The organism is Sorangium sp. So ce145, from assembly GCF_051525985.1.
Classification (GTDB): Bacteria; Myxococcota_A; Polyangia; order Polyangiales; family Polyangiaceae; genus Sorangium; species Sorangium cellulosum_B.
Genome location: NZ_CP150315.1, coordinates 517,255 through 574,925 on the forward strand (window position 1 = coordinate 517,255; position 57,671 = coordinate 574,925).

The 57,671-nt window shown below is 71.5% G+C and carries 43 protein-coding genes (2 of these 43 only partly in view); 23 read left to right on the forward strand and 20 right to left on the reverse strand.

Annotated elements, in window-relative coordinates:
• Both WMF34_RS01890 and WMF34_RS01895 read right to left on the reverse strand, forming a co-directional pair.
• A protein-coding gene (locus tag WMF34_RS01890) for a cupin domain-containing protein (RefSeq protein WP_437992232.1) crosses the window boundary here: on the reverse strand, positions 1-212 show its beginning. 370 nt of this gene lie to the left of the window's left edge; 212 of the gene's 582 nt are visible here — the first part of the coding sequence; it begins with the start codon at positions 210-212; the stop codon falls past the left edge of the window.
• A gap of 542 nt (positions 213-754) precedes the next feature.
• Entirely contained in the window at positions 755-2,020 is a 1,266-nt protein-coding gene (locus WMF34_RS01895; RefSeq protein ID WP_012232982.1) for a class I SAM-dependent rRNA methyltransferase, read from the reverse strand.
• 30 nt (positions 2,021-2,050) lie between these two features.
• On the opposite strand from WMF34_RS01895, the gene WMF34_RS01900 reads away from it, so the two are divergent.
• The 4 genes from WMF34_RS01900 to WMF34_RS01915 all read left to right on the forward strand — a co-directional run bounded on the left by WMF34_RS01900 (position 2,051) and on the right by WMF34_RS01915 (position 8,826).
• Positions 2,051-3,136: a hypothetical protein gene (locus WMF34_RS01900; RefSeq protein ID WP_012232983.1), complete on the forward strand. Its 1,086-nt coding sequence runs from the start codon at positions 2,051-2,053 to the stop codon at positions 3,134-3,136.
• 627 nt (positions 3,137-3,763) lie between these two features.
• Positions 3,764-4,849: an FIST signal transduction protein gene (locus WMF34_RS01905; protein WP_231864652.1), complete on the forward strand. Its 1,086-nt coding sequence runs from the start codon at positions 3,764-3,766 to the stop codon at positions 4,847-4,849.
• 25 nt (positions 4,850-4,874) lie between these two features.
• Positions 4,875-6,746, forward strand: coding sequence for an ATP-binding protein (locus WMF34_RS01910; RefSeq protein ID WP_437992233.1), 1,872 nt, complete (start codon positions 4,875-4,877; stop codon positions 6,744-6,746).
• A 112-nt stretch (positions 6,747-6,858) separates the two neighbouring features.
• Positions 6,859-8,826, forward strand: coding sequence for a 4-alpha-glucanotransferase (locus WMF34_RS01915; protein WP_437992234.1), 1,968 nt, complete (start codon positions 6,859-6,861; stop codon positions 8,824-8,826).
• A gap of 34 nt (positions 8,827-8,860) precedes the next feature.
• Here the strand turns inward: WMF34_RS01915 and WMF34_RS01920 are convergent, their stop codons facing one another.
• A complete protein-coding gene (locus WMF34_RS01920; RefSeq protein ID WP_437992235.1) occupies positions 8,861-10,357 on the reverse strand; it encodes a hypothetical protein in 1,497 nt (498 codons plus the stop codon).
• A 199-nt stretch (positions 10,358-10,556) separates the two neighbouring features.
• Between WMF34_RS01920 and WMF34_RS01925 the strand changes: the two genes are divergently transcribed.
• The 8 genes from WMF34_RS01925 (at position 10,557) to WMF34_RS01960 (ending at position 20,626) form a co-directional block, all read left to right on the forward strand.
• Positions 10,557-12,251 (forward strand): serine/threonine protein kinase, encoded by a 1,695-nt coding sequence (locus WMF34_RS01925; RefSeq protein WP_437992236.1) that lies wholly within the window; start codon positions 10,557-10,559, stop codon positions 12,249-12,251.
• Positions 12,248-13,240 carry a hypothetical protein gene (locus tag WMF34_RS01930; RefSeq protein ID WP_437992237.1) on the forward strand — a complete coding sequence of 331 codons (993 nt, stop codon included), beginning with the start codon at positions 12,248-12,250 and terminating at the stop codon, positions 13,238-13,240. Before WMF34_RS01925 ends, WMF34_RS01930 begins: the two co-directional genes overlap by 4 nt.
• A 187-nt stretch (positions 13,241-13,427) precedes the next feature.
• Positions 13,428-14,378 carry a hypothetical protein gene (locus tag WMF34_RS01935; protein WP_012232990.1) on the forward strand — a complete coding sequence of 317 codons (951 nt, stop codon included), beginning with the start codon at positions 13,428-13,430 and terminating at the stop codon, positions 14,376-14,378.
• Positions 14,379-14,417: 39 nt separating this feature from the next.
• Positions 14,418-15,194: a thioesterase II family protein gene (locus WMF34_RS01940; RefSeq protein WP_437992238.1), complete on the forward strand. Its 777-nt coding sequence runs from the start codon at positions 14,418-14,420 to the stop codon at positions 15,192-15,194.
• 141 nt (positions 15,195-15,335) lie between these two features.
• Positions 15,336-16,982, forward strand: a complete 1,647-nt coding sequence (locus WMF34_RS01945) for a fumarate hydratase (protein ID WP_012232992.1) — start codon at positions 15,336-15,338, stop codon at positions 16,980-16,982.
• A gap of 288 nt (positions 16,983-17,270) precedes the next feature.
• The gene (locus WMF34_RS01950; RefSeq protein ID WP_157906384.1) at positions 17,271-17,477 is read left to right on the forward strand and encodes a hypothetical protein; all 207 of its coding nucleotides are present in this window, start codon (positions 17,271-17,273) and stop codon (positions 17,475-17,477) included.
• Between the two features lie 14 nt (positions 17,478-17,491).
• Positions 17,492-18,418 (forward strand): alpha/beta fold hydrolase, encoded by a 927-nt coding sequence (locus tag WMF34_RS01955; protein ID WP_437992239.1) that lies wholly within the window; start codon positions 17,492-17,494, stop codon positions 18,416-18,418.
• A 576-nt stretch (positions 18,419-18,994) separates the two neighbouring features.
• A complete protein-coding gene (locus WMF34_RS01960) occupies positions 18,995-20,626 on the forward strand; it encodes a protein kinase domain-containing protein (protein WP_437992240.1) in 1,632 nt (543 codons plus the stop codon).
• 211 nt (positions 20,627-20,837) lie between these two features.
• Here the strand turns inward: WMF34_RS01960 and WMF34_RS01965 are convergent, their stop codons facing one another.
• Together WMF34_RS01965 and treS are read right to left on the reverse strand one after the other, a co-directional pair.
• Positions 20,838-21,416: a hypothetical protein gene (locus WMF34_RS01965; RefSeq protein WP_437992241.1), complete on the reverse strand. Its 579-nt coding sequence runs from the start codon at positions 21,414-21,416 to the stop codon at positions 20,838-20,840.
• 16 nt (positions 21,417-21,432) lie between these two features.
• Positions 21,433-24,825 carry a maltose alpha-D-glucosyltransferase gene (gene treS / locus WMF34_RS01970; protein ID WP_012232996.1) on the reverse strand — a complete coding sequence of 1,131 codons (3,393 nt, stop codon included), beginning with the start codon at positions 24,823-24,825 and terminating at the stop codon, positions 21,433-21,435.
• A gap of 414 nt (positions 24,826-25,239) precedes the next feature.
• Between treS and WMF34_RS01975 the strand changes: the two genes are divergently transcribed.
• Together WMF34_RS01975 and WMF34_RS01980 are read left to right on the forward strand one after the other, a co-directional pair.
• Entirely contained in the window at positions 25,240-25,842 is a 603-nt protein-coding gene (locus tag WMF34_RS01975) for a hypothetical protein (RefSeq protein ID WP_012232997.1), read from the forward strand.
• Between the two features lie 158 nt (positions 25,843-26,000).
• Positions 26,001-27,602, forward strand: coding sequence for a serine/threonine-protein kinase (locus WMF34_RS01980; RefSeq protein WP_437992242.1), 1,602 nt, complete (start codon positions 26,001-26,003; stop codon positions 27,600-27,602).
• 26 nt (positions 27,603-27,628) lie between these two features.
• On the opposite strand, the gene gspC is transcribed toward WMF34_RS01980, so the two are convergent.
• From gspC to WMF34_RS01995, 3 genes are all read right to left on the reverse strand, one after another.
• Positions 27,629-28,588, reverse strand: a complete 960-nt coding sequence (gene gspC / locus WMF34_RS01985) for a type II secretion system protein GspC (RefSeq protein WP_437992243.1) — start codon at positions 28,586-28,588, stop codon at positions 27,629-27,631.
• A 319-nt stretch (positions 28,589-28,907) separates the two neighbouring features.
• On the reverse strand, positions 28,908-30,701 hold the full coding sequence (locus WMF34_RS01990) for a cytochrome b N-terminal domain-containing protein (protein ID WP_012233000.1): 1,794 nt from the start codon (positions 30,699-30,701) through the stop codon (positions 28,908-28,910).
• Positions 30,698-31,285 carry a ubiquinol-cytochrome c reductase iron-sulfur subunit gene (locus WMF34_RS01995; RefSeq protein WP_437992244.1) on the reverse strand — a complete coding sequence of 196 codons (588 nt, stop codon included), beginning with the start codon at positions 31,283-31,285 and terminating at the stop codon, positions 30,698-30,700. Before WMF34_RS01995 ends, WMF34_RS01990 begins: the two co-directional genes overlap by 4 nt.
• Positions 31,286-31,530: 245 nt before the next feature.
• Between WMF34_RS01995 and WMF34_RS02000 the strand changes: the two genes are divergently transcribed.
• Complete coding sequence (locus WMF34_RS02000; RefSeq protein ID WP_437992245.1) at positions 31,531-33,891, forward strand: autotransporter assembly complex protein TamA; 2,361 nt, start codon at positions 31,531-31,533, stop codon at positions 33,889-33,891.
• 70 nt (positions 33,892-33,961) lie between these two features.
• Here WMF34_RS02000 and WMF34_RS02005 read toward each other — a convergent pair whose 3' ends face one another.
• The 5 genes from WMF34_RS02005 to WMF34_RS02025 form a co-directional block, all read right to left on the reverse strand.
• Entirely contained in the window at positions 33,962-34,126 is a 165-nt protein-coding gene (locus tag WMF34_RS02005) for a hypothetical protein (RefSeq protein WP_157906386.1), read from the reverse strand.
• A gap of 369 nt (positions 34,127-34,495) precedes the next feature.
• Positions 34,496-36,862 carry a (Fe-S)-binding protein gene (locus WMF34_RS02010; protein ID WP_437992246.1) on the reverse strand — a complete coding sequence of 789 codons (2,367 nt, stop codon included), beginning with the start codon at positions 36,860-36,862 and terminating at the stop codon, positions 34,496-34,498.
• 229 nt (positions 36,863-37,091) lie between these two features.
• Positions 37,092-37,769: a hypothetical protein gene (locus tag WMF34_RS02015; protein ID WP_437992247.1), complete on the reverse strand. Its 678-nt coding sequence runs from the start codon at positions 37,767-37,769 to the stop codon at positions 37,092-37,094.
• Between the two features lie 13 nt (positions 37,770-37,782).
• Positions 37,783-38,619 (reverse strand): TrmH family RNA methyltransferase, encoded by an 837-nt coding sequence (locus tag WMF34_RS02020; RefSeq protein WP_437992248.1) that lies wholly within the window; start codon positions 38,617-38,619, stop codon positions 37,783-37,785.
• Between the two features lie 14 nt (positions 38,620-38,633).
• Entirely contained in the window at positions 38,634-39,164 is a 531-nt protein-coding gene (locus WMF34_RS02025) for an ureidoglycolate lyase (protein ID WP_012233005.1), read from the reverse strand.
• 221 nt (positions 39,165-39,385) lie between these two features.
• Between WMF34_RS02025 and WMF34_RS02030 the strand changes: the two genes are divergently transcribed.
• The 4 genes from WMF34_RS02030 to WMF34_RS02045 all read left to right on the forward strand — a co-directional run bounded on the left by WMF34_RS02030 (position 39,386) and on the right by WMF34_RS02045 (position 42,972).
• On the forward strand, positions 39,386-40,012 hold the full coding sequence (locus WMF34_RS02030; protein WP_437992249.1) for a LemA family protein: 627 nt from the start codon (positions 39,386-39,388) through the stop codon (positions 40,010-40,012).
• 14 nt (positions 40,013-40,026) lie between these two features.
• On the forward strand, positions 40,027-40,812 hold the full coding sequence (locus tag WMF34_RS02035) for a TPM domain-containing protein (RefSeq protein WP_437992250.1): 786 nt from the start codon (positions 40,027-40,029) through the stop codon (positions 40,810-40,812).
• A 218-nt stretch (positions 40,813-41,030) separates the two neighbouring features.
• Positions 41,031-42,242 carry a thiolase family protein gene (locus tag WMF34_RS02040; RefSeq protein WP_012233008.1) on the forward strand — a complete coding sequence of 404 codons (1,212 nt, stop codon included), beginning with the start codon at positions 41,031-41,033 and terminating at the stop codon, positions 42,240-42,242.
• Between the two features lie 160 nt (positions 42,243-42,402).
• Complete coding sequence (locus WMF34_RS02045; protein ID WP_012233009.1) at positions 42,403-42,972, forward strand: peptidylprolyl isomerase; 570 nt, start codon at positions 42,403-42,405, stop codon at positions 42,970-42,972.
• A 61-nt stretch (positions 42,973-43,033) separates the two neighbouring features.
• Here WMF34_RS02045 and WMF34_RS02050 read toward each other — a convergent pair whose 3' ends face one another.
• The 3 genes from WMF34_RS02050 to WMF34_RS02060 all read right to left on the reverse strand — a co-directional run bounded on the left by WMF34_RS02050 (position 43,034) and on the right by WMF34_RS02060 (position 46,977).
• Positions 43,034-44,140: a hypothetical protein gene (locus WMF34_RS02050; RefSeq protein WP_437992251.1), complete on the reverse strand. Its 1,107-nt coding sequence runs from the start codon at positions 44,138-44,140 to the stop codon at positions 43,034-43,036.
• Between the two features lie 171 nt (positions 44,141-44,311).
• Positions 44,312-45,358: a CHAD domain-containing protein gene (locus WMF34_RS02055; RefSeq protein WP_437992252.1), complete on the reverse strand. Its 1,047-nt coding sequence runs from the start codon at positions 45,356-45,358 to the stop codon at positions 44,312-44,314.
• On the reverse strand, positions 45,355-46,977 hold the full coding sequence (locus WMF34_RS02060; RefSeq protein WP_437992253.1) for a ribonuclease J: 1,623 nt from the start codon (positions 46,975-46,977) through the stop codon (positions 45,355-45,357). Before WMF34_RS02060 ends, WMF34_RS02055 begins: the two co-directional genes overlap by 4 nt.
• Positions 46,978-47,387: 410 nt before the next feature.
• On the opposite strand from WMF34_RS02060, the gene sppA reads away from it, so the two are divergent.
• The 4 genes from sppA to WMF34_RS02080 all read left to right on the forward strand — a co-directional run bounded on the left by sppA (position 47,388) and on the right by WMF34_RS02080 (position 54,962).
• Positions 47,388-49,196, forward strand: a complete 1,809-nt coding sequence (gene sppA, locus WMF34_RS02065; protein ID WP_437992254.1) for a signal peptide peptidase SppA — start codon at positions 47,388-47,390, stop codon at positions 49,194-49,196.
• 505 nt (positions 49,197-49,701) lie between these two features.
• Positions 49,702-53,106 carry a vitamin B12-dependent ribonucleotide reductase gene (locus WMF34_RS02070; protein WP_437992255.1) on the forward strand — a complete coding sequence of 1,135 codons (3,405 nt, stop codon included), beginning with the start codon at positions 49,702-49,704 and terminating at the stop codon, positions 53,104-53,106.
• A 351-nt stretch (positions 53,107-53,457) separates the two neighbouring features.
• Positions 53,458-53,979, forward strand: a complete 522-nt coding sequence (locus WMF34_RS02075; protein WP_437992256.1) for a hypothetical protein — start codon at positions 53,458-53,460, stop codon at positions 53,977-53,979.
• A 194-nt stretch (positions 53,980-54,173) separates the two neighbouring features.
• Positions 54,174-54,962 carry a hypothetical protein gene (locus tag WMF34_RS02080; protein ID WP_437992257.1) on the forward strand — a complete coding sequence of 263 codons (789 nt, stop codon included), beginning with the start codon at positions 54,174-54,176 and terminating at the stop codon, positions 54,960-54,962.
• A 468-nt stretch (positions 54,963-55,430) separates the two neighbouring features.
• On the opposite strand, the gene WMF34_RS02085 is transcribed toward WMF34_RS02080, so the two are convergent.
• The 4 genes in view from WMF34_RS02085 to WMF34_RS02100 are tightly spaced (at most 42 nt apart) and all read right to left on the reverse strand, a layout consistent with a single transcriptional unit that may run on beyond the window.
• Positions 55,431-55,736, reverse strand: a complete 306-nt coding sequence (locus WMF34_RS02085) for a type II toxin-antitoxin system RelE/ParE family toxin (protein WP_012233017.1) — start codon at positions 55,734-55,736, stop codon at positions 55,431-55,433.
• Positions 55,715-55,990, reverse strand: coding sequence for a type II toxin-antitoxin system Phd/YefM family antitoxin (locus WMF34_RS02090; RefSeq protein ID WP_012233018.1), 276 nt, complete (start codon positions 55,988-55,990; stop codon positions 55,715-55,717). The genes WMF34_RS02085 and WMF34_RS02090 overlap by 22 nt, the downstream gene beginning before the upstream one ends.
• 42 nt (positions 55,991-56,032) lie before the next feature.
• On the reverse strand, positions 56,033-57,022 hold the full coding sequence (gene thiL / locus WMF34_RS02095) for a thiamine-phosphate kinase (protein ID WP_437992258.1): 990 nt from the start codon (positions 57,020-57,022) through the stop codon (positions 56,033-56,035).
• Positions 57,019-57,671, reverse strand: the final stretch of a protein-coding gene (locus WMF34_RS02100) for an ATP-binding protein (protein WP_437992259.1). The gene runs 952 nt beyond the window's last position; the window shows 653 of its 1,605 coding nt (coding positions 953-1,605); the start codon falls outside the window, past its right edge — the gene reads right to left on this strand; its stop codon occupies positions 57,019-57,021. The genes thiL and WMF34_RS02100 overlap by 4 nt, the downstream gene beginning before the upstream one ends.

Below are 57,671 nucleotides of genomic sequence, written 5' to 3' on the forward strand. Positions count from 1 at the left end.
CTCATGCCTTTGGAGCCGACGATGGCCGGCCCCGTCCCCTCGCGCGCGTCCCCCGCCGCGGGCGCCATCAGGAGATACAGAGGAGGGTTCACGGCGTCGAACGCCTCCTGTGGGATGCTGGTGTCAACGGTGTGATTCACGTAAGCCCGGAGCTCGCCGAACCGCGCGATGCGCGAGCGCATCTGCTCCGGGGTGATCTTCAGCGTCGTCATGATAGATCCCCCTTTCTGCCGCGTTCGAGCTCCTGGAGCGCTCGGCGCGGCTCGTCTCCAAAGATACCGCGGGTTATGGCGGTGCGCTCGATCGATTCCCTGCTTCGAATCGACTTTATCGCTCGCTATCGTCGCACGTATCGTCGCGGGTGACGCGGGTGACGCGGGTGACGCGCGTGATCCGTGTGTTGGCTGAGCAATGGACAATACTGGGCCAGTGTAGTAGCGTGGCCCGGGAAGGCCGATCTCTGGAGGAGCTCTGAAGCGTCGAGACGCGATGCTGCCGATCCCGCGGAGCGCCGGACGGTGGAGCCGACACGGCCGCGGCGCCTGTCGATCATGTCTTTGGGAGCGACATTGAATTCCAGGGACAGCCGTTTCCGCTGCGCCGGCAGCGCCGTGGTCACCAGCGAATTCCAGCGATAGCCGTTTCCGCTAGGCCGGCAGCGCCGTGGTCATTGGCGAATTCCAGGGACAGCCGTTTCCGCCAGGCCGGCAGCGCCCGCGTCGCCGGCGGCGAATCCGGCGGGCGTGTCAGCGCGTCACTCCAGCACCACGAACTTCAGATACCGCCCCTCCCACCACGCCGGCAGCGTCGGGTGGTCCTCCGGCTGCCCGTGGATCGCCCGGATCCGCAGGTCGTCCCGCTCCAGCGTGGCGTCGTCCAGCGTCGCCAGGAAGTCTTCCGCCGTGATGTGGCTCGAGCACGACGCCGCGCACAACACGCCACCTCGATCCAGCACGCGCGCGACCGCGGCGTGCAGCCGCCGGTAGGCGCCGAGCGCGCGCGGCTTGGCGCGCTCGCTCGGCGCGAAGCTCGGCGGGTCGCAGATGATGAGATCGTACCGGTCGCCGCGCGCGCGGGCCTTCTCGAGGAAGTCGAACGCGTCCGCCGTCACGAACTCGTGGGCCGCCGGATCCACGCCGTTCTCGCGGAACGTGCGCTGCGCCGACGCGTGCGCGGCCGACGCCGAGTCGACGGAGGTGACCCGGCCCGCGCCGCCGAGCGCCGCGGCCACCGAGAAGCCCCCCGCATAGCTGAACAGGTTGAGCACGCGCCGGCGCCCGGCCGCGAGCGCGCGCACGCGGGCGCGGTTGTCGCGCTGGTCGAGGAACGCCCCCGTCTTCTGCCCGCGCGCGAGATCGACCTCCATCGCGATCCCCGTCTCCCTCACGAAGAGGCGATCCGGCAGCGGCGGCCCGTGCAGGTGCGCGAGCTTCTTCCCGTCCGCGTCCTCGCCCGCCGCCGACGCGCGCGCGCGGAGGCCGATCGAGCGCACGCCGCGGGCGCCCAGCGCGCGCGCGAGGTGCGGGAGCAGGCGATCGAGCCAGGGCGCCAGCATGTCGCCGTCGAGGCGGATCACCGCGGCGCGGTCGTACCGATCGATGACGAGCGACGGCACCCGGTCCCCCTCGCCGTTGCACAGCCGGTAGGCCGTCGTGTCGCGGCCGTCGAACCAGCCGTCGCGCAGGGCGAAGGCGCGCTCGAGCCGCTCGGCGATGGCCCGCTCGTCGAGCGGCGGCGCCTGCGTGCGCTGGAAGACGCGGACGGCGATCGCCGAGTCCGCGTCCCAGAGCCCTCGCCCGAGGAACGGCGCCCCCTCGGCCGACAGCTCGACGACGTCGCCCGACGCCGCGGCGCCGCCGCGGTGCGCGCGCTCCCCGCGCTTGCCTTCGCCGCGCTCGCCGCGCTTGCCCTCGCCGCGCTTGCTCCCGTGTCCGCCGCCGTCCGCGATGCCGTCTCGGTAGACCCATGGGTGGCCGCGGCGGACGGCGGCGGCGGCTGGCGCGGTGAGATGGACCCGCATCGACCCCGCCTAGCACGGTAAGCTCGCAGCGTGCTGCACCGAGTTCGTTCGTCCGGATGGGCCTGCCTCGGGGGGATCTCGCTTGCCGTCGCGGCAGCCTGCACGCAGGACCACGGCGTCCTCGGCCGGGATCCATCGAGCGGGGCGAGCACCTCCGGCGCCGGCGGCGGCCCGGGAGCGACAACGAGCGGCGCGACGACGACGACCACGGGCGCGGGCGGCGGCGCGGTCGAGCCGCCGGGGCCGACGAAGCTCACGGTGGTCAACGGCATCAGCGATCACGACGCGGTGCGCTTCTGCTTCCTCGCGTACCCCGACGGGACCGGCGCCGGCGTGGACCCCTGGCCGGGCGCCGCCGCGGGCCTCGCCTTCGCCCGGGCCCAGGAGATCGAGCCGCTCGGCGCGGCGATCCCCGCGGGGACGAGCCTGCGCGCGCACGTGATCGCCGGCGACCTCCGCGCGACGGAGGGGCTCGACTGCGCGGAGATCCTCGCGCTCGCCGGCGGCACGGGGAGCCCCGCGGCCCCGATCGTGGCCGCGGGGCTCCCCGTGCTCCCGGCGCCCGTGTTCGCCGAGGAGAAGAGCCTCCTCGTGGTCGCCACCGGATGCCTCGGCGGCGAGGGGCACACGCACGAGAGCGAGAAGGAAGGCTGCGGCGACGCCTACACGATCGACACGCCGACCGCCGGCCTCGTCGCCGTCGCCATGTCGCGGCGGACGACGTTCGACAGGGTGAGCCTGCAGGTCGCGCACGCGAGCGCGGCGACGCCGGTGGTCCATGTGGCGCTGGCGCCCGGGCGCGAGGACGCGACCGGGGTGACGCTCGCGCAGGACCTCTCCTACGGCGCGATCGCGCCGTTCCCACCGTTCACCGGGTTCTCGGTGGGCGATCTCGGCGCGCTCGACGAGGTCGCGATCGAGACCCGCGATCCCATCGAGGGGACGGTGACGTCGTCGGTGCCGATGCGCGAGATCCTGGCGAGCAGCGACGTGCCGGCGGCGGACATCGGGGACGGGCAGGGGTTCGTGCTTGTCGCCGTCGGGGCCGCTCCGGGGGCGGAACAGGGCGGGTTCTGGCACCCCCTGACGTACTCGCTCTTGCGGGCGAATCCCTGAGCTCGTTCCCGGATCATCCCATGAGCGGCGAGGTTCCGGGGTTCACCGTCTCTCGTCGGACGGAACGACCACGCCTCGCCTGGCGGCGCGCCGTGGACTCGCCTTGATTCCGCCTCGGGCATCAAGGCCCCATCGAGCGTGGTTCGCAATGCCACGATCCTGCCGTGTGGTGCCGTGTTGTCCAGCATTTGCGCAAGGCCCTGATTGCTCCTGTACGGCCGACTCGAGTGTGTCCGGCGTGTCTGCCGAGCTTGCAGCGCGCGTTGTCTTATCGGAGGATGAGGGGCCTGCCCCCTCGGTCTCAGGCGCCTCCCTCTCTCCTCGCAGATCAGCCCTTCGCGGGCCTCCTCACGGCTGTGCCTGGCTCTTCGGCGAGGAGCGTCGCGCCGGGAAAATCGTGAGTCGCTCGACGAACGGGAGCGCCCTGTACGGATGACATCATGAGACAATCACCCGCCGTGACGATCGGATGAATCTCCAGTATAACGCGAGTGCCGAAATTCCGAGGGGGGAGGGAACATGGCGACACAGGTATTTGTCGGGGCGAGCTCCGCGGCGGATCCGAGAGAGGCTGCTTCAGAGGCCGTGGCGACGGCGCTCCGCGGGTCTTCCCGCACCGAGCATGCGGTGCGACCGGCATTCGCCCTCGTCTTATCGACGGACCAGTACGACGCCGACGCGCTCGCCGCGGCCGTGACGAGCCAGCTGCCGGGCGTCCCCTGGGCGGGGTGCTGCACTGCAGGGGTCTTCGCCGGCAGCCGGCTGCTCCGGCAGGGGCTCGTCGTGGGGCTTGTCGCCTCGGAGACCGTGCGTGTCGGCGTCGGGGTCGCGCAGCCGGTGAGCCAGGACGGGCGGCGCGCCGGCGTGCTCGCCGCCTCGCGCGCCCTCGAGAAGTTTCCGCCGTCCGTCGCTCCCGGGTGGAGCCGCGCGCTCATCGTGCTGCCGGACGCGGTCACGGGCAACGCGGCCGACGTGGTGCGCGGCGCGGTCGAGGTCGGCGGGACGGGCGTCGTCTGGGCCGGCGGCGGCGCGGGCGACAACCTCCGCTTCGTGCGCACCGCGCAGTTCGCGGGCGGCAGCGCCTTCTCGGACAGCGTGGTCGTCGTCGCGATCGACTCGCCGGCGCGCATGGCGACCGGCATCCGCCACGGCTTCCGGCCGTATGGCCCGCCCACGATGGTCACCCGCGCCGAGGGCACGGTCCTCGCCGAGCTCGAGTACGAGGGCGCCTTCTCGGTCTACCAGCGCACCGCGCGGGCGAGGGGGGATCAGGTGAACATCGACGGCTTCGCCACGTTCGCCATGACCCACCCGCTCGGCATCCCGCAGGCCGACGGCGAGCACGTCATCCGCGATCCGCTGCGCGTCGTCTCGCCGGGGGGGCTCTACTGCGTCGGCGAGGTCCCGGACGGGTGCCTCATCCGCGTCATGGAGGGCGACCCCATCGGCCTCGTCGGCGCCGCGCGCGAGGCCGCGACCACGGCGCGCGAAGCGGTGGCCGGGCCCATCGCCGGCGCGTTCGTGTTCGACTGCATCTCGCGGTGCATGATGCTCGGCGACACGGTGCGCGACGAGCTGACCACCTTCGAGAGCGAGCTCGGCGAGAGCGTCCCGGTGATGGGATGTCTGACCTTTGGAGAAGTCGGTACGCTGGGCCGAGGAGTACCGCAGTTTCACAACAAGACCGCTGTCGTGCTCGCCCTGGGGGCCTGAGCGCGGGAGCGGTTGGAGCCCTGTCATGCCGAGCGGCGAAGAGCACGAGATCCAGGAGGAACGGCTGGCGCTCCTCAGCGTCCTCCAGGAGCTCACGGTCGCGGCGCTCGACCTCTTCGATCCGCACCAGTCGATGGCGGTCTTCCTGGAGCGGCTCGCCGAGCGCCTGAGCTGCATCGCCGTGCTCGTGCTCGTCGAGCCGGACCCGCGGGCCCCGCGGCTCCTCGACGCCGCCGGCCTGTCGGCGAGCTCGCGCGCGCTGCCCATCCCGCCGCGCTCGCCCGCCTCGACGGGCGAGCCCAACGGCGCGGGCGCGGGCCTCTCCTTGCCGTACCCCGAGCTCGCGCGGCCCGGGCTCGTGACGTGGCACTTCTCGCTGGAGGGGCAGGGCGACAGCGGCGCGTCCAGCCTCCTCCTCTGCTTCGAGAGCGAGCCCCCGTTCGCGCCCCGGTACCGGGGCATGATGCGCCGGCTCACGGCGACCTTCCGCACGGCGCTGGTGCACCGCCTGCTCTACGCCCGCATGATCGAGAACGAGCGCGAGCGGGTGCGGAACCTCGCCGCCGCGGAGGCGGGGCGCGCGGCGGCGGAGGCGGCGCAGCGGCGCGCGGCCTTCCTCTCGGAGGCGAGCCGGCTGCTCTCGAGCTCGCTCAATTACGAGGCGACGCTGGTGCGCGTCGCGCGCCTGCCGGTCCCGTTCGTCGCGGACTGGTGCATGGTCGACATCATCGAGCGCGAGGCCATGCTCCGGCGCGCGGTCGTCGTCCACGCCGATCCCCAGAAGAGCGAGCTCGCGCGCCTCCTGCAGGGCCAGACGCCGATGGACTCGGTCCTCCCGTCCGGCGTCGCGCGCGTGCTGGCGACGGGCGAGGCGGCGCTCTGCGAGGTCGCGGGCGCGCCCCTCGCCCCGGAGAGCGAGCGCGGCTCGTACGACAGCGAGCCGCCGGTGTCGGCCAGCGAGACGCTCCTCATGGAGCTCGGCCTCCGGCGATACATCTCCGTGCCGCTCGTCACGCGCGGCACGATGCTCGGCGTGCTCACCATCGCGTCCGGCCGCGACGATCTGCTGTACGGCGTGGAGGACCGGGCGCTCGCCGAGGATCTCGGGCGCAGGGCCGCGCTGGCGATCGACAACGCGCGGCTGTACGAGAGCGCGCAGCGGGCGATCCGGGCCCGGGAGGAGCTCGTCGCCGTGGTGTCGCACGATCTCAAGAGCCCGCTCGCCACCATCGTCATGAACACGAGCCTCCTGCGCCGGAAGCTGCCGGGCGCGGATGAGGCGGTCGAGGTGCGGCGCCCTGTCGAGCGCATCCAGAAGGCGGCCGACCGCATGAACCGCCTCATCCGCGATCTGCTCGACCTGGCGAAGCTCGACGGCGGCCACATCTCGATCCAGCCGGTGCCCCACGACGTCGCTGGCCTGCTCGGCGACGCCATCGAGCTCCTGCGGGAGGAGGCGGCGGAGAAGTCGCTGCGCCTCGAGCAGAGCGTCGAGCTCGGCGTCGATCGGGCGCTCTGCGATCGCGAGCGGATCCTGCAGGTGATCGCCAACCTCGTCGGCAATGCGATCAAGTTCACGTCGGCCGGCGGCGAGGTCGCCGTCCGAGCCGAGCCGTGGGGCAGGGAGGTGCGCCTCTCGGTGCGGGACACCGGCCCGGGCATCCCGGAGGACCAGCGGGCGCGGATCTTCGAGCGCTACTGGCAGGCGAAGGAGACGGCCCACAAGGGCACCGGGCTCGGCCTCTCGATCGCGAAGGCGCTCGTCGAGGTGCACGGCGGGCGGATCTGGGTCGAGAGCAAGGTGGGCGAGGGCAGCACGTTCTTCTTCACGCTGCCGATGGTGGAGGCCACGAGCGCGACCTCGGGAGTCGCGGCGGGCACGCGCCTCGGGGCCTGACAGCGGCATTCGGGATTTGCCGTACAGCGGTGTAATCACATCACCGAGGCAGGAGGGTCTCTTCGCCTTGCGCGTTGGCGGTCCGATCCGTTCATCGCTATACCTTGCCACGATGAAGGACGTCGGGAACGACAGGGCCGATGCGGCGCCGGCCGAGGCACGATGGGGCGATGACGAGCGGGGGCTCGTCGAGGCCGCGCTCGGGCTGCTGGGCATCCGCAACCTCGTGCTCGCGATCCACGATCCGAGCTTTCCCTCGGACGACGCGGAGGACATCGGGCGCGGGTCCCCGAATACCGACGGGGGGCGCCGATTCCTCCGGTTCGCGCGGGATCTCGGCTTCAATGGCGTCCAGCTGGGGCCGCAGGGGGAGACCTCTGCCGACAACGCGTCTCCGTATGACGGCACCATCTTCTCGCGGAGCACGCTGTCGATCGCGCTCGCCCGGCTGGTCGAGGACGGCCCCTCTGGCGCGCTCCTCCGCCCCGAGTCGCTCCGGGAGATCGTCGCCGGGCGGCCTCCTGGCAGCGAGGCTCGCGCGCACCACGGCCATGCCTACCGCGCGCAGCGCGCCGCGCTCCGCGAGGCGTACGCGTCGTTCGAGGGCCGGCGGAGGCGCGACGAGCCCGGCGAGCTCGGCGAGCTCGCCGACCTCGAGCGCCGCCTCGACGCCTTTACACGGCGGAACGCGGCGTGGCTCGAGAGGGACGGGCTCTACGGCCCCCTCTGCGCCGAGCACCGGAGCGGCTGGTTTCACGGCTGGTCTGGCGAGCCGGAGCTGGACCGACGCCTCTACGCGCCTGGCCCTGGCGAGGTGGTCGCGTGCGGGGAGCGCAGGAGAGCGCTCCTCGACCGGTACCGCGACGAGCTCCGCTTCTACGCGTTCTGCCAGCTCCTCGCGCACGAGCAGCACGCGGCGCTCCGGACGGTGACGGCCGAGCTCGGGCTCAAGCTCTACGGCGATCTGCAGATAGGCTACTCGCCTCAGGATGCCTGGGCCTATCAATCGGTCTTCCTCAGGGGGTATCTCATGGGGGCGCCGCCGAGCCGGACCAACCCGGAGGGCCAGGTGTGGAGCTACCCTGTCCTGGATCCCGCGCAGTACGAGGATGCGTCGTCCGGCGGGCTCGCGCTCGTCCGTGCGCGGATGGACAAGATGTTCGACGAGTTCGACGGGGTGCGCCTCGATCACCCGCACGGGCTCGTCTGCCCCTGGGTCTATGCGGCCGACGCCCCCGATCCGCTCCGCGCCGTCCAGGGTGGGGCGCGGCTCTTCTCGTCGCCCGACCTGCCGGAGCACCCGTTGCTCGCGCGGTACGCCATCGTCTCTCCCGCGCAGCTGAACCGCGCCGTGCCCCGGTATGCCGACGGCTGGGTCACCTCGCTGTCTCCGGAGCAGGTCGGGCGCTACAGCGTCATTTTCGACACGATCGCGCGCTGCGCGGAGGCCCGCGGGCGCGCCATCTCCGACGTCGTGTGCGAGGTCCTGAGCACGCTCCCGTTCCCGCTCGGGGCCGTCCTCGATCGGCACGGGCTGGGGCGCTTCCGGGTCACGCAGAAGGCCGATCTGGACAACCCGAAGGACGTCTATCGCAGCGAGAACGCCGCGCCCGCCGACTGGATCATGGTGGGGACCCACGACACGCCGCCGCTCTGGAGGCTCCTCGACACCTGGGAGCGCGCCTCCGCGCTGGGGCGGCAGGCGGCGTACCTGGCGACGCGCCTCGCGCCCTCGCCGGCCGAGGAGGGCGCGATGGCGCGCGCGCTCGCGTCCGACCCTCGCGCGCTGGCGCAGGCCAAGTTCGCCGACCTCTTCGCCAGCCCCGCGTCGAACGTGATGGTGTTCTTCGCCGATCTGCTCGGGATGAAGGAGATCTACAACACGCCCGGGACGGTGGGCGACCACAACTGGTCGCTGCGGGTCCCTCGCGATTACGAGCGGTCCTATCTGGAGATGCGCGCGCGCGGCGCGGCCCTCGATCTCCCGCGCGCGCTCGCGCTCGCGCTGCGCGCGCGGGGCGGCGCGGAGTCGGTGGAGCGCGGGAACCTCGCCCGGCGGCTGGAGCGCTGCCCGCGCTAGCCGAGAATCTCCCCGAACAACCCGGGGAGATACTTCAGTTCGGGCTCCACACGGCCCACTTCCCCGAGGTGGCCCATGTGTCGCTCGCGTCCTTGAACGCCCCGATGAACGCGGCGCTCGTGTCGAAGAACCCGTCCGGCGGCACGACCGCGTCCTTGGTCAGGGGCGTCGCGGGACCGAACACGGGCGCGGACGGGTCGAAGCAGCCCTGGATACCCGGGTCCTCCTCCCGATTCTTCCGATCGGGCTCGCGCAGGAACGCGATCTCATCGAAGCCGCCGTCGTCGTCCTGGAGGATGCCTGTCCCGTCGCTCGTCTCGGCGTAGGCGAGGTCATTCACCAGGTTGAAGAAGATCGAGCTCGATATGTTCTGCTCGGGATCCGGGTCGCGCACGTCGAGGCCCGACTCGAAGCCCGTGACGATCGTGTTGGCGATGTTCGCCTTCGTCGACCGGCGGAGGAGGATGCCGTACTGCTCCTTGTCCACGTCCACGCCCTTCCCGCAGAGCGTCGCGTTGTAGATCGTCGGCTCGCTCCGAGGCTCGAGCGCCGGCGTGAGCGCGAGCGGGTCGTTGTCCCCCTCGAACCCGTTCGTCTCCTCCGCGACGCTCGGGTCCAGCTGCGCCACGAGGAACTGGAGCTTCCCGCGATAACCCTGGTCCCAGTCGAAGGCGTCGTCGCCGCTGTACTGGCAGGCGAGGTGCTTTGCGTTCACCGTGCCCCCGAAGAACTCGAAGCAGTCGTCGGACACGTGCCTCACCTGGACGAAATCGATGATCGTCCCCCTGCCGACCCCGCCGAGGGTGAGCCCGTTGATCTCGTTGTTCGGCGCGAGCTTCACGCCGGAGTACTCGATGCGCACGTATTTGAGCGTTCCGCTCGAGTCGTTCTCGTCGATGCCCCCGTATCGCCCGTTGTTCGTCAACCCCTCGATCTGGCCCGGGGTGCGCGCGCCGTTCGCGTCCACGTGGTTGGTCGGCGCGTTGCCGAGGAGGATGACGCCGCCCCAATCGCCGGCCATTCGATCTTCCGGGGCCTTGCTGCTCGTGAACACGATGGGCTCATCCCGGGTGCCCACGGCGATGAGCTTGGATCCGGGGTGCACAACGAGCGTCGCGGGGACCTGCGGGTTCGTCTCGCCGACGACGGTCGTGCCCTTCTCGATGGTCAGCGTCGCCCCGGCCGAGACGTTCACCTGGCCCTTGAGGATGTACTTCTTGTCACATCTGAGCGTGAAATCCTCCGTGATGTCCCCGGTGATCTCGACGGTCGGCTTGTCGGCCGCCGCGCATCCGCCTGGCGGATCGCCGCCCTCGCCGCCGGCTGAGCCGCTCGACGAGGGGACGCAGGTGCTGTCCGTGCGATTGCAGATGGCGCCGTCGAACTGCGCGCAGTCCGCGTCGGAAGTGCATTGCACGTCCCGCTGCTCGATGATGAGCGAGCACGCGAGGGCGCTCGTGGCGAGCGCGCCCATGGCCAGCGCGAGGGCGGCGGCAGGTGGTGAATCGACGGGGCTGCGCTCGTGGTTCATTGCAATCACCCGATGGCAAGGGAATCGTCTCTGTCAAGCAGGGCCGCGCTGTCCGGCCGACAGGGACGTGGCGAAACCGTCGCTGACAGGCCATCGCATTCGCGAGAACGTCACATGGCGGCCGCTCCGAGGTAACAGGTCGAGGGCATTCTCCGGGCCGGGCTGGCCTCCCTCTGGGGATCGATCCGGCACAGGTCGAATGAGCGCTCCCAGCGATCCCAATGGTTGGCGGAAATATCGCCCGATTGCCGAGATCGGCAGGGGAGGCATGGCCGACGTCTGCCTCGCGGTCGCCCAGGGCCCCGTGGGATTCAACAAGCTCGTCGTGCTGAAGCGGGTGCGGCCCGAGCTCGTGGAGGACGCCGACATCCTGGCCATGTTCCTCGACGAGGCGCGGCTCGCGGCCCGATTGAATCATCCGAACGTCGTTCAGACGTACGAGGTCGGCGACGAGGGAGCGCGCTTCTTCATCGCCATGGAGTACCTCGACGGCCAGCCGCTCGGCAGCATTCGCTCCCGCATGGGGCACGACAAGGTGCCGCTCCCGCTCCAGGTTCGCGTCCTGTGCGACGCGCTGGCCGGGCTCCATTACGCGCACAACCTGCGCGATTTCGACGGAACACCCATCCACGTCGTCCACCGCGACGTGAGCCCGCAGAACATCTTCGTCACCTATGATGGCGTGATCAAGGTGGTCGACTTCGGTATCGCCAAGGCGGCCGACTCGCTGACGGAGACGCGCACCGGGACGCTCAAGGGCAAGGTCTCGTACATGTCGCCGGAGCAAGCGCGCGGAGAGCGCGTCGACCGGCGCTCCGACGTCTTCTCGGTGGGGGTGATCCTCTGGGAGGCGATCGCCCGGAGGCGCATGTGGAAGGGCTTCAACGACCTCGCCATCCTCGGGCGGCTCGCCATCGGAGAGGTCCCGAGGCTCGCGGAAGAGGCGTCCAGCGTCGAGCTCGACCCCGAGATCGAGCGGATCTGCCAGAAGGCGCTCGCGCCCGCGCTCGAGGACCGTTATGCCTCCGCGGCCGAGCTGCAGGCGGATCTCGAGCGCTGGCTCGGCGAGCGCCACCGGGGCATGTCCGCGCGGGAGGCCGGCGAGATCGTCGCCGGCCAGTTCGCCGACGACCGGGCGCGGATCAAGCAAGTCGTGGAGGAGCAGCTGCGCGGCGTGCGCTGGACCGGGAGCCATCCGAGGGTCACGCTGACGCCCGATCTGCCGAAGCTGAGCGCCGGTCCGATGTCGATGACGCCGACCTTGACCGCGCCTGCGGCGGTCAGCGCCTCCTCGGACGGGAGCTCGATGCTGCCCTCGGTCAGCATGACCGGAGCGAAGGAGCGCCCCGCGCGCCCGAACCGCGCGATCGTCGTGATCGCGGTCACCTTCGTCGCCATCGGCGGAGCCGTGAGCGTCGGGGTCTTGCGCGCGCAGCCATGGAGGATCGCCGCGAGCGATCACCAGGAGGCGCAGGTCGCCGCGCAGCCGGCGGCGGAGCCCTCTCCGAAGCAGGAAGAGACCATCCGCCTCGTCGTCCGCGTCTCGCCGGTCGGCGCGAAGGTCTCCATCGACGGCTCGCCGATGTCGACCGGCGCTTACGAGGGCCGCCTCGCCAGGGATGGCCGCGCGCACGTCATCCGCGCGGAGGCGCCGGGTTTCCTCGCGCAGGAAGAGAAGGTCACGGCGAGCAACGATCTCTTCGTGAGCCTCGCCTTGAAGAGCGAACCGCAAGCGCAGCCAGGGAGGCTCGCCGCCGTCGGTCGGAGCGCCCCGGTGAGCGTCGCCACGGCGCCGCCCGCGTCCGCCGCGCCGCCGTCGAGCGCGCCCGCGCCGCCGTCTGCCGAGCAGAAGCCGAAGCGGGGGATCGATCTGGAGAGCCCGTACGCCCGATGAAGACCCCGAGAGCGCTCGCCCTCTGCGCCGCGATCGTGCTCAGCGCCCCGCTCGGCGCGTTCGCTCAGCCTGCCGGTGACAAGACCGAGGAGGCCGACGCCCGCTTCCGGCGAGGCGTCGAGCTCTACAACGAGGTGGATTATGGCGCTGCGCTCACCGAGTTTCGCCGCGCCTACGAGCTCGCGCCCGCATATCAGGTGCTCTACAACATCGCGGGTACGTGTTACCAGCTCAAGGACTACGCCTGCGCGCTGCGCGCCTTCGAGAGGTACCTCGCCGACGGTGGCGAGCGGATCCCGGGCGGCCGGCGGGCCGAGGTGGAGCGGGACATCGCCGTCCTGCGGAGCCGCGTCGCGACGGTGGAGATCTCGACCTCGGCGCCTGACGTCGAGATCTCCGTGGACGGTGTGCCGGCGGGCAAGACGCCGCTCCCCGAGCCCCTCCTGATGAGCGCCGGGCGGCGCCGCATCGCCGCCGAGGCGCCGGGCCGCCCGGCCGTGTTGAGGGTCGTCGACGTGGCCGGCGGCGATCACGCTCGGCTCACGATCGAGCTCCCCGAAGCGCGGGCCCCGCAGGGCCCCGCCGAGGGCGCGGGCGGCGCGCCGGCTCCGCTCGGCGCGCCGCGGATGGACCGCGCGCCTCGCCAGCAGCGGAGCGTGCCCGTGTTCCCCTGGCTCGCGACCGGCGCGCTCGCCGCGGGCGCGGCCGCCACCGGGATCCTCGCGCTCGGCGCTTCCGGGGACCTCGACGCGGAGCTCGATCGGTATCCCGGCGACGCCCGTGCCGTCGAGCGAGCGCGGGCGAGGAGCGAGGCGCTCGCGCTCACCACCGACCTGCTCGCGGGCGCCGCCGTGCTCGCCGGCGGCATCTCGATCTACCTCACTGTCGCTGGCGCAGGCCCGGAGCGCGGCGATGGAGAGCGCGCGTCATCTCCTCCGGTGAGGCTCACGATCGCGCCGGCGTCTCTCGAGCTCGCGGGCTCTTTCTAGGACCGACGCAGAGCGTCGCAGGGTCGCGACGGTCAAAACGCTTGCATCCAGCGCGCTGGAGCTGCATTGATCCGGGCGATCGCCGCGGTCATGGGGGCCTCTCCCGTGCGACGCCGCGGCGACGGTGCGACAAGGTGGTCAATCACCCGCGCTGCCCACGAGTCGAGAACGAGATGGGAGACACCAGGTGAGCACGACCAAAGCGTCTCTTGGGACCCTGTTCCTCATGCTCTCCCTGGCCGCGCCTGCGCTCGGGCAAGAGGCGGCGCCGCGGCAGCCCGTCACGGACAAGACGAAGGAGCGTTGGGCGAAGAGCCAGGGAGGCCGGTTCGGCTTCGAGATCGACGTCCTCAGCTCGTCTTACCAGCGGGAGATCGCGGCGGCTGCCGGCGAAGAGGCCACCGTCGAGGAGTCGTCGCGGCTCGGCGTCGCCATCACCGCCGCCGGCCAGTACAAGCTCTTCGCGGGTCTCCACCTCGACGCGGAGATCCCGTTCGTCTACGGCGACGTCTCGGGCCCTCAGTCGACAGACCTGTTCGGCAGGCGGTTCACGAGCAACGCAGGATACAGCCAGTTCTTCATCGGCAATCCCACGTTCGGCCTCCACTACGCTGCCAACGCCCTTCCCATCCTCGCGCTCTTCGGCGGCATGAGCTTGACGATCCCGCTCCACCCGCACCCGGGCGCGGAGCTCGAGGTCGCGTCGGTGGCGAACTTCCCCGCGCGGGCTTACTTCGATGCGCAGCGCGTGCTGCTCGCGCACTGGGCCTTCCGGGCGCGCGTCGGGACCGAGATCAACGTCGGCAAGGTCCTGTTCTTCACCCACGATCTCGCGAGTCAGGTCTTCTTTCCGACCCGGGACGGGGAGGAAACGAAGACCGTGATCGAGCAGGGAAACGAGATCGAGTTCCGCCCGTTCGGGAACTTTGGCATCGGCATGCGCCTTCAGGCGGCGTTCCCTCTCTCCTCGAGCAACTCGGCCCAGCTCGCGGCCGAGCCGTTCGTCGGCTGGGAGCCGCTCGTGAAGGGCTCTTTCACCCGCGTCGGCGCGCTGGTCGCGCTCGACGACGACCTCGGCTTCGGCCTCGATCAGGGGAAGGTCGCCACCATCCGCGTCGCCCTGGGCAGCAAATGGTAGGGAGCGAGCGCCGGAGGGGCGAGCTACGCTGAGCGCCCCGTGACGACGACCCCCAGCCCGAGCCGCGACCCCTGGGTCGGCGTGCCGAGGCCGAACCCTGCTGCCCGGCTTCGCCTCTTCTGTGCGCCCTACGCGGGCGGCGGCTCGTCGATCTACAGCGCCTGGTGGCGCGAGCTCCCCGCGCACACCGAGCTCTGCGCGCTCAAGCTCCCCGGCCGGGAGGCGCGCATGAGCGAGCCGCCGTTCGAGCGCCTCACGCCGCTCGTCCAGGCCCTCGCCACCGCGCTCGATCCATGGCTCACGAAGCCGTTCGCGCTGTATGGCCACAGCCTCGGCGCGCTCGTCTGCTTCGAGCTCGCGCGCGAGCTCCGCCGCCGGGGAGCGCCGCTGCCGCGCCACCTCTTCGTGTCCGGCCGGCGCCCGCCTCACGTTCGCGGCTCGGATCCGCTCCACGGCCTGCCCGAGCCCGAGTTCCTGGAGCGGATCCGCCGCATGGGGGGCACGCCCGACGAGGTGCTGCGCGACCCGGAGCTCCTGGCGCTCTTCCTGCCTGTCCTGCGCGCGGATTTCGCGGTCAACGAGGTCGAGCCGTTCGTCCCTGGGGCCCCGCTCGAGTGTCCGATCTCCGCGTTCGGGGGCCTCGACGACGAGCGCGCGGGCCGCGCCGAGCTCGAAGGCTGGCGCCATCACACGCGCGGGGCCTTCCGGGTCGAGATGTTCCCCGGCGGACACTTCTTCCTGCGGAGCGCCCGGGAGCCGCTCCTGCGGTCGATCTCGGCCGTCCTCGGCGACGTCGAGCGCGCGCTCCCCGCGTGACGGCCGGCACTGGGTGGGTGTTGAGCCCGGGGCGGGAGCCATGCAAAGAAGGGAGGGACCCGCAGCCTCTCTGCCGCTCTGCCGCTCTGCCCCTCTTCCTCTCTTCCTCTCTTCCTCTCTGCTTCCCCGGAGACCCGAACGATGACCGATTTCCAGTACCAGGACATGCTCCCCCTCGGCCATGACGAGACCCCGTACCGCCTCGTCAGCCGTGACCATGTCTCGACCTTCGAGGCCGCCGGCTCGACGTTCCTCAAGGTCGAGCCGGAGGGGCTCACCCTGCTCGCGCGCGAGGCGATGCGCGACATCGCCCACCTCCTCCGGCCCGGTCACCTCGCGCAGCTCGCGCGGATCCTCGGCGATCCCGAGGCCTCCTCGAACGATCGCTTCGTCGCCCTCGAGCTCCTCAAGAACGCGAGCATCGCCGCGGGGGGCGTGCTCCCGTCGTGCCAGGACACCGGCACGGCCGTCGTCATGGGCAAGAAGGGCCAGCTCGTCTTCACGGGCGGCGGCGACGAGGCGGCGATCGCGCGCGGCGTCTTCGAGACCTACCGCGCGCAGAACCTGCGCTATTCGCAGCTCGCGCCGCTCGACATGTACCGGGAGGTCAACACGAACGACAACCTCCCTGCGCAGATCGAGATCTTCGCGACGGACGGCGACGCCTACAAGCTCCTGTTCATGGCGAAGGGCGGGGGCTCCGCGAACAAGAGCTATCTTTACCAGGAGACCAAGGCGCTCCTGAACCCGGAGAGCCTGCTCTCCTTCGTCGAGGCGAAGATCCGCGCGCTCGGCACCGCGGCGTGCCCGCCGTACCACCTCGCCATCGTCGTCGGCGGCACGTCGGCCGAGTACACGCTCAAGGTCGCGAAGCTCGCCTCGGCGCGCTATCTCGACACGCTCCCGGCCGACGGCAACGCGCGCGGCCGCGGCTTCCGCGACCGCGAGCTCGAGCAGAAGGTGCTCGAGCTCGCGCAGCGAACGGGGATCGGGGCGCAGTTCGGGGGCAAGTACTTCTGCCACGACGTCCGGGTCATCCGCCTGCCGCGCCACGGCGCCTCGTGCCCTGTCGGCATCGCCGTCTCGTGCTCTGCGGATCGCCAGGCGCTCGGCAAGATCACGCGCGAGGGCATCTTCCTCGAGCAGCTCGAGGCCGATCCTGCGAAGTACCTGCCCGACACAACCGACGCGGATCTCGAGGGCGAGGTCGTGAAGCTCGACCTCCGCCGTCCCATGAGCGAGATCCGCGCGGAGCTCTCGAAGTACCCCATCCGCACGCGGCTCTCGCTGAGCGGCCCGATGATCGTCGCGCGGGACATCGCGCACGCGAAGATCAAGGAGCGCCTCGATCGCGGCGACGGCATGCCGAGCTACCTGCAGGAGTTCATGGTCTACTACGCCGGGCCCGCGAAGACGCCCGCGGGCTACGCCTCCGGCTCGTTCGGCCCGACCACGGCCGGCCGGATGGACGCGTACGTCGACCTCTTCCAGGCGAACGGCGGCAGCTACGTCATGCTCGCGAAGGGCAACCGCTCGCCCGCCGTCACCGCGGCGTGCAAGAAGCACGGCGGCTTCTACCTGGGCTCGATCGGCGGTCCGGCCGCGCGCCTCGCGAAGGACTGCATCAAGAAGGTCGAGGTGCTCGAGTACCCCGAGCTCGGCATGGAGGCGGTCTGGAAGATCGAGGTCGAGGATTTCCCCGCCTTCATCGTGGTGGACGACAAGGGCAACGACTTCTTCGCCGACATCAACAAGCCGGCCGGCCGGAAGCTCGAAGTCGCCGGCTGACGTCCGGAGCCTGGAAATCGCGGCCTCCCATCAGGGCATGACGAGGGTGACCGAGGCAAATGGTCACATTCGAGGCGTCTTGGCGCCTGTTCAGCCCGGTGTTGGCGCGACGAGCGCTGCTGGGGCCGCGGTCCGCGGGGGCACGCTCCGTGCTTTGACCTCGTGCGGAAGGAGCTGAGCATGACAGTTCGACCTGATCGCACGGTGTCTCATGGCCGCGCTGACGCTGGGCACCACCGTTTCGAGGATCGGCACGGTGGTCCCGATGGATCTCGCCATCAGCTGGAGGTGGATCGTTTGGACCGGCTGGTGCGCGCAGCGCAGGAGATCGCTGGTCAAGCAGAGCGTCGAGAGCGCGAGAAGCGCAGCGACGCGGGCCAGGAGGCGAGGCCCGGCGACGGCGGCGTCAAGTCGCGTCCGGCGCCGAGGAATCCGAGCATCGCCGACCTCGAGCGCGCGGACAACGAGGGGATGCTGCCGCCGGGGGAGACGTGATGAGCGCACGCGCGATGAGCCTCGATGGGCTCGTCGATCGGCTCGTGCCGAGCGCGCTCCGCCCCGCGGAGCGCGCGCCCCTCGCCCCTGCGCTCGACGCGGAGGTACGGCACGTCGACACGTGGAGCGCGGGGCGCCTCGCCTATTACGTGGACGCCCGCGCTGCGGGGCGCCCCGTGGTGCTCGTGCACGGGGTCGACGCGGCCGCCTCGTCCAGGGAGATGGCGCCCCTGTTCGATGCGCTCCGCGGCGAGCGGCCGGTCTACGCGCTCGATCTTCCCGGCTTCGGCCTCTCGGAGCGAGCGGACCGCGTGTACGATCGCGAGCTCTACCGCGCCGCGCTGCGTCGCTTCCTCACGGACGTGGTCCGCGCGCCGGGCGGCGCCGACGTCATCGCGCTCTCCCTCTCCTCGGAGTTCGCCGCCGCCGTCGCCTGCGAGGAGATGAGCATCGTTCACAGCCTCGTGCTCATCTCCCCGACGGGGCTCGGCCGTGAGCCTCCCGGCGCGAGCGCCCTCCTCCGGGCTGTCTCGCGCGTCCCCTACGCCGCCGAGGCGCTCTTTCGCGTGCTGGCCGCGCCGCCCAGCATTCGCTGGTTCCTGAAGAAGAGCTTCGTCGGCGCGCCGGATCCAGGCCTCGTTGACTATGCCATCCGCGCGTCGAAGGAGCCTTTTGCCCACCGGGCCCCCCTCGCGTTCATCGCCGGTGCCCTGTTCACGGGCGACGCTCTCGAGCGCCTCTATGCGCGCCTGCCCGTCGCCACGCTGATCCTCCACGACCGTGACCCGCATTCGCGCTTCGACCGCCTCGCCGAGCTCACGCAGCAGAACGCCCGCGTGGAGGCCGCCCGCATCGCGCCCACGCTGGGTCTCCCGCACTTCGAGCAGCTCGACGCCACGCTCGATGTCGTGCGCAGGTTCTGGGCGCAGGACCCTTGGTAGCTCTCCTCCACAGAACGACCAGGACAGCCTGGTAGAGAGCTCCGCGCAGGGCGGACGTCGATCCCTGCGGGGCCCCCGGCTCCGCAGGGAAGCCGAGGTCGTCCGGTCGGCCCAGGAGCCGTCGCCTCGACGCCGAACATGTATGCGCCATTACTGATTGGTCCCTTCTCGTGCCAGCGGGCCTGTGCTCCGCTGGTTTCGTGCGACCCCGAGCAGGGTCTCGAGGATCGACCTGCGACACGCATCCAGTTCCACCGCTCCTGAAGCACCTGGTGTACAATGGAGCGGTGGCGGAACACCGGGTGTGCCGACAGGAGCACCCGGTGTGTGTGGTCACGTGCGTGCCGGTTCGATCGGGGGTCCATTTCGTTAGGACCATGACATCTGCGGCCCGGGAGGGGGTGTCCTAGCGCAGCAATCCGGCGATGGAGCGCTGCGCCAAGACACCATGATGGCTGGTCAGGCGATGGAGCAACGCGGCACGCGTCTACAGGGGGCGCGGATTGTTTCCAGGCGTAAAAGTCTTTGCAAACTCCAGGTCAACGGGCTAATTAAGCTCTTATAGCGGGGGATGTCGTGAATTCAGGCGGCCAAACCATCTCTTCGACCCAGCAAGCGAGCAATAGCTTGCTTGGTCGATACCGCCTGATTGCAAAATTGGGTCGTGGTGGGATGGCGGATGTGTTTCTGGCCGTCTCCCGCGGGCCCGGGTCGTTCAACAAGCTCGTTGTTGTGAAGTGTCTCCGCGTCGGGATGGCGGATGACCCGCGCTACGTCCTGATGTTCCTGGACGAGGCCAAGCTCTCGGCCCGGCTCAATCACCCCAACGTCGTTCAGACGTACGAGATCGGGGGCGAGAGCGGCGGGTACTTCATCGTGATGGAGTACCTCGAGGGCCAGCCGCTCAAGGACGTCGTGAGGGCGGTGGTGAGCGGCTGTCCTGGCGCCGCGAGCTTCACGCGGGGGGCGTGGGTCAGGATCATCGCCGAGGCGCTGCGCGGGTTGCACTACGCGCATGAGCTCGCGGACTTCGATGGCGGTCTGCTCGGCATCGTGCACCGCGACGTCTCGCCCCACAACATCTTCGTCACGTACGACGGAGCCGTGAAGATCGTCGATTTCGGCGTCGCGAAGGCGGCCCTCAACGCGGCGCACACCGAGAGCGGAACCTTCAAGGGCAAGATGGCGTACGCCGCGCCCGAGCAGGCGATGGCGAGCGCCGACGTCGATCGGCGGGCCGATATCTTCGCCATCGGCATCGTGCTCTGGGAGCTCCTGGCGATGCGGCGGCTGTTCGATGGCGACCACGTCGCCGTGATGCACCAGCTGCTCACGCGGGACATCCCGCGGCTCTCCACCGTCGTGCCGGACATCGACCCGGCGCTCGATGAGATCGTGGCGAGGGCCCTCCAGCGGGATCCCGATCGACGGTTCGCCACCGCGCAGGAGATGGGCGACGCGCTGGAGAGTTACCTGCGGGGCTCGGGCGAGGACGTCCGCACGGAGCAGCTCGGCGCGCACGTGCTCGAGATGTTCGCGGAGAGCAGGGCGCTCGTGCGCCAGCAGGTCACCGCGCAGTTCGAGTACCTGAGCTCGCTGGACGTCGCGGGCGACATCCAGCGCGCCTCGATGGTCGGAGAGTTCCCCCGCGCCTCGATGGTCATGGGGATGAACCGCTCGATGTGGCCCTCCGCGACCGCGGCCGGTCTACCCCTCCTCAGCGATCACAGCCACAGCCTCCCCGCCCACCCTCATCACGAGCCCCCGGCCGTCGATCCCGGCAGCCTGGGCGCGACGGTGGGGCGCGCCTCGTCCTGGCGGCAGCGTGGGTATCTCGCCTCTGTGCTCGGGGTGGTCGCGTTGCTCGCCGCGGGGGCCTTCGTGATGTTCCGCGAGCGCTCGGTGGAGCCCGTCGCGTCGGAGCAGCCTGCTGCCGTGTCCACGGCTGCGACGGCGCTCGAACCGGGCCCGATGAAGGCCAAGGTCACGATCAAGAGCGAGCCCGCGGACGCGAACGTGAGCTGGAACGGGACCATGCTCGGCAAGACGCCCCTCAGCGTCGAGCTGCCTCAAGGGATGCAGGTCGTCGTGGTGTCCAGGGCCGGTTGGGTCGACGTGTCGATCTTCCTGCAGCTCTCCGCGTCGGACGTCGTCGAGCGCACCGTCGCGCTCCGGCGTCAGGACGTCAGCACGATACCCTCCAATTAGCGCGGCGATCACCCGCTTCGGATACGGGCCCATCTCGACGTTTTCGGTGCTCAGCGCACTGGAGTGCGCTTCCGCGCCGAAAACGCCGATCTGGACCCGTCTCCTGTGCGGGTGACCGCCGCTCTGCGACGCTCGTACCAGGCTCAGCTGAAAACCGCTCTAGATCTCCCCGTCTCCCTGTGAATTCCCCCGAAAAATTCGAGGGGATACTTCAGGTGCCGGGCCTGAGGACACGCATGGAGGGCGCTGCCCTGGAGGCGAGGCGGCGGACTTCTCGACCGAGCCAGTCGAGGAAATCGAGGTTCCACGGAGGCCCGTCGGGCCAGCGCTCGCGTATGCGGGCGGCGAGCTCGAGATCCCAGCTTCCGTAGAGATCCACGAGCGCGTCATGCGCCTTGCGGCCGGCCAGCGCTTCAGGGGCGCCGCGTGGCTCGCCCCCGTGCGCGAAGGCGTCATCGCAAACATAGTAGTTGCACGTCGCCGCGCGCCGCTCGGGGGGGATGGTGCAGCCCTCATGACCGTGGAAAGCGCACCTCTTGGGGAGCGCTCCGCCATCGCTGCCCTGGGGCTCGACCCGCAGGATGAGCAGGCCGCGCTGGCCCGGGCGCAGGGTGCCCGCGGCCATCTGCTCGAGCAGCCAGCCAGCGCCGCCGAGCGAGACGATTCGCCCGATGTCCGACCACTCGACCCCCGGCGGGCTGGCGCAGCAGCCCGTCGGGCCCTGCGGGCACGAGCCGCACAACGTCGAGTGCAACCGCGTATGCATGCCCGCGAGCTCCAGCCGGATCATCGCGCCTCCAGCGCTCCTATGCTCTGGGCGTGATCAGACGCTCCAGCCCGCGCAGCGGGATGTCCAGCCAGTCAGGCCGGTTGTTGAGCTCGTAGCCGACCTCGTAAATGCACTTCTCGAGCATGTAGAAGTCGATCAGGAGCACCGTGTCCGCGTCGCTCGCTGGCAGGTACGGCGCCGTCTCGTCGGTCCGCGGCTCGGCGGTCGCCTGAGCGCGCGCGACCGTCTCCATGTATCCCGCGAGGTAGCTCGCGGAGATCCACGTCACCCAGGCATCGGTCCACGGCTTGAGGACGGCGACGTCCTCCGGCCGGAGGCGCGCGTCCCGGAGCGCCGAGGCGCCGGCGTAGTCGAACGAGCGCAGCATCCCGCCCACGTCCCGGAGCGGGCCGCGCTTGTAGCGGCGCTCGCTCAGCGGTCTCGCCGGCTCCCCCTCGAAATCGATCAGGATGAAGTCGTCGCCCGTCGAGAGCACCTGGCCGAGGTGGAAGTCGCCGTGCGTCCGGATGCGGGGGATGTCGAACTTCCTCGACACGATCTGCTGGAGCTTCGCGTTGATCTCTGCCTCGCGCGGCAGCATCGCCGACACATGCTCCCGCACGCTCTCGGGGAGCGAGCGCTCCCGCTTCCTCAGCAGCGCGAAGGTGCGCGCGAGCATGTTGTGCGCCGACTGGAAGATCGACTGCTGGTGCAGCGTCGAGAACGACTGCTGCCCGAACGCGGGGTCCTTGCTCGGCTTGCCGAGCGTGAGGTGGAGCTGCGCGGTGCGCTCGCCGAGCAGCCGCATCCTCACGAGCTCGGTGCCCATGAGCTGGTTCACGAGCGGCGGCGGCGTCGCGCGCGACGCGTCGACCAGCGTGCCGGCCGGGATCGGCGGCGCGCCCCCCTTCGCCGTCTCGTCGGCGAGCACCCGCTCGAAGAAGCGGTTCAGCGCCTCGAGCGTGCTCTTCCACGCGTCGCTCTGGCTCTGCACGTACTCCTGGAGCATCGCCACCGTGGTCGCCTCGCGACCGCGGGCCTGGTACTCGATCGCCCCGGCGAGCCGCGCCGTGGCAGGGAACTGGTGCTCCGTCAGGTACCGGCCGATCTCGAGCTCCGGGTTGATGCCCTCCTCGACCTGCCGGAAGATCTTGAGGAGGAGCTTGTCGCCGTAGATGATGGTCGTGTTGCTCTGCTCGCTCTCGGAGATGCGCGCCGGGAGCTCTCCGTCGGCGCCGAGCGTCTCGAGCGTCGTCCCGAGCGGCAGCGCGTGGAGCTCGCCGACGGAGCCCGTCGCGACCCCCTGCGCCCGGATCGCGGCGAGGACGAGCGCGGCGAACTCCGGGGTCGCCAGCGCGTCGTAGAGGACGCCCTCCGGCGCCGCCGCGCTCTCCGGCTCGGGATCGCGGATCGTGACGTCCGCGATCACCGCGTGGCGCGCGCGCGTCGCGAGCGTCCGCGCGTAGTCGCCCGTGGCGAAGCCGATCGGCACGACATACGTCTCCGGCGAGCCGTCCGTGTACTCGACGCGCGCGAGCAGGAGGTAGTGCTCCGCCGCGGTCTGCTCGCCGCGCAGGATCGGGATGACGTCCGCGAGGGTCGTGGCGCGCCGCGTGCGCGCCTTGCCGCGGAACCAGCGCCGCGCCGCGATGAACTTCCCGAGCGCCGGCTCGAGCACCCTGCGCCCCTCCGGGGAGAGGAGCGTCCGCCACGAGCCCTTCGTCGCGATCGCGGGCGCCGCCTCGGCGTCGCCCGCGGAGATCGCCGGCGTCGCCGGCTCCAGCGCGAACCAGAAGAAGTCGTGCGGACCGAGCGACAGGGAGTAACCGCGGCTCGTGATCTCCGGGAAGCGGCTCCTGCCGAACAGCTCGACAGGCACCATCCCCTCGAAGCGCGCGAGATCGAGCTCGACGTGCTGCGCGTACCGAGAGAGGTTCGCGACGATGAGCAGCCGCTCGTCCGCGTGCGCGCGGATGAACGCGAGCACCTTGCTGTTGTCCGGGTGCAGGAACTCGATCGTCCCGCGGCCGAGCACCTTGTTCTGCTTGCGCAGGGTGATGAGCCGCTTCATCCACCAGAGGAGCGAAGCCGGGTTCTGCTGCTGCGCCTCGACGTTGATCGCCTCGTAGTGGTACTCGGGGTCGATGATGATCGGCAGATAGAGCTTCTGCGGGTTCGCCCTGGAGAATCCGGCGTTCCGATCGGCGCTCCACTGCATCGGCGTGCGCACCCCGTCGCGATCGCCGAGATAGATGTTGTCGCCCATCCCGATCTCGTCGCCGTAGTAAAGGACGGGGGTCCCCGGCAGCGAGAAGAGCAGCGCGTTCATCAGCTCGATCCTGCGCCGCGTCTTCATGAGCGGGGCGAGCCGCCGGCGGATGCCCAGGTTGATGCGCGCCGTGTGCTCCTGCGCGTAGACGCGGTACATGTAGTCCCGGTCCTCGTCGGTCACCATCTCGAGCGTCAGCTCGTCGTGGTTCCGGAGGAACGTCGCCCACTGACACGTCTCGTGGACAACGGGCGTCTGCTTCAGGATGTTGACGATCGGGAAGCTGTCCTCGAGCTCGACCGCCATGAACATCCTGGGCATGAGCGGGAAGTGGAAGTTCATGTGGCACTCGTCGCCGCTCCCGAAGTACGCCGCGGCGTCGGCGGGCCACTGGTTCGCCTCCGCGAGGAGCATGCGATCGGCGAAGTTCGCGTCGATGTGGCGCCGGAGCTTCCGCAAAAACTCGTGCGTCTCCGGCAGGTTCTCGCAGTTCGTCCCTTCGCGCTCGTAGAGGTACGGCACGGCGTCGAGCCGGAGCCCGTCGACGCCCATCTCCAGCCAGAAATCGACCACCTTGAAGACGGCGGCGTGGACGTCCGGGTTCTCGAAGTTGAGATCGGGCTGGTGGGAGTAGAAGCGGTGCCAGTAATAGGCGTTGGCGACCGGATCCCAGGCCCAGTTCGATGTCTCGAAGTCCTTGAAGATGATCCGGGCGTCCTTGTAGCGGTGAGGCGTGTCGCTCCACACGTAGAAATCGCGCCAGCGCGAGCCCTTGGGCGAGGTCCGCGCCCGCTGGAACCACTCATGCTCGTTCGAGGTGTGGTTCAGGACGAGCTCGGTGATGACGCGGATGTCGCGGCGGTGCGCCTCGCGCAGGAGGCGGGCGAACTCGCGCCGGGTCCCGTAAGACGGGTTGATGTTGGCGTAGTCCGCGATGTCGTATCCGCCGTCGCGCAGCGGCGAGGGGTAGAAGGGCAGGAGCCAGATCGCGGTGACGCCGAGATCTTGGAGGTAATCGAGCTTGTCGACGAGCCCCTCGAAGTCGCCGATGCCGTCCGCGTTCGAGTCGCTGAACGCGCGGACATGGACCTCGTAGATGATGGCGTCCTTGTACCAGAGGGCGCTGCCTTCGGCGGGAGGGGGCTTTTGATCCTGGCTCATGGCTGCTCCGGCGATGCGCGTTGTCCGCGCGACGACGCCGGGCGCACAGGATGCAGCGGCTCGGGCCCTGTGCGGCGTGAGCACGCCGCCCGGGCCAGAGGTGGCCAGGAGGCAAGGCACGCTGCGGAGTCCGCCACTGGGCGCGCACTGCCGTCCCCACGCAGATGACGCGGATCACGTGTATAGTTTAGCTACTCGGGATTGCAAGACCACGCGGGCCCGACTTCGGTAGCACGCCACGCGCGGGGCGCAAAGCGGCGCGGCTGCGTTCGGCTTGCGTCCGGTTGCACCCCGCGCGCTGTCGAGATCGCTGCTTCGTGAGCTCGGCCCACACGTCGAACCGCAGCCGGTGTAAGAAGCGCTGGCACTCGTTCTGCGATCGGGCGAGCTCATGCCCATCGAAGGAGCATTCTCATGATGCGTGTCTTCCACGTACTCCCGCTCTCCCTCGCCGCGCTCGGAGCGCTCGCGTGCTCGTCGACCCCCGAGCCGACGATCGACCCGAACAACCCGTGCCCTCCGGGCCAGTGGTGCGCCTCCGCCGTGCCGACCACGCCGGCGACGGCGGTGCCCACGCCCACCACCACCGCCGCGCCCGCGGGCTCCGCCGCCACGCCGATCCCGCCGGTCGCCGCGGTGGCCGCGACGCCGATCCTGCAGGGGATGGGCACGACGGAGGCCCCGGGGATGAAGCCGGACGGCGGGCCGTTCGCGGGGCAGTTCCAGGAGGGCCAGGCGCTCGAGCAGCAGATCAACATCTCGCCCGGCAAGTGCTACACGGTCGTCGGCATCGGCCTCGGGGTCCAGGAGCTCGACATCCAGCTCGTCTCGCAGCCCGCGCCCGCGCTGCCGCCCGTCGTGCTCGCGCAGGACAGCACCACCGGCGCCGCGGCGACGCTCGGCGGCAAGGCCTCCGGCTGCTGGAAGAACCCCCTGCCGATCGGCGGTCCGGGCAAGGTGATCCTCAAGGCGACGAAGGGCGCGGGGATCGCGGCCGCGCAGGTCTTCATCAAGTAACGCTCCCCGCGCGGGCTGGCCGAGTCCGCCCGCACGCGAAGACGCCCGGCCGTGCGCGTGCCGAGAGGCGCGCGCCGCGCGCGCGACTCTTCTATTCCCGCCGCCTTCCTCCTCCCCTAGAGCAGACCGACGCGGCCGTGGGCTGCGCGCGCGACTCCATGAGCGAGACCGTCTTCCTCGGCCCCGACGCCAGCAAGACCTGCGCGAGGCCGCGCTGGGAGTGGCTGTCGCCGCGCCTCCCCCCGGACCTCGAGCAGGAGGCGACGAGGCGCGTCGCGTGGATGGCGCTCTGCACGATCGTGGCGGGCTCCCTCGGCTTCCTCGTGTCGGAGATCTTCCCGGGCCTCGAGCTCGGCCCGTACCCGATCCGCGTCGCGGTCTTCCTGCCGTTCATGCTGGTCTCGGCCGCGCTCTTCGTCATCGCGCGGAAGGGGCTCCTGTCGCCGCCGCGGATCGTCGATCTCTCGTTCGCCTACAAGATCCTGGGCGCCGCGCTGCTCTCGGTCATCTCCAACGCGCAGCCGTGGCCGGAGGGGCCGGTGTTGCCGGGGTGGCCGCCGGTGGCCGTCTGGGTGCTCATGTTTCCCATCATCGTCCCCGCCCCGAGCGTGCGCACGCTGTTCACCTCGACGCTGGCGATCCTCACCGATCCGGCCTGCCTCTGGGTGCTCGTCCGCTCGGGCTTCATGGAGCCGCCCTCGCACGAGGCGATGCTCCGCCGCTTCTTCCCGAGCGTCATCGCGCTCGCGCTCTCCGTCCTCGTGTCGCGCGTCGTCTTCGGGCTCGGGCGCAAGCTCGACGCGGCGCGGGAGCTCGGCAGCTACCGGCTCGTCGAGCGGCTCGGCGGCGGCGGCATGGGCGAGGTGTGGCGGGCGAAGCACCGGATGCTCGCCCGCCCCGCGGCCGTGAAGCTGATCCGACCCGAGGCGTTCCAGGGCGAGCCATCGAGCAACGGCAACGCGAAGGCGCGGTTCGAGCGCGAGGCGCAGGCGACCGCCGCGCTCCGATCGCCGCACACGATCGGGATCTTCGACTTCGGCGTCGCCCGCGACGGGTCGTTCTACTACGTGATGGAATTGCTCGACGGCATGGACCTCGAGACCCTCGTCAAGCTGGACGGCCCGCAGCCGCCCGCGCGCGTGGTCCACCTGCTCCGGCAGGTCTGCCACTCGCTCCACGAGGCGCACAAGGCCTTCTTCGTGCACCGCGACATCAAGCCCGCCAACCTCTTCCTGTGCCGCTACGGCGCAGACCTCGACTTCTTGAAGGTGCTCGACTTCGGGCTGGTGGCCCAGCGCAGGAAAGACGCGGATCCCTCCAAGCTGACGGCGGACAACGCGATCACCGGCACGCCCGCGTTCATGGCCCCGGAGGTGGTGCTGGGCGACCGCCCGATCGACGGCCGGACCGACATCTACGCGCTCGGGTGCGTCGCCTACTGGCTGCTCACCGGCGCCCTCGTGTTCGACGCCGAGACGGCGATGAAGACGATGTTGCTCCACGCGACGGAGGCGCCCGTCGCGCCTTCGAAGCGCGCGGCGCGCGCGATCCCGCCCGCGCTCGACCGCATCGTGCTCGACTGCCTCGAGAAGGACCCCGCGCGGCGGCCGCAGTCGGCGCGCGAGCTGTCCGAGCGGCTCGCCGCGCTCCGCATGGACGCCGACTGGACCGAGCAGCACGCGGCGGCGTGGTGGGAGGCGGTCGCGCCGCCGTCGCTCTCGGGCCAGGCGGCCAGGGTGGCCGTCGACGCCTTCGGCTGAGCTCCGCGCGCGCCCGGCCCGGGTCCTCAGCGGATGTTGAAGTCGACCGTCATCAGCTGCCCGCCGCGCTCGATCGCGACGGACAGGCGGTTCGCGGTCCGGAGCCGCGCGTAGGCCTCCAGCGCCTTCTGGGGATCCGTGACGTCGAAGCCGTTGATCGACCTCAGGGTGTCTCCGCTCTCCAGCCCGAGCGTCTCCAGCAGCGAGCCTCGCCTGATCCTGAGCTTCAGCCCGACGACCTGGTCTCCTCGTCGCTCCGGGGTCACCCGGGCGGAGCGCATGAGGAGCGCCTGCTGCTCGAGGATCTGATCGACCGCCGCGCGGTCGACGTTGAACTCCGTGGCGCTCACCCGCCGGATGCGGGCGGCGATCTCCGGCGGGATCGAGTTCAGGTTGTTGTCGCTCCCGACCGGCCTCGCCTCAGGCCGGGGCTGCGGCGCGGGCGCCTCCTCGCGCGCGCTCTTCCCGGCCTTCCCGAGCTGCATCTGGCAGCGGGCGCCGCCCGCGGTGATCCAGACGCGGTCCCACGCGATGCGCGTGAGCGTGCCTCCCGCCGCGTCGCCGCCGAGCCGGCGGAGCTGCGTCTGCCCGTCGGGGCCCTCGATGGCCGCGAACGACCACGCGGCGTCCTGCGACGCCGCGATGAGCACCACGCGTCCGGCGTCGCAGGTCGGATCGCTCCACGGATCGCCGTGCGCCGCGGGCGCGCGCTCCTCGGGCGCGCCGCCCGGGGGCGGGAGGAGCGGCCCCGTCGCCGAGTCGAACGGGTTGCGCTGGAGGATCGCTTCAGCGCTCGTCGCGTGGAGGCCGTCGCGCAGCGCGCGGCGGGACGCAGGGGGCAAGGAAGAGAGCCTCGTGGCTCTGTCCGGGATGATCGTCCTCCCGATCAGGTGAGACACCCCCGACGCCTGAAAGTAGGCGGCGGACGCGATCATCGTGCCCGCGATCCACAGGAAGTGGTGCTTCACAGCCGCATCCAGGTCCACGGGTCCTGCTCTTTCTGGGGCACGACCGCTGCCTGCGATCGAGGCGAGCGCCGCGCGCACGCCGGCGTGGAGGCGACCGTGCACAATGTCGCCACCGACCCTCCCTCCCGGGACGCGCAGCACCGCGCGTGCCGGCCCGTCGCGCCGGAGCGCCCGCGCGAGCGCCTGTCACAGCGCGCGCCTTGACCCGAACGGATCGGCGCGCGTCCAACGAGCCGCGCGAGCGTCCACGAGCCGCGCGCGCGCCGCGGCGGCGCTCATCGAGAAGGGGATCGAGAGGAGGAAAGGGCGGGGCAGCGAGCGCCGGCGGGCGGCTCGCTCAGGGCTTCTTGTCGGGCGCCTTGGCGGCGACCGTCGTCCCGGGCTCACCGCGGCCGCGGCGGTACACCCAGGCGGCGAGGACCTTCCGGTCGTTCGCGGAGAGCTTCTCCTCGAACGCCGGCATGTGGCCTTCCAGGTCCTTCGCCATCGCGGCCGGCGGGTAGGCCTTGCCGCTGCCGGGGTTCGTGATCTGCGCCTCGATCCACGCGATCGAGGCCCAGCCGCGGAGCTCGGGGGCGGCCGACTCCTCGTCGTCGGTCTTGCCGTCGAGCCGGTGGCAGCTCGTGCACCGCTGCCGGACCATCTTCTCTCCGGGCGTCCCGGCGCCGGGCTCCCCGCGCGCCTGCCCCTCGAGGAACGCGGCGATCGTCTCCTGGTCGGCCTCGCTCATCGGCGTGAACACCTTCGCCGCCTCGGGATCCGCGGGCGGCTTCACCGCCGACGGCATCATCTCCTTGAACGCGGTCTTGCCGAAGAGGTGGTCGGCGTCGGGATCCCTCAGCACCTCGAGCGCCCAGGCCTTCGTCCCGAACCCGGTGAGGTCCGGCGCCGTCTGCTTGTCCTTGGGCGGCCCGAGATCGTTGAGCCGGTGGCAGCTCGCGCACTCCTTCTTGTAGAGGTCCTCGCCGCGCGTCTCCGGGTCGTTCCGGAGCATCGCGAGCGCCCCCTCGGGCGGGACGCCTTGCTTGAACAGCGCCACCGCGCGCGCGGTCCGCGCGGCGCTCTGCGCCTCCGAGCGCTGGAAGCCCTCGTCCTTCGCGTCCTTCACGAACGACGTCCCCAGCAGGCCGACGGCCCCGAGGCCGATCAAGAACAGCGGCGCGAGCGCCGGCAGCCGCGCCCGGAGCGGGCCGGGCTTCCTGTCGATGAACGGCAGCAGCGCAAGGTACAGCCCGACCACCCCCGGCAGGCCGACGGTCGCGATGAGCTCCAGCGAGCCGGGGAAGTACTTGCGCAGCTCGAAGAGCGGGCGGAAGTACCAGGCGGGGCGGGCGTTGTAGTCGCTGACGGGATCCGCCGGCGCCTCGAGCGGGGCGCCGTGCTCCATGGCCGCGAGATCGAACACGACGACCAGCACGAGCGCCACGGCCAGCAGGATCAGGCCGAGCTGCTTCGGGTAGAACCGATCCGACTTGCCGAGGTCGGCGTTGTGCGGCGTGCCGAAGCCGTGCCTGCGGAACTGCGCGAAGCTCGCGGCGAGCAGCAACGCCATGACCGCCGGCAGCACGAAGACGTGCAGGCCGTAGAGCCGCGTCAGCGTCAGGTGGCCGAGCGAGCTCCCGCCGATGACGAGCTGCTGCGTGAACGGCCCGACCACCGGGACCGAGCCCATGATGCCCGTCTCGACGCGCGCGCCCCAGTAGCCGTCCTGGTCCCACGGGAGCGGGTTGCCCGTGAAGGTGAAGCCGAGGATCACGCCGAGCAGGCCGAGGGTCAAAAACCAGCCGATCTCGCGCGGCGCGCGGTACGCCCCGTGGAGCGCGATCCGCGCCACGTGGATCGCGACCAGGATGACGAGCGCCTGCGCTCCGAAGTAGTGGAGGCCTCGGATGAGCCACCCGGCGCGCAGGGTGAAATTGATGTGCGCGACGCTCGCCCACGCCGTGGTCGCGCTCGGGGCGTACGCCGACATGAGCAGCGCGCCCGTGACGACCTCGACGAGCAGCAGCAGCGCGAGCGCGCCTCCCCACACGTAACCGATGCGCGCGCCGCCGGGGATCGGCGCGTCGAGGAACCGGCGCAGCGGCTCGCGGTGCCCTATGCGCTCGTTCAGCCAGTCGCCGAGGCTCATCCTGCGATCTCCTGGAGCTCGGCGACCCCGTCACGGTAGCGCCGGAAGTCCACCTCGAGCCAGCCATCGACGACCCGCGTCGCGAGCGGATCCATGGGGCGCGGGGACGGCCCCGTCTCAGGCGCACCCGACAGGCCGAAGCGCGACGCGTGGCACGGACAGTTGAAGCTCTTCTTGTCGTCGTTGAGCTCGATCCCGCAGCCGAGGTGGGGGCACGTGGCGCTCATCGCGCGGATCTTCTCGCCCTCCCGGATGACCCAGATCGCGCCGAGCATCTGGTCCTTCGCGACCGTGAAGGCGTCGCGCTCCTCGCCGATCACCTTGAGCCGCCGCGGCTCGCCCGGCGGGAGGTCCGCGAGGCGCCCGACCCGGACCCAGCGCTCGCGCCCGCCCGCGGCGCCGGCGCTGCCTGCGGCGGGAGCCGCGATGAAGCTCGCCGCCGGTACGGCGATCGCGCCGGCGCAGGCCAGACCGCCGATCGCCACGAGCGCCTTCAGGGCGCCACGCCGCTCCTCGGGGGCCGGGCCCGCGGACGGCGCGCCGGCGCTCGCGGGCACCCCGTGAGGCCCAGGTTCGTGCGCCAATCCATGTCCGAGGTACCCACCGGCACCAGGTTCCTTTTGCGTCGGCTCTGCCATCTCGTAGGCTCTCCCTCGCTCGCGCCGCTCTCCGAAGGCCGCCCAGACTGGAGCGGGGCCCCCGGCGGCCGAAGCGGACGCAGCATATCGAAAACACAGGCGTAACGTTGAATCCTCGCCATCGCGCACCTCGGGGCGATTGCGCTTCGGCCGGCACAGCCGAAAGTTCGCTCTCAGTTGTCCAGGTCCCGATGCCTCGTCCCGCCGCCGCAGCGCTCGTGATGTTCGCCGTGCTCGGGGCCTCCGCCTGTGCCGCTTCGCGTCAACCGCCGGCGTGTACGCGTCCCGACCTCAGCGGGTGCGCCATCGAGGACGTCTCGTTCGAGGGCGACGACGTGATCAGCGGCGACGAGCTCGCCGCGCGGATCGCGACGGCCGAGAGCTCGCGCCTCCTCGGCGGCGCGCTCGAGCCCGTGCCGATCCTGAGCGTCTGGGACGCGCTCACGGTCGAGTACGAGCGCTTCGATCGGTTCGTCCTCGAGCGGGACCTCGCCCGCATCGAGCGGTACTACCGCGCGCGCGGGTTCTACGGGGCGCGGGTGCGGGCGGCGCGGGTGCAGCGCTTCGGCGGCCCCGGCAAGGAGGGGCGCGTGCGGGTGCGCATCGTCGTCTCCGAGGGCGCGCCGGTGAAGATCGCGTCGGTGGATCTCGCGTGGCGGGACTGGACCCTGGAGAAGGGCAGGGACATCGGCCGGCCGGTGACCGAGGCGAAGGACGAGCTCAAGGTCGGCGAGCGCCTGGACGAGGCTCGGTACGAGGAGCTCAAGAAGAACCTGCTCCGGGTCCTCACGGATCGCGGCTTCGCCTACGCGAACGTGGAGGGGCACGTGGACGTCGACCTCGTGAAGAACGAGGCGCGGATCCGCTACACGATCGAGCTCGGCCCCGAGTGCAGGTTCGGCAAGGTCAAGCTGGAGGGGCTCGGCGAGCTGCCCGAGGGGCCCGTCAGGACGGCGATCGGCATCGAGGAGGGCGAGCGCTTCTCGACCGCGGATCTGGCGGACGCAGAGCAGGCGCTCGCCGATTTCGGCGTGTTCGGCGCCGTCGCCGTGAAGCCCGAGCTCGCGCCGCCCGGACAGCCCAGGAGCCCGGTCGTCCCCGTGACCTTCTCCGTGCAGCCGTCCGCGCTGCGCGCCGTGAAGCTCGGCGGAGGCGCCGAGGTCGGCTCGCGCGTCGAGGCGCACCTCGTCGCCGGATGGGAAGATCGCAACTTCCTCGGGGGGCTGCGCCGCTTCAGCATCGAGGCCCGGCCGGGGCTCGTCTTCTATCCGGTAGAGTTCTCGAACCTGCTCGGCAAGGAGCTCGGGGACACGTTCCGCCTCTTGCCGGAGATCCAGCTCCGGTCCGAGCTCCGCCAGCCCGGGGCGATCGAGCGGCGCACGGCCGCGGTGCTGCGCGGCTCGTTCAAGCTCTACTGCCCCCAGACAGGTGAGTTCTGCACCAAGCCGGACAAGGGGGGCGCCGGCGAGGGGGAGTCAGGAGCTGCACCAGATGCTGCCCAGGGGGCACCGGAGCACGCGATCGTCGGCTACCGCGAGTACGTCGGTTCCATCGGAATCGAGCGGCCCTTCCTGAAATCGGACCTGAACGCGGCCCTCCTCTACAACGTCCAGCTGAACAGCCCGTTCACCTACAATTCGGCGCGGCTGCCCTCCGGGTTCGGGACCCTCTTCATCCCTTACCTCCAGGCTCAGGTCTCCTATGACCGCCGCCTGAACCAGGCGGGGAAGCCCGACAGGGTCACCCCCCATCACGGCTATTACATCGCGCTGGACACGCAGCTGGCCGGCTATCTGGGGTTCGACACCGCGATCGCGGAGGCCCTGGTCGGCGAGAAGGCGCAGGACGAGCGGGACAAGCGGTTTCACTCCGCGCGCGACATCCGCCTTCAGCCCGAGTTTCGTGCCTACCTCCCTGTTTCGAGGAGATGGACGCTGGGTTTCCGCTTGATGACCGGGTGGCTGTTCACGGGCCGCTACGGCGATGCCTCCGTGGATCCTGCCCAGTGCGACGCCCTCGCGGGCATGGACAGGGACCGTTGCCGGAGAGACGTGGGGGCCGACCTTCAGCTGATGCAGTTCCGCGGGTTCTTCAGCGGAGGCGCGACCAGCAACCGCGGATACGGGTACAACGAGGTCGGCCCGCACGCCCGCGTGCCGAGCCCGACGGCCGGCGGCAGCGCCGACGAGGAGGCCCCGCTGGTCCCCATCGGAGGCCGTCTGCTGTGGGAGACGAGCCTGGAGCTGCGGATACCGCTCGGCGAGAGCTTCGGTACGGTGATCTTCGCCGACGCCGGCGATGTCACCCGGGAGCACCGGCTGTTCCGCTCGGGAGCGCAGCGCCTGCACCTCTCGGCGGGCTTCGGGCTGCGCTACGTCACGCCGGTCGGACCGCTGCGCTTCGACGTCGGCTACCGCATTCCCTGCATGCAGGTGCTCGGCGTCTGCGACGAGACAGAAGCCGCAGGCTGGCCCGAGGACGAGCGGCCCCCGGGCAAGCTGTTCGATGTGCTGCCCATCGCCGTGAACCTGGCGATCGGCGAGGCGTTCTGACGTGTGGTGATCCGTCCGGCGGGCGCCGGGGGGGGCGGCGCGGCCCGCGCTTCGGGCAGGCCGCGGGCGATCAGCCCTCTTCTTCTTCGACGTTCCAGGCGGACAGCGCGGTCATCCCGATGGCGACCGAGCAGAGGCAGCAGAGGGCAGGCTCCTCGAACCGGAGCTCGTCGCCGCGCGACCACACGTAGAGGCCGCGCCCGTGGGGCTCCCCCGCGATGGCCCTGTCGCACACGTCGCAGCGGTGCTCGGTTGCGCCTGAGGCTGCTTGACGCGCGCGCAGCGCGTTGTCGGCGATCGCGTCGACCGAGACGCAAATCGGTTGGGCCAGTGTCCCCGTGAGCCGGTAATCCGCACTTGCGGTCCCCTCCGGCGTAGGGCAGGGGTCCAGGTTCGCGGTCCCCTTCAAAGCGCCTTCAATCACATCCACCTCCGGCGGCAGGGCCGAATCTAGCTCAGGCCGAGACGGGACGCACGAGAAGGCTGTGCCTGAACACCATCAGGCCTGCTCCAGGGCGCAGATGTAGGCGAACACGCTGGAGCGGCGCGTCATGGCCTGCATGACGTACCGCTTCGGCGTGCAACAACAACGGAATCTGGCGGATCAGGCGCTGGCGGACGCGGCCGTCTCGGCGGCGTCCTGGGCGGCGGCCGAGCGGCTGCCGGCCGAGCGGTCGAGAGCGCAGCTCTCTTCGAGCAGCTCGACCACGTCGAGCTGGCGGATCGACTCCTCCTTGGACTGATCCTTGAGGCCGTCGGTGATCATCGTCTGGCAGAACGGGCAGGCGGTCGCGATGGTCTTCGCCTCCGTCTGGAGCAGCTGCAGTGTCCGCTTGACGTTCACGCGGTCCTTGTTCTGCTCCTCCATCCACATCTGCGCGCCGCCGGCGCCGCAGCAGAGCCCCTTCTGCCGGTTCCACCCCTCGGCCTCGACGAGCTGCAGCCCGGGGATGCGCTTCAGGATGTCGCGCGGCTGCTCGTACACGTCGTTGTAGCGGCCGAGGTAGCAGGAGTCGTGGAAGACCACCTTCCCCTCGACCGGCTTGCTGGGGACGAGCTTCTTCTCGGCGACCAGGCCGAGCAGGAAGTCGGTGTGGTGCACGACCTCGAACTTCGCGCCGAAGTCGGGGTACTCGTTCGCGAGCGTGTTGAAGCAGTGGGGGCAGGTCGTGACGATCTTCCGGACGCCGCCCTGCTCCTTGTAGCCGTTCAGGGTCGCCGCGTTCTGCTCGGCGAGCATCGCGAAGAGGTACTCGTTGCCCGCGCGGCGCGCCGGATCGCCGGTGCAGGTCTCCTCCTGGCCGAGGATGGCGAAATCGACGCCGGCGGCCTTCAGGAGCCTGGCGGTCGCGCGGGCGATCTTCTTCGCGCGGTCGTCGTAGCTCGCCGCGCAGCCGACCCAGTAGAGCACGGGGGCCTGCGGCTTCTCGGCCATGGTCGGGATCTCGAGCCCCTCGGCCCAGTTGGCGCGGTCGATGCGCGCGAGGTTCCAGGGGTTGCCGTTGACCTCCATCGCGTTGAACGGATTCCCGAGCTCCGCCGGGAACTCGCCCTTCACGAGGACCAGGTGGCGGCGCATGGAGACGATCTTGTCGACGTAGCTGATCATCACCGGGCACTGCTCCTCGCAGGCCCGGCACGTCGTGCAGGCCCAGAGCACGTCCGGATGGACGACGTTCGCCACGAGGTCGACCGGCTTGTACGCGACCTCGGGGACCGGGACCGGGTTCTCCGGGGCCGCCTGCTCCCCGTGCTCCTGCGTCTCCGCCGCCTGCCCGTCCTGCGCCGCCGCCCCGTCGGTCCCGTTCGCCTGCGCCGCGTGGCCGTCGCCGGCGCGCGGCTCGCCTCGCGCGCCGCCCGGCCTGTTGATGAACTCCCCCTCTCGGCCGTACAGGTGATCGCGCAGGTCCAGGGTGAGCTGCTTGGGGCTCAGGATCTTGCCCGTCTTGTGGGCCGGGCAGTTGTCGCTGCAGCGGCCGCACTCGGTGCACGTGTAGAAGTCGAGGATCGCCTTCCAGGTGAAATCCTCGATGCGCGCGACGCCGACCGGGGCGGCCTTCTCGGGCTCCTCGGCCGCCTTCATGACCATCTCGCCGATCGCCTCGGCGCTGCCCGCGACGAGCGGCAGCCGGCCGCGCGCCCCGATGTCGCGCGTGAAGACGTTCGGGATCGACGTGATGATGTGGAAGTGCTTCGAGTGCGGGAGCAGGTTCAGGAACACGAGCACCAGCGTGACGTGCGTCCAGAACCCGATGTGCGCGAGCACGACGAGCGTCCCCGGGCCGGCGCCGCTCAGGAGGACGGCGAACAGCGAGCCCGCCGGGGCCGGGAACAGCTGCCAGCGGAGCGCCGCCGGGTCCGCGGGGACGCCCGCGAACGGGGCCGTCACGGTGGCGACGCGCTCGCAGAGCGCCGCGTCCGCGGGGCCGCACGCCGCCGTGGACCAGCGGTGGTGGAGCACCAGCGAGGCGCCGTCATAGAGCATGTCGCTCACCATCATCGTGACGATGATGCCGAGGATGAGGAGCCCCTCGCCGGACAGGGTCATGCGCCGCTCGCGCTTGATCGCCCGGTAGTAGATGAACACGAGCGCGCCCATCACGACCAGCGTGGCCATGACGTCCTTCACGAACTCGTAGATTCCGCCGAGCGGCACCGCGCCGATGCCCGGAAGCCGCACCGGCTCGTGCCCCAGGATCCACAGATCGAACGACGGGTCGAAGCCGCGTCCCCACAGGATCAGCGTCCGGAGCAGGAGAACCAGGAATCCGAAGAAGATGAGCTTATGCGCCAGCCCGGCGAGCGGGTAGTAACCCATCTTCCGCTGCCGGAAGGCGTACTCCCAGGTGCCTTTGAGGCGCTCGGCGATCCGGTCGAGCCGGTCTTCCCCGCGCCCGACCTTGAGGAGCTGCCAACGCCGGTTGGCGCTCCACGCAAAGGCGGCGAAGAGGCCGACGAGCAATGTGAGCATCCACGTGGGATTCATTCGCGGGGCGTCTCCAGGTGTAAAATGGCCACATCTTTTAAGGTGGGCGGCTGCCGGACGTCAACCGCGCGGCGGCGCGGGAACGCGCGGGGCTCCTTCGCCGGATTTCTGTTCTTGCAAGGGCGGATACGTCGGTGCGCGCTGGGGGCTCCTCCCGCGTCGGGGGCGCGGGCGGCGCGTCGGGGGCGCGGGCGGCGCGCGCCGCGCGAGCGGCTCAGAGCGTGAACTCGACGCTCTTCTCTTCGGTCGCGGCGGAGGGAGACAGATCGAGCGCCATGCTGTACGAGCGCTGGCCGACCCGCGCGCTCAGGCGGACGCGGATGGGGGCCGTCGCGTCGTTCAGCTTGTCGAGCCGCACGACGACGCGGTAGCGGCCCCGCGCCGGCTCGCCCTCGGTGAGGAAGACGTTCTCGACGTTCTGCTCCTGGCATTCGCCGCTCACGCGCGGGCAGTCGCGGTCCTTCATGAGGCCGCTCGCCGTCGGCTCCCCGACGCGCGCGAGCTCTCCCGCCGGGTCGTAGACGTTGAGATCGACGTCGGCCTCGGGCTCCTCCCACGCGATCGTGAACTGGAGGATCCCGGTGTGGAGCCCGCAGCCCTCGTCGATCACGCCGTTGCAGTTGTTGTCGCGGGCGTCGAAGCAGAGCTCGACCCCCGTCGGTGTGCAGGCGATCTCGAGCCCGACGCCCTCGGGGACCTTGATGTCCTTCGGCTGGAGGGGCGGCCTGGGCGGGGGCGGCGGCACCTCGATGCAGCCGGCGAGGAGCAGGGCGAGGGCGGTCGCGACACGCGCCGCGCTGGCGAGGCGCGCGCGGAGGCCGTGAGGCGCCGGCGGGCGCGGCGCGGCGCGACGGGCGCGCGGCTCGCGCCGCGGGGGACCGGGGCTTCGCATGGGGGGCTGCATGTTATCCGCCTTCAGGCTCCCGCGGGGCGCCGGCGCTGCGCGTCTCGAGCACGGGCGGCGCGGGCGGCTTCCGCGGCTTGGGGCCGCGCGGCTTCGGGGGAGGGGGCGGCGTTCCTCCGAGGGGCAGGGGCAGGCGCATGCCCCGCGCGGCCAGGATCTCCGCCGCGTGCGGGACGGTGAGCACGAGCGCGCGCGCGTAGAGCGTGATCTGGTAGGGCTCCGGCAGGTCGCCGGGACGGCCGTTCGTCGCGTGCTCGAGCAGGATCGCCGCGGTGACGCTCACGTTGAGGCTCTCCGCGAAGCCGCGCATGGGGACGCGCACGGCGCGGGCGCAGGCGGCGGCCAGGTCGGGGCGGATGCCGTCGCGCTCGTTGCCGAGCACCAGCGCGAGGCGGGGGATGCTCGAGAGGTCGCGCGGGGTGAGCTCACCCTCCGGGTGGGTCGCCACGAGCTCGTGCCCCGAGGCGCGGAGCTCGGCGACCGCGGCCTCGGTGGACGCGTGCGTGCGCACGTCGACCCAGCGCTCGGAGCCGCGCGAGACCGTGTTCGAGACCAGGAACTGCTCGGCCCGCTCGATGATGTGCAGCCGCTGCAAGCCGAACGCGTCGCACGAGCGGAGCACGGCGGCCCCGTTGTGGGGATCGTGCGGCGCATCCATGGCCACGGTGACGGCGTCGAGGCGCGCCGCGATGACGCCGCGCAGCCGGGCCCTGCGCTCGTTCGTGACGAACTCCTCGAGGATGCGGGCGACGTCGGCGACGTCGAGGGAGTCGAGCGCGGCGAGCAGCCTTCGCTGCTCCTGCGCGACGAACGAGCAATTGGGGGTCGAGCGGCGCATGGCGGGGGGCGCCTCTATAGCAGGTCGATCGCGACCGCGATCCGCTCGCCCTCCGCGTACTCGACCACGGCGCAGTCGCCGGGAGAGCCGTCCTCCCAGGCCAGGCAGACGAAGTCGGCCTCGGCGTCGAGCGCGATCATGGGGTGGTGCCACACGCCGGGGCGATAGGTGATGCCCTGGGCGCCGTGGGCGATGAAGGCGCCGAGCGTCGTGAGCTCGGGCCTGTCGCCGCCGAGGGCCACGACGACGAGGTAGCGCCGCGCGCTCATCGGCACGAACGCCTGGGTCGAGCCGGGGTGCTTCTCGAGCAGGGCGATCGGGAGCGGGAAGCTCGAGCGCGGGGCGCAGCGGAACACCGAGACGTTCAGCGAGGCGTGCCCGGGGCGGAGGTTCTCGATCGCGGCGAGGTGATCGAAGCGCCGCGCCGTCCCCTGGTTGGCAGGCCTGCCGGGCTCGCCGTGCGGCGAGGCCATGAGGATGTCGCCGTACGGCGCATAAGCTGCGGGGCTGAGCGAATGGGCTGCGATGCGCGGGCGGTGGCTCATCGTCTTGGGCGCCTGTGGCGGCGTGCCACGCGTGTGGCTTCCCCTGAGGCTCTCCTGCGCGGCGCATGGAGCGCGCCGACCGAGGGCACGACAGGGAGAGGGTATCACGCCGCGGGCGCGCCGCAGCACGCCAGCCCGCCGCGAGCGCCATGGGGCCGGGTTTTGCAAGGCGCCTCGCGACGCAACCCCGACGGGCAATGCAAGCGACCCTGGAGCCAGTCATGCGGATTGTTCACAAATCGACATTTCGGAAGCGCCTCGCGGTGGCCTCCCTGTTCGTGGCGGTGCTCGCCGTCATGGCGTCCGTCGTCGGCTGCCAGCGCTACGACGTGCTGGTCGAGAAGGATCAGATCGCGGCCCAGAAATGGTCCGATCTCGAGGCGAATCTCCAGCGGCGCTACGACCTGGTCCCGAACCTGGTGGCGGTCGTGAAGGGGTCGGCCAAGCACGAGGAGCAGACGCTGGCGAGCGTCGCCGAGGCGCGCGCCCGCGCGACAAGCGTCCAGCTCAACGCCGACGATCTGACGGATCCGGAGAAGGTGCAGGCCTTCCAGAAGGCGCAGGAGCAGCTCAGCGGCTCGCTCTCGCGGCTCCTCATGGTGCAGGAGCAATACCCTGATCTCAAGGCGAACCAGGGCTTCCACAGCCTCCAGGTCCAGCTGGAGGGGATCGAGAACCGGATCCTCCGGGCGCGCGAGGAGTACAACCAGGCGGCGCGCGAGTACAACGCGGAGCTCCTGAAGATCCGGGGCCAGGTGGTGAACAAGGCGACGGGCCAGCCGTTCAAGCCGCGCGTCTATTTCACCGCCTCTCCCGAGGTCCAGTCGGCGCCGAAGGTCTCGTTCTGATGAGGGGCGCGGCGATGCGCCGGATCGGCGCGAGCAGGGCGCGGCTGCGCGCCGTGGCCAGCGCCGTCGCGGCCGCGTTCGCGCTGGTCTGCGCGCTCGTCGCGCGGCCCGCCCGGGCCGACTTCACGCCGCCGGCGCTCACGGGGCACGTCGTCGACACCGCCGGGCGGCTCGATCCGCCCGACATCCGCGCTCTCGACGCGAAGCTCGATCGCATCCGCCGCGAGACAGGGTTCGAGATCGTCGCCTTCGTGGTCGGATCCCTCGAAGGCGAGACGATCGAGGACGTCGCCTACGAGGCCTTCAACACCTGGCAGCTCGGCCAGCGCGGGGCCGACAACGGCGTTCTCCTCGTGATCGCCCCGAACGAGCGGCGCGTCCGGATCGAGACGGGCAAGGGCGTGGGGGGAGCGCTCACGGATCTCCAGTCGAACGACATCATCCGGCAGACCATCAACCCGCTGCTCAGGCAGGATCGATTCCGCGACGCCATCGACCAGGGAACGGCAGAGATCGCCAGGACGCTCGTCGCCGGGACACCCGAGGAGGAACGCCGTCCGGCGCGCGACGCCCGGCCGGCGCCCGCTCCGGTCTCGCCGATCAAGGTCGGCGTGACGGTCGTCGCCATCGTGGCGGCGCTCGTGCTCGCGCTGATTTCGCCCTCCTTCCGCTGGTTCCTGTGGCTCGTCCTCCAGGCGATCCTCTTCCGAGGCGGCGGCGGCGGCCGCAGCGGCGGCGGCGGGTTCGGTGGCGGTGGCGGCGGTCGCTCCGGCGGGGGCGGATCCAGCGATAGCTACTGAGCCGCTGCGCGCCGCCTCTTCACCCTGTGCAGGGCGGATCGGGCCGATCGGTCGGCGTCCGCGCGGGCCTTTCGAGCGGCCGCTGTGCTCACCCCTTTCGTGACCGGGCGGACACACGCGACATCGACGCCGGAGCGGCGCGCGTCGAACCGCGCGGAGATTCCAGGGCGCGCGCGATCTCCCGCTGCGCGCTGACCAGGCGACGCTACGCTCTCGTCATGGCTGCTGCCCTGCGCCCTGTCTTCGTCGTCGACGCCGTCCGGACCCCGATCGCCCGTTACGCCGGCGCCCTGGCGACGGTCCGCCCCGACGACCTCGCGGCGCACGTCCTCGACGCGCTCGTGCGTCGCAATCCGTCGCTTGCGCCGCGCCTCGATCAGGTCGTCCTCGGCGCGACGAACCAGGCCGGAGAGGACAACCGCAACGTCGCGCGCATGGCCGCGCTGCTCGCCGGCCTCCCTTACGAGGTCCCGGGCGTGACGGTGAATCGCCTCTGCGGCTCGGGGCTCGAGGCGGTGGCCGACGCCGCGCGGATGATCGCCACCGGAGAGGCCGACTGCGCGATCGCGGGGGGCGTCGAGAGCATGACGCGCGCGCCGTTCACGATGTCCAAGCAGGCCGAGCGCTTCGAGCGGAGCGCGCCGACCGTCTACGATACGACCCTCGGCTGGCGCTATCCGAACGCGCGGATGGCCGCGCGGTTCGAGCTCCAGTCGATGGGGGAGACGGCCGAGAACGTGGCCAAGAAGCACGGCATCAGCCGCGACGACCAGGATCGGTTCGCGCTCCTCTCCCACGAGCGCGCCACGCTCGCCTGGGAGTCGGGGGGCTTCGCCGCCGAGGTGGTCCCCGTGCTCGTCCCCCAGAAGAAGGGCGAGCCCGTCCTGTTCGAGCGCGACGAGGGCGTGCGCGCCGACGCCTCGCTCGAGGCGCTGTCGAAGCTCAAGCCCGCCTTCCGCGAGGGCGGGACCGTCACGGCGGGCAACTCGTCGCCCCTCAACGACGGCGCCGCGGCCCTCCTGCTCGCCTCGGGCGACGCCGTGCAGGCCGCCGGCGCGACGCCGCGCGCGCGGGTGATCGCGACGGCGACCGCCGGGGTGGATCCCAACCTCATGGGGGAGGGGCCGATCCCGGCGGTGAAGAAGCTCCTCCAGCGGACCGGGCTGCGCGTCCCCAACGTGGACCTCTTCGAGCTCAACGAGGCGTTCGCGGCGCAGGCGCTCGCGTGCTCGCGCGCGCTCGAGCTCGATCCGGCGCGCGTCAACGTCCGTGGCGGAGCGATCGCGCTCGGGCACCCGATCGGCTGCTCGGGCGCGCGCATCGCGTGCACCCTCGTGCATGCGATGCGCGCGCGCGGCGCCAAGGTCGGGGTCGCCTCGCTGTGCATCGGGGTCGGCCAGGGCATCGCGACGCTCTTCGAGCGCGCGTGAGGTCATTTCGCCGCTCGTCCGCGGCGCGAGATGAGATAAGACCGCCGCAGCAGGACGCAGGAAGGGGGGCCCGCGGCTCACCTCCCTCGGCTGACGCCGCCGCCTCGGCGGCCAAGAACTGACGGCGCCGCCTCGGCGGCCAAGAAAAGGAGAAGGCCTGATGGAATTCCCCCCGATCAACGTGCCCGGCACCGGCAAGCTCCACGCTCGGCTCAAGACCTCGCTCGGTGACATCACGGTCCGGCTCGAGGAGGAGGGCGCCCCCAACACGGTCAAGAACTTCGTCGGCCTCGCCACGGGCACCATCAACTGGACCGATCCGAAGACCGGCCAGGGGATGCAGGGGACTCCCTGTTACGACGGCGTCCGCTTTCACCGCGTGATCTCGGGGTTCATGATCCAGTGCGGCGACCCGCTCTCGCGCTACCCGGACAAGGCGCAGCTCTGGGGCACGGGCGGCCCCGGGTACAAGTTTGCCGACGAGTTCAACCCCTCGCTGAGGCACGAGGGCGCCGGCGTGCTCTCCATGGCCAACGCCGGCAAGAACACGAACGGCGCGCAGTGGTTCATCACCGACGGGCCGACGCCGCACCTCGACAACCGCCACACGGTGTTCGGCAAGGTCGTGAGCGGGCAGGACATCGTGAACCGCATCGCCAACGTGGCGACCACGCGCGATCGGCCCAACCAGGACGTCGTCCTCGAGCGCGTCGAGATCTTCCGGCAGTAGGCGCGCTGCGCGCCGCGCGGCGCCGTTCAGCGCCGCGCGGCCATCGCGGTGCCTCGCTCGTTCAGCGGGCGCAGCAGACCGTGATCTTGTCGCCGCCCTCCTCGACCTCGCCGCTGGGGTCGCCGCCGCGCGGCTGGCAGCTGCCGCTTCCGGTCACCTCGATCGACACCGAGGCGGGGGGCGGGTCGTCGATGCAGGCCCCGTTGAACGGCACGGTCTCACCGGGCCCCCGGCAGCGGCTCTGCCCGAAGAGCGTCACCGTCGCCGCGCAGCGCACGCCGTCCGTGTTGCACGTGCACCGCGTGCAGCCGCGGTTGTCGGCCATCGAGCTCGCGAACACGTGGCGTTCGCCGAACCCCTCGGGGCAGCTCCGCTCGCCGTCGCGCCAGACGCAGACGCCCTGCTCGAACGGCGCATCGATCTCTCGTGGGGCGCAGGCCTCGCCGGCCTCACATCCGCCGGCGTCCGACCCGGGGGCGCACACGAGCCCCTCGATACCGAAGCGCGGCGGCGGCAACGTCGCCTCGCCGCCCGACGGAGCGCACGTCGCCGAATCCACGTCGGGCGCTTCGCCGCTGTAGCTGCCGACCTCGACGTCGCCGCCGATGTTGATGCAGTTCTCGGTCTGCACCTGCAGCGTCGCGCTCCCCCCGCCACACGCGCCACGCGTGTACACCGTGACCGCGGGCATCGCGCACTCCACGGCCGGCGCGCCGCACGCGCACGGGCTGCAGGTCGCGGGCGTGTCGAGGGGATCGCGGCCGCCCACGTCCACCCGCTCGGAGAAGCCCTCGGGGCAGGCGACGTCCGCGGCCTCGGGGCCCTGGTACAGGAGGCCGGGCCCTTGCCAGTCCTCGGGCACCGCGACGCAGGCGAACCCTCCGCAGTCGCCGTCGGCGCAGTCGACGGCGCCATCGCCGTCGTCATCCTCGCCGTTGCTGCACCGCTCGCCGCCGTCGGCGCCGCCGCTGCTGCTGCTGCTCGTGGTGCTCCCGGCCGCCGTCTGGCCTCCTCCAGCTCCGCCGGAGCTGCTGGCCCCGCCGGAGCCGCTCCCGGAAGGCCCCGGGAAGAGATCGGGCTCGAACTGGTCGAAGTCCTGGGTGCAGGCGCTCGCCGCGAGGAGAGCGACGAGCGCGGTGACGCTTTGGAACGCAGAGCGGCGCAACACGACCTCCGGGATCGGCGGGCTTCGCCTCGGTTCGAAGGAGCCCGACCGACGGTACCACGAAGCGCCCGCCCGCACGGCGAGCTCCGCGGCCGGCAATCCCGGTGACCATTCGCCCCGTCCGAAGCGCGCCTGCTGCGGCGCTCCTTGCTGCACCGCGCCCCGTGCGCTGCGTCATCCACCCGGGAGCGCGCGGGGATCGTCCGACCAGAGCGATGTGAGCGTCTCGAGCTCCCGCGCGAGCTCCTCGGTCGCCTTGTGAGCGAGCCGCGCCCGCTCTGCGACGAGCGCCTCGATGACGGCGGCGCGCGCGTCGGGCGCAAGCTCCTCCGCGCTCCTCATCTGCGCGAGCGCCTCGTCGGCGTCGTGCAGCTGGCCGAGGCGGCGCTGCATCCGTGACGCGGATTTCGCGGCGCGCTCGGCGCGCTCTCCGAAGAGCGGCGAGAACGTCTCCGCGGAGTAGCGCAGCCGTTTGAAGCGGATCCGGAGCGCGTGCATGGCCGCGCCGTCGCCCGGGTCGCTCGCGGCGAGCGCGCGCACGTCGTCCAGGGCATCACCGATCGCCCGCCTCGCGAGCGCCTCGGCGCCGCGCTTCCTCGCTTTCCGGCGCGAGATGCGCCGCTCGAGGCGCGCGAGGTGAGGCTCCAGCCGGAGCCGCTCGCCCGCGGCCGGCGCGTCGGCCTGCGTCGCGCCCGCGTCGCCCGCGGTCGGCGCGTCGGCCTGCGCCGCGCCCGCGTCGCCCGGGCGATCGTGCCGGAGCAGCTCGACGATGTGGGCCCTCGCCTCGCGCTCGCGGCGCGCGCGCTGCGCGACCCATCCCGCGACGGCCGCCCGGGCCGCCTCGTCCAGCTCGAGCGCGGTGAGCGTCTCGCGCAGCACCTCCTCGTCCCGTAGCGCGCCGGTCGCCCGCGCGAACTCACGGAGCCCTTCGGCCACGGGGCGGAGCCGCCTCCTGCCGTAGATGCGTCGCGCCGGCTTGAGCAGCGTCCGGAGCCGGCGGAGCGAGACCCGGAAGTCGTGCACCGCCTCCGCGTCCGGCTCCGCGCTCTCGCCCTGCTCGCTCGCGGCGACGACGCGCCGCGCATCGGCGCGGACGCGCTCGATGTGGGAGAGCAGCGCTGGACCCAGGAAATCTCGCGCGGAGAGCCTCGCGCCGTCGCCGTCGCCGTCGCCGGCTCCACCGTCGCCCGAGGGCGGGGGGCTCCCCTCGAGCGGCGTCACAGGCGCGTGAGCGCCACCGTCACCAGCGGGCGCCTCCCGAGCTTCGCCTCGAGCGTCCGGCGCGCCGCGAGCCGGGCGATCTCGATGATGTCGTTGTCGCGGCGCCGCGCGCGCGGCTCGCAGTCGTTCACCGCCTGCGCGACCGCGCGCGCCGCGGCCCTCAGCGCGCCGCCCTCGAGCTCCCCGGTGACCCCGCGGGCGAGGACCTGCGGCGGCGCCGCGAGGGCGCCGTGCACATCGACGACCAGCGACACGAAGGCCACCCCGGAGCGACCGAGGTTCGCTCGCTCCCGGAGGACCTCCTCCCCGAGCTCCTCGCCGCCCGCCGTCGCCACCCGGCCGGTGACGGCCCGGCCGCTCCGGCCGAGCGGCTGCGTCTTGCCGATCTCGACGACGTGGCCGTTCTCGGCGACGAGCACCTCGGCCACGCCGCGCTCCCGCGCGAGCTCCGCGTGCCGCGTCAGGTGGTGCAGCGCGCCGTGCACGGGGAGGAAGCCGCGCGGCTGGGTGAGGTCGATCATGCGCGCCTGCTCCGTCCGGTGCGCGTGCCCGCTCGCGTGGACGCGGCGATCCGTCGACCACGTCACGAGCTCGACGCCGAGGCGGAGCAGCCCGGCCATCATGTCGACGACCGGGCGGTCGTTGCCCGGGATGACGCGGCTCGAGAGCACGACCCGATCCCCCTCTTCGAGGCGCAGGAGCGGGTGCGTCCCCGAGGCGAACCGCGTCAGCGTGGAGGCCCGCTCGGCCTGCGTGCCGCTCGCGATGACGAGGAGCCGCTCGCGCGGCATCGAGGAGGCGACCTCGGGCGGGACGAGCAGGTCGCTCGGCCACGGGAGCCTCCCCACGGTCTGCGCGGCCCGCACGTGCGTCTGCACGCTGCGGCCGAGCAGGCAGATCTTGCGGCGCGCGCGGATCGCGGCCTGACCGAGGGCGAGGAGGCGCTGGACGTTCGAGGCGAAGACGCCGACCACGACGCGCGCCGGCGCGGTCTCGACGAGCTCCGCCAGCGCGTGGGCGACGGCGCGCTCGCTCCCCGCCTCGCCGGGCGAGTCCACGTTGGTGCTGTCGGACAGGAGCAGCCGGACGCCGGCGTCGCCGAGCGCGCGGAAGCGGGCCTCGTCGGTCGGCTCGCCGTCGAGCGGCGTCGGGTCCAGCTTGAAGTCCCCGGTATGGACGACGAGCCCCGCGGCCGTGTGGATCGCGAGCGCCGTCGCGTCGACGATCGAGTGCGTTACCCGGAGCGGCTCCACGACGAAGCCGCCGATCGCGACCTCGCGCCCGACTTGCGTGGGCAGCAGGCGCACCTTGTCCTCGAGCGCGTGCTCCGCGAGCCGGTAGCGCACGAGCTCCAGCGCGTGCGGCGGGCCCCAGACGGGGACGTCGAGGTGGCGCAGGAGGAACGGCAGCCCGCCGATGTGATCCTCGTGGCCGTGCGTCAGCACGATGCCGCGCACCTGATCACGGAGCGCGAGCACGTGATCGAAGCGCGGGTGATACACGTCGACGCCGAGATCCGTGCTCGGGAACGTGACCCCGCAGTCGATGAGCAGCAGCCCATCGGCCTGCTGGAGCGCGAGGCAGTTCATCCCCACCTCGCCGAGCCCTCCGAGGGGCACGAGCCGCAGGGTGGACGGCGGTGGCAGGGGGAGCTGGCTCGGGGCGGGGGCGCTCTGCTCGGGATGCACGTTCGGTGAGGGGGGCTGCCACCCAGGGCGCCGGGGGCCTACGGCCCGCGGCTTGCTGAGCTGGTCTGAAAGAGAGAGGACGACTTCTTCAAGACGTAACCCACATCGGCTCGCCGTCCCCTTCGAAACTTGGAGCGACAGTGTAGCCACAGGGTGGCCCCTTGCGTCACGCTCTCTCTTTCCAGTTCCAGCGCCGGGGCCAGGCGAACGCCGATCTCACCACCGGATCTCGTGCCGCGCGGACCGGTTCCTGCACACCCTGTCTCCCCCACCCATCGTGACCGCCGGCGGACGCCGAGCCGCCTTTCCGTCGCCTGTCCCCTGATTCCGAGGAGCCTCCGGTGATCGCTGCCCTGCTCGTCAATCTCCTCCGCCTGCTGCTGCTCCCCGTCAGCGCGCTCCGCTGGGCGTTTGCTGCACCCCGGGGCGGGTATGTCGTCCTCGAAATCGATGGCCGCGTGGTCGACCTGCAGCCCCCCCGGGTCCGCCTCGCGCTCCCGTGGCGCCGGAGGAAGAGGGCTCCGCTCTCGGTGGAGCGCGTCCGCGAGCTCGGCAAGCACCTGATGAGGGATCCGCGCCCGGCGGGGCTGCTCCTCCGGATGCGGTCGGTGCACGCGGGGCCGGCGGTGGCGGCCTCGCTGCGGGACGCGCTCCTCGAGATCCGGGCGGGGGGCAAGGACATCGTCGCCTACCTGCCGATGGGCGCCGACACCACGACGCTCCTGCTCGCCTCGGCCGCGCGGGCCATCGTCGTCGGGCCCGAGACGATGGTGTCGCCGCTCGGGTTCGCGGTGGAGGGCCGCTACGTGCGCCGCGCGCTGGAGCAGGTCGGCGTCGAGCCCGAGGTGTTCGCGAAGGGGATGTACAAGAACGCCGGCGAGGTGCTCGTGCGGGACACGATGAGCGCCGCGCAGCGCGAGCAGGTGGGCGCCCTGCTCGACGGGCGCCTCGGGGACCTGACCGCGGCGCTCGCCCAGGGGCGCCGCGTCGATCGCGAGACGGCCGCGCGGTGGATCGACGAGGCCCCCTTCGGCGCGGAGCAGGCCGTCGCGCGAGGCATCGTCGACGCGGTCGCGTACGAGGACGAGCTCGAGCACATGCTCGCGGCGGGGTCGCTCCCCTGCGCGACCGCGGCGCCGCGCCGCGCCGAGACCGGCGCGGAGAACGCGGACCGCGCATCGGCTGGAGGAGGCGGAGGAGCTCATGCCGCCGCGCGGCATTCGAAGAGCCGCCTCGTGGCGGCGGGCCGCTACCTGGGCGCGCGGCGTGCCCTCTCGATGACGCCGGTGTGGCCTCGGCCCATCCTCGGCGTCATCGAGGTGCACGGCGCGATCGTCAGCCGCGCCCGCTTCCGGGGCGCCTCCCTGGCCAGCGAGGAGCGCCTCGTCGCGAGCCTGCGCGCGGCGCGGCAGAACCCGCGCGTCCAGGGGGTCATCCTCCACGTCGACTCGCCGGGCGGCTCCGCGCTCGCGTCCGACAGGATCCACCACGAGGTCACCCGCCTCGCGGAGGTGAAGCCCGTCGTCGCGTGCCTGTCGAACGTGGCGGCGAGCGGCGGCTACTACGTGGCGGCGGCCGCGCACGCGATCGTCGCGCAGCCGCAGACGATCACGGGGAGCATCGGCGTGGTCTCGGCGCGCTTCGCGCTCGGTCCGCTGCTCGAGCGCCTCGGCGTCTCGACCGACGTCGTGAAGCGCGGCGCGCGGGCCGACCTGTTCTCGCCGTCGCGCAAGCTCGACGAGGGGGAGCGGGCGGTGGTGGAGCGCGAGCTCGACGCGATCTATGCGGCGTTCCTCCGCGTCGTCGCCCGCGGCCGCCGCCGTCCGGTCGAGGAGATCGAGCCGCTCGCGCAGGGGCGCGTCTACAGCGGCGCCGACGCGCAGGCGCGCGGCCTCGTTGACATGCTCGGCGGGTTCGAGCGGGCGCTCCACGAGCTGCGCCAGATGATCGGGCCCAAGGCGGCCGCCATCGAGCCGGCCATCGTGCGCGCGTCGCGGTACGTCCCACCTCCACCGCTGCTGCCGGCGCCGGTGCCCACGCTGCTCGAGCTCGTCGGGCTCCGCGGGATCGCCCAGGAGGTGGCGCTCGCCATCCACTGCGAGGGGGAGCGGGTGCTCGCGTATTGCGCGGAGGCCGACGACCTGGACTAGCTGGCGACGGCCGGGCGGGGCCCCAGCGCTCGCCCCGCACGCGCCCCATGGAAGAGCTGGTGGTTGGTTGGGTGCATTCCCGGGAAGAGGTGGATTTTCTCGCGGGAGAACCTGTGCGTAATCTGTGCGCCCGGTGGGTAGCACCTGTTCAGAACTGATCACGGATCGCTAGGAATCCCGCACCGGACAGAGAGGCCCTATATGTGGGCCCTGTCCGAAGGGAGATCCCAACATGTAGCGGTTCTCCTTGACGCACGGACCGTTCGCGAGTTTGGATAGCAAGCGGTCAGGCGCTCCCGCATGTCGGCGCACGCCTTTCAGGCATGGCACCTGAAACTATGCTCACTGGTCTGAAGACGGAACGTTTGAGCAGGTAGTAGGGGAGAAGCGACGAGACCTGTGGAGATCGAGGCGATGAGGCCTCGTCGTTCTCCAGGGAACTCTTTGTGCTTTCGGTAGGACCCGGGTCACCGCCAGGTGCGGTGGTTCACAGGAGGACTTGGAAATGGCCCAGTCGGCAGTTGTGGGTGACGGCGGTAAGCTCCCCGCCGGGAACGGCAAGATGGCGGCACGGACGAAGGAAGAGGGGGGGGCTCGTCCGGTGACCGGAGGGGCCGCCAAGGCGCAGGTCGACGGCGCAGCCTCGAAGAAGGGCGCGAAGAAAGGGGCCTCGCGCCCCCGCGGGCTCGGGTTCGACCGGCGGTTCACGCACCGGGCCGCGGATCCGCTCGATGAGGTCACCTGGGAGCGCCGATCGAGCGTCATCACCAACCCCGACGGCTCGGTCGTCTTCAAGATGGAAGGGGCCGAGATCCCCGCCGGCTGGTCGCAACTAGCGACCGACATCGTCGTCTCCAAGTACTTCCGCAAGGCGGGGATCCACGGCAAGAAGGAGCTCGGCGAGACGAGCGTCCGCCAGGTCGTCCACCGGCTGGCGCGCACCATCCGCGAGGCGGGTGAGCACTTCGGTGGCTACTTCGCCTCGGCGAAGGACGCGGACACCTTCGAGGCGGAGCTCGCCTACCTGCTCGTGCACCAGTACGGCGCGTTCAACTCGCCCGTCTGGTTCAACTGCGGGCTCTACCACCGGTATGGCATCGAGGGGTCGGGCGGCAACTACGCCTGGAACGAGGCCTCGGCCGACGCGGGGAACGGGAGCGCCAACGGGAAGGCGTCGGCGCCTCGAACGAACGGGGCGGGCGCGGTCGACGACATCGTCGAGACCCGGAACGCCTACGAGCGGCCGCAGTGCTCCGCGTGCTTCATCCAGGCGGTCCAGGACGACCTGATGAGCATCTACGACCTCGTGAAGAGCGAGGCCCGGCTGTTCAAGTACGGGTCCGGGACGGGGACGAACTTCAGCGCGATCCGCGGGAAGCAGGAGAAGCTCTCGGGCGGCGGGACGAGCTCGGGGCTCATGAGCTTCCTCGAGGTGTTCGACCGCGCCGCCGGCGCGACCAAGAGCGGCGGCACGACGCGGCGCGCCGCGAAGATGGTCTGCCTCGACATGGACCACCCGGAGATCGTCGACTTCATCCAGTGGAAGGTCCGCGAGGAGAAGAAGGCGATGGCGCTCATCGGCGCGGGGTACCCCTCCGACTTCAACGGCGAGGCGTACCACACGGTGAGCGGGCAGAACTCGAACAACTCCGTGCGCGTGAGCGACGAGTTCATGCGCGCGGCGGCGACGGGCGCGGCGTGGGAGACGCGCTCCCGGACGACCGGCGAGGTCGTCGACACGCTGAGCGCCAAGGATCTCTGGCGCCAGATCGCCGAGGCGGCGTGGGGCTGCGCCGATCCGGGCGTGCAGTACGACACGACCATCAACCGCTGGCACACCTGCCCGAACACGGCGCGCATCAACGCCTCGAACCCGTGCTCGGAGTACATGTTCCTCGACGACTCGGCCTGCAACCTGGCGAGCCTGAACCTCACCAAGTTCCTCCGCGAGGACGGCTCGTTCGACATCGAGGGCTACCGCCACGCGGTGCGGGTGTTCTTCGTCGCGCAGGAGATCCTCGTCGACTTCTCGGCGTACCCGACCCGCGGCATCGCGAAGAACTCGCACGACTACCGCCCGCTCGGGCTCGGCTACGCCAACCTCGGCACCCTGCTCATGCTGCAGGGCATCCCGTACGACTCCGATCAGGGCCGCTCGGTCGCGGGCGCGCTCACCGCGATCCTCTGCGGCCACGCCTACCGGGTCTCGGCGGAGATGGCCGCCGCGAAGGGGCCGTTCGCCGGCTTCGCCAGGAACCGCGAGCCGATGCTCCGGGTGATGGGCATGCACCGGGACGCCGCCTACGCGATCGACCGCGACCGCTGCCCGGAGTCGCTCTGGCGGGCCGCGTGCGCCGACTGGGACGAGGCGGTCCGGATCGGGCAGGAGCACGGCTACCGCAACGCCCAGGCGACGGTGCTCGCCCCGACCGGCACCATCGGCCTCCTGATGGACTGCGACACGACGGGCATCGAGCCCGACTTCTCGCTCGTGAAGTTCAAGAAGCTCGCCGGCGGCGGCTACTTCAAGATCGTGAACCAGTCCGTGCCCGAGGCGCTCCGGCGGCTCGGCTACCCCGAGGCCGAGGTGCAGGAGATCGTCGCCTACGTCTCCGGCACGAACACGCTCCTGGCGGCGCCGCACGTGAACCGGGCGTCGCTCAAGGCGCGGGGGCTCACGAGCGACGACCTCGCGAAGGTCGAGGCCGCGATCCCCGGCGTCTTCGATCTGGATCTCGCCTTCGGCCCCTGGATCCTCGGCGAGGAGGCCTATGACAGGCTCGGCGTCTCCAAGGAGTCGCGGGCGCGCTTCGGCTTCTCGCTGCTCCAGCACCTCGGCTTCTCGGCCGCGGAGATCGAGGAGGCGAACGAGACGATCATCGGCCGCATGACGGTGGAGGGGGCGCCGCACCTGCGCGAGGAGCACTACGCGGTGTTCGACTGCGCCAACCGCTGCGGCAAGAAGGGCCGGCGGTACCTCGCGCCGATGGCGCACGTCCGCATGATGGCGGCGGCGCAGCCGTTCCTGTCCGGCGCCATCTCGAAGACCGTGAACCTGCCGAACGACGCGACGGTCGAGGAGGTGCAGCGGATCTACGAGGAGGGGTGGCGCCTCGGGCTCAAGGCGGTCGCGCTCTACCGCGACGGCTGCAAGGCGTCGCAGCCGCTCTCGTCGACCTCGAGCGACAGCAAGGAGAGCAAGGGCAAGGCCGACAAGGCCGAGGTCCCCGCGCCCATCGTCCAGGCAACGACCGCGCTGGCGCGCCCGCGCTCGCCCTCGGCGGCGGCGCCCGAGCGGTTCCGCCTGCCCAGGAAGCGCAAGGGCTTCACGCAGGAGGCGCGCGTCGGCGGGCACAAGATCTACGTCCGCACCGGCGAGTACGACGACGGGACGCTCGGCGAGATCTTCATCGACCTCCACAAGGAGGGCGCCGCGTTCCGCTCGATGATGAACTGCTTCGCGATGGCGGTGTCGATCGGGCTCCAGTACGGCGTGCCGCTCGAGACCTTCGTCGAGCAGTACACCTTCACCCGCTTCGAGCCGCAGGGCATCGTCGAGGGGCACGACTACGTGAAGATGTCGACGTCGATCGTGGACTACCTCTTCCGCGTGCTCGGGGTCGAGTACCTGAACCGCTACGATCTCGCGCACGTCCAGCCGGTCACCTCGGCCATGGAGGACCCGGTCGAGTCGCGGGCGCAGGAGAGCGGCGCGGCGTCGTTCTCGCAAAGCGCGCCGGCCGCGGCGGCGCTGGTCGAGAGCGGGGGACGGACGGCGAGCGCGCTCGACGCGCAGCTCGAGGACATGATGGGCGACGCGCCGGTCTGCGACGGCTGCGGGCACATCACCGTGAGGAACGGGGCCTGCTACAAGTGCCTCAACTGCGGCAACAGCATGGGATGCAGCTGAGCTGCTACGGGCGGGGGTGGGGGTGACGAGGGAGGGGCCGGCGGGGGGCCCTCCCACGAACTCGCGCCTTTTGGTGGCTATTGCCCCGTGAACGGGAGGGGCGGGTCTGAGCGGGGTCGCTGCGATGCGGGCCGGCGCTCGGATTCGTGGGGCCCTCCCCCGCCGGCCCCTCCCTCGTCACCCCCACCCCCGCCGACTCGGGGGGGGAAGGGGAGGGTGGGAGCGATCGCGGAGCGGTTGGAGGGAGGCGGGCGCGGGCGCGGGAGCGCAACGGCAACGGGTGGGGCCGTACAGGCTTGTACTCGGGCAGCCGTATGGATGCGCTCGGAGAAGCTCTGTAGAAGACGAGGCATGGCCCGGTCGCGTTTGTTCATCGCCTCCGTCGTTGTTGCCTGCAGCATCCTGTCGAGCTCCTGCCGGAAAGAAGAAGCAGAGCCGGAGACGATCCCCGCGCCTACGCCGACGGTCGCGCCCGTGGCAGCCGATCCGGTGCCGGCGACGACACCGACGGCGGCGGCGACGCAGGAGCCCGCGGCGACGCAGGAGCCCGCGGCGACGCAGGAGCCCGCGGGGGCGGCCTCCGCCGGGGCTGCGGCGGCAGCCGACGCAGGGGTGGCGGCCGTCGAGGGGGCGACGGGGGCGACGACGTCACGGGGGGGAGGCGCCTCCATCCAGGCGTGCTGCACGGCGCTCCACGCCGTCGCCACCAAGTCGGGCAAGTCGCCGGAAGCCAAGTCGAAGGCGGCGACGGCATCGCACCTCTGCGCCGGGATCGAGAAGCTCGTGAAGAGCGGGAAAACCCCGCGCGCCAAGGCGCTCACCCAGATCCGAGCAAGCCTCGCCGGGACCACGCCGCCCGCCGAGTGCAACTGAGCCGGGCGAGCCGGGCGACGTGTCGTCCCGGGTTGCGGCGCCCCACCCCCGATCCGGCGATCGCGAGCGCCGGAAGCCTGCCCGGCCATGGAGGGCGCGAGGCCGGACCCTGTACCTTGCGCGGTTGCGCGGCGTTCGCCCGCGCCGCGACGGCGCCCGCCGTCGCGCGTCGACCCCCACGGGAAGGAGCTGTCATGCCCTCGAAGCTGGTCACCGATCGTCAGAAGAGCGCCAACTCCGTCGTCGCGTCCGGCGAGACCCACGCCGGCCGGATCGCCGCGGAGCTCGAGGCGCTGCTCTCTCCGCACCTGCGCAAGGGAGAGAAGATGCCGGACGTCTCGCTCTTCACGCACATCGTCGCGCGCGCCCTCGCCGAGGCGCGCGATCGCATGGTGGCGGCCGACGAGGCGCACCAGGCGGAGCTCGCCGACGACGCGGCCCCGCGGGAGGCCCGCGACGAGGCCGCCGCCGCGCTGTACACCGAGCTGACCGAGCTCCGCGAGTGGCTCACCGGCCTGTACGGCGCCGCGGCGCTGGCGCGCCTCGGCTTCACGGACGCGACGCCGCGCGACCCGGCGCAGCTGGAGCGCTTCGCCGGCGAGGTGGCGCGCGCGCTCGGCGCCAGGGACCTGCCAAAGCCGCGCCGCAAGGGGATCCGCTGGGACGCCGAGGAGACGGTGCTCCGGATCGAGGGCCTGCGCGGCGCGCTCCGCGGCCACCTGAAGGATGTGGCCCGCGAGACGCGCGAGGCCGAGGCGACGCTGCTCGCCAAGACGGCCGCGATCGCGGCGTACGACGAGCGGTTCAGCCGCGCCGCGACGTTCCTCGTGGGGCTGTTCCGGCTCGCCGGTCACCCGGAGCTGGCCGCGCGGGTGCGCCCGTCCTCGCGGCGTCCCGGCCAGATCGAGGCCGACGCGCCGCCGGCGGAGCCGGGCGGCGAGGCCCCGGTGGCACCCGAGGAAACCGCGCCGCTCGGCGGGTGAGCGCCGTCGCCGTCGTCGCGGCGCCGGGCGCGAGCACGAGCGCCGCGGAGGCGGCAGGGAGAACCCGAGGCGCGATCGCGGGCGCCGCGGACGCGGCCGGGAGAACGCCAGGAGCGCTCGCGAGCGCCGCGGACGCGGTTGGGAGAACGCCAGGCGCGAGCACGAGCGCCGCGGACGCGGTTGGGAGAACGCCGGCGCGAGCACGAGCGCCGCGGACGCGGTTGGGAGAACGCCAGGCGCGAGCGCGAGCGCCGCGGAGGCGGTTGGGAGAACGCCAGGCGCGAGCACGAGCGCCGCGGAGGCGGTTGGGAGAACGCCAGGCGCGAGCGCGAGCGCCGCGGAGGCGGTTGGGAGAACGCCAGGCGCGAGCGCGAGCGCCGCGGAGGCGGTTGGGAGAACGCCAGGCGCGAGCGCGAGCGCCGCCGATGGAACAGGCGGAGCAGCGCCAGGCGCGATCGTCGCAAGAAATCAGAACAGCCGGTCGGCCCGGAGCAGCCGCTCCGAGCGGAGCACATGGACGATGAGCACCTTCGCGCCCTCCCGCCGGTAGATGATCCGACACGGCGGGACGATCACCTCGCGGTAGCGCTTGCTCGGGATCTCCGGCACCCATCTCCCCGACTCGGGGTGATCGCGCAGGCGCTCCACGCCAGCCAGCGCGCGACGGGTGAGCTCCGCGGCTGCCCTCCGGTTCTCTCGGGCGATCCAGCTGACGATCTCGTCCAGGTCATCGAGCGCCGGCGCCGCCCAGATCAGCGCGGCTCGTCGAGCCATCGGCCGAGCCGCGCCTTCGCTTCGTCATGCGAGGCGACGCGCCCCTCCGAGAGCGCTCGCTCGCCGCGCGCGATGCCCTCCAGGATCTCGAGCCGCCGGAGCAAGCCCTGGTAGCTCTCGATGTCGAGGAGGACCGCCGCCGAGCGCCCATGCTCCGTGATCAGCACCGGCACGTGATCCGCCTGAAGCTGCGCGATGATCTCCGTCGCGTGACGCTTGATCTCGGTCACCGGCTTGATGGCGGGCGCGTTCATGTATCACAAAAGTATCACTTTGCGCGCGCGCGGCAAGCGGCGTCACGCGAAGTGGTCGTACCCCCGCGCCACGAGGCTCGTGAGCTGCCCGTCCGGTCCGACCAGCGCCACGTCGCTCGCGCCCTCCTCGCGCGGCACGCAGCGGCCGATCGCCACGAAGCCGGTGAGCTCCCCGACGTCGGGGCCCGCGACCACGACCGCGTAGTCCTCGCCGCCGTAAAGCGCCAGATCCAGCGCGTCCAGGCCGAGCTGCGCGGCGGCGTCGCGGAGGTCGGCGCTCACGAGCGCCGCGGGATCGAGCAGCGCGCGCACGCCGCTCGCGCGCGCGAGGTGCGCCACGTCCGCGACGAGGCCGTCGGAGACGTCGATCGCCGCGCGGGCGCGCGCCGCCGCGCGGAGGCCCGCGTCGATGCGCGCCACCGGGCGGCGGAACGCGCGGATCGCCTGCTCGGCCGCGGCGCCGGCCGGCGCGACGCCGCGATCGAGCAGCGCAAGACCGGCCGCGGCGAGGCCGACCGGACCGGCCAGCGCGAGCGCGTCGCCGGGCCGCGCGCCGTCGCGCCTGAGCGGCAGCGCCGCGACGCCGAGCGCCGTCGTGGTGATCGAGATCTCGCCGCCCCGCGAGAGATTCCCGCCGATGACCGCCGTGCCGATCTCGTCGCACGCGGCGCGCTGACCCCCCGCCAGCGCGCCGAGCTCGTCGTCGCTCACGCTCGGAGGAAGCACCAGCGCGGCCAGCAGGCCGACAGGGCGCGCCCCCATCGCCGCGAGATCGCTCGCCGCGGCCATCGTCGCGCGGTAGCCGAGATCCTCGAATCCCAGGAGATCGCGCCGGAAATGGACGCCCTCGACGGCGCTGTCGATCGTCCAGACGAGCGGCTCCGGGGCGCCCGGGAGAGCGCCGCCCCGCGGGGCCGCGGGCGCGAGGATCGCGGCGTCATCGCCGATGCCGCACAGAACATGAGCGCCCGCCGCGCCCCCGAGCACGGCGCGCAGCATGTCGATGCGCTTCCACTCGGAGCGCCCGCTCATTGGAAAATGGGCGGCAGGACGCTGTTCGCCGGTGAGCCGGCGACCGTGGGCAGCTTGACCACGAACACGGTGCCGCGCGGGTCGTTCGGCTCGATGCGGACCGTGCCGCTGTGCGCCTCGACCAGGCGCTTGACGATCGAGAGACCAAGCCCCGTGCCGCCGTGCTCCCGGGTCGAGCTCTGATCGATCTGGTAGAACGGGTCGAATACCTTCAGCCGCTCGCCCGCAGGGATGCCGATGCCCGTGTCCACGACGCGGATCTCGACCGCCTGCTGGAGAGGCGCGACGAGCACCAGCCCGGGGAGGTCGTCCATGTCCTCGCTCACGGCGCGCGCGACGAGCAGCACCTCGCCCCCCGCCTCGGTGAACTTCACCGCGTTCTCGACGAGGTTGATGAACACCTGGCGCAGCCGGTCGCCGTCCCCCAGCACCGGCGGGAGATCGTCCTCGGCCTGGATCCGGAGCTCGACGCCCTTCTTCGAGGCAGCCGGGGCGATGGTCGACGCCGCCTCGACGAGCACCGGGCCGACGGCCACCTCGGTGCGATGCACGATCAACGTGCCGCTCTCCAGCTTCGAGAGGTCCAGGAGGCTCATGATGAGCCCGAGCAGCTGCTCGCTCTTCGACCGGATCGTATCGATGAACTCGC

What these genes read in the sequence shown, in the direction of transcription:
- WMF34_RS02035 (WP_437992250.1), top strand. Translation starts at nt 40,027, where the DNA reads ATGCGCCGGATCGGCGCGAGCAGGGCGCGGCTGCGCGCCGTGGCCAGC.
- WMF34_RS02085 (WP_012233017.1), bottom strand. Translation starts at nt 55,736, where the DNA reads ATGGCTCGACGAGCCGCGCTGATCTGGGCGGCGCCGGCGCTCGATGAC.
- WMF34_RS02075 (WP_437992256.1), top strand. Translation starts at nt 53,458, where the DNA reads ATGGCCCGGTCGCGTTTGTTCATCGCCTCCGTCGTTGTTGCCTGCAGC.
- WMF34_RS01965 (WP_437992241.1), bottom strand. Translation starts at nt 21,416, where the DNA reads ATGATCCGGCTGGAGCTCGCGGGCATGCATACGCGGTTGCACTCGACG.
- WMF34_RS01930 (WP_437992237.1), top strand. Translation starts at nt 12,248, where the DNA reads ATGAAGACCCCGAGAGCGCTCGCCCTCTGCGCCGCGATCGTGCTCAGC.
- WMF34_RS01920 (WP_437992235.1), bottom strand. Translation starts at nt 10,357, where the DNA reads ATGAACCACGAGCGCAGCCCCGTCGATTCACCACCTGCCGCCGCCCTC.
- WMF34_RS02090 (WP_012233018.1), bottom strand. Translation starts at nt 55,990, where the DNA reads ATGAACGCGCCCGCCATCAAGCCGGTGACCGAGATCAAGCGTCACGCG.
- WMF34_RS02040 (WP_012233008.1), top strand. Translation starts at nt 41,031, where the DNA reads ATGGCTGCTGCCCTGCGCCCTGTCTTCGTCGTCGACGCCGTCCGGACC.
- WMF34_RS02030 (WP_437992249.1), top strand. Translation starts at nt 39,386, where the DNA reads ATGCGGATTGTTCACAAATCGACATTTCGGAAGCGCCTCGCGGTGGCC.
- thiL (WP_437992258.1), bottom strand. Translation starts at nt 57,022, where the DNA reads ATGAGCGGGCGCTCCGAGTGGAAGCGCATCGACATGCTGCGCGCCGTG.
- WMF34_RS01955 (WP_437992239.1), top strand. Translation starts at nt 17,492, where the DNA reads ATGAGCCTCGATGGGCTCGTCGATCGGCTCGTGCCGAGCGCGCTCCGC.
- WMF34_RS02025 (WP_012233005.1), bottom strand. Translation starts at nt 39,164, where the DNA reads ATGAGCCACCGCCCGCGCATCGCAGCCCATTCGCTCAGCCCCGCAGCT.
- WMF34_RS01990 (WP_012233000.1), bottom strand. Translation starts at nt 30,701, where the DNA reads ATGAGCCTCGGCGACTGGCTGAACGAGCGCATAGGGCACCGCGAGCCG.
- WMF34_RS01945 (WP_012232992.1), top strand. Translation starts at nt 15,336, where the DNA reads ATGACCGATTTCCAGTACCAGGACATGCTCCCCCTCGGCCATGACGAG.
- WMF34_RS01915 (WP_437992234.1), top strand. Translation starts at nt 6,859, where the DNA reads ATGAAGGACGTCGGGAACGACAGGGCCGATGCGGCGCCGGCCGAGGCA.
- WMF34_RS01895 (WP_012232982.1), bottom strand. Translation starts at nt 2,020, where the DNA reads ATGCGGGTCCATCTCACCGCGCCAGCCGCCGCCGCCGTCCGCCGCGGC.
- WMF34_RS01925 (WP_437992236.1), top strand. Translation starts at nt 10,557, where the DNA reads ATGAGCGCTCCCAGCGATCCCAATGGTTGGCGGAAATATCGCCCGATT.
- WMF34_RS02020 (WP_437992248.1), bottom strand. Translation starts at nt 38,619, where the DNA reads ATGCGCCGCTCGACCCCCAATTGCTCGTTCGTCGCGCAGGAGCAGCGA.
- treS (WP_012232996.1), bottom strand. Translation starts at nt 24,825, where the DNA reads ATGAGCCAGGATCAAAAGCCCCCTCCCGCCGAAGGCAGCGCCCTCTGG.
- WMF34_RS02045 (WP_012233009.1), top strand. Translation starts at nt 42,403, where the DNA reads ATGGAATTCCCCCCGATCAACGTGCCCGGCACCGGCAAGCTCCACGCT.
- WMF34_RS02000 (WP_437992245.1), top strand. Translation starts at nt 31,531, where the DNA reads ATGCCTCGTCCCGCCGCCGCAGCGCTCGTGATGTTCGCCGTGCTCGGG.
- WMF34_RS02080 (WP_437992257.1), top strand. Translation starts at nt 54,174, where the DNA reads ATGCCCTCGAAGCTGGTCACCGATCGTCAGAAGAGCGCCAACTCCGTC.
- WMF34_RS01980 (WP_437992242.1), top strand. Translation starts at nt 26,001, where the DNA reads ATGAGCGAGACCGTCTTCCTCGGCCCCGACGCCAGCAAGACCTGCGCG.
- WMF34_RS01975 (WP_012232997.1), top strand. Translation starts at nt 25,240, where the DNA reads ATGATGCGTGTCTTCCACGTACTCCCGCTCTCCCTCGCCGCGCTCGGA.
- WMF34_RS01910 (WP_437992233.1), top strand. Translation starts at nt 4,875, where the DNA reads ATGCCGAGCGGCGAAGAGCACGAGATCCAGGAGGAACGGCTGGCGCTC.
- WMF34_RS02015 (WP_437992247.1), bottom strand. Translation starts at nt 37,769, where the DNA reads ATGCGAAGCCCCGGTCCCCCGCGGCGCGAGCCGCGCGCCCGTCGCGCC.
- WMF34_RS02070 (WP_437992255.1), top strand. Translation starts at nt 49,702, where the DNA reads ATGGCCCAGTCGGCAGTTGTGGGTGACGGCGGTAAGCTCCCCGCCGGG.
- WMF34_RS02010 (WP_437992246.1), bottom strand. Translation starts at nt 36,862, where the DNA reads ATGCTCACATTGCTCGTCGGCCTCTTCGCCGCCTTTGCGTGGAGCGCC.